The sequence below is a fragment of the Staphylothermus marinus F1 genome (assembly GCF_000015945.1).
Classification (GTDB): domain Archaea; phylum Thermoproteota; class Thermoprotei_A; order Sulfolobales; family Desulfurococcaceae; genus Staphylothermus; species Staphylothermus marinus.
Window position 1 is genome coordinate 1267897 of record NC_009033.1, and the last position, 57671, is coordinate 1325567.

Sequence of the window (57671 nt, forward strand, 5' to 3'; positions counted from 1 at the left end):
TTATATATTATAGGGGGATTACAATGGTAATCACAATCAAAGACATTATAAATATACCATATGATAAAGCAGAGAAAACAATAATAGAGTTTATCAAGAACAAGATCGAAGAAGCTAATCTAAAAGGTGCAGTAATAGGTTTAAGTGGTGGAGTGGATTCTTCAGTTACATTGTTATTGACAATGAAGGCTATTGGAATAGAAAGAGTTACAGCTTTGATCATGCCAGATACTAGAGTTACGCCAAAAAGGGATATTGAGGATGCATTATGGCTTGTTAAAAAATATGGTATCAAATACTATGTTATAAGGATTGATGATATAGTTGACTCGTATAGCGCAATGCCGTTCTTTAACATAAACTATAATATACCGACCGGTAATCTTCGTGCAAGAATACGAATGAACATACTATACTACTATGCTAATTTACATAACTACATAGTGGTAGGGACAGGGGATAGAAGCGAAATATTAATTGGATACTTTACCAAGTACGGAGATGGAGGTGTCGACATCTTACCTATAGGATCCCTCTTTAAGACCCAAGTCAGAAAAATGGGTGATTATTTAGGATTGCCGGAGAAAATTACTTCTAAACCCAGTAGCCCAGCCTTATGGCTGGGCCATAAAGCTGAAGAAGAACTTGGAATAAAATATGAAACAATAGACCTAGTTCTCTACGCATTATTCGATAAACACATAGAACCAGAAAAAGTACCTGAACACACAGGGGTAGATCCGTCCATAGTTGCTAAGATACTGGAAATGCATAGAAAAACCAGACATAAAAGACTATCTCCACCAATACCTAGCCTCCCATGGGTTAAAGAACCTATAAGGGAAATATAATAATGTTCACTATCTTTTGGTTACTTTAAATTAATCATTTCTTTTATAGATTATTATAAGATATATTTGTGATTTGAAAATTGCAATAGGATCACCCTGAGATTCTACGTACTCCTTATAAAGGGGACGAAAAACCTAGCGCAGAAAGAATAGAACAAACAAAACAAGACATATGGAATCATATAGTTTATTAGTTGCTCATACTTTATTTTTGAAAATAGTATGTCGGGGAAAATGTTCTTTACTTCCAACTTTATTGTTCAAAAATTCTCGAGGAATAAGGTGATATACATGTCTTTATCATTGTTGTTGTTAACAGATATTCATGATAGAATAAGATATGTGGATAAATTAGTTAAGCATTTACATGATACAAGGATATCTATAGATGCAGTGATAATAGCAGGTGATCTAACATACTTTCGTGGAGTAAAACATGCAATTAAAATATTAGAAGAATTTGCAGTTAAACTAGATAAACCTGTGTATTTTGTGCCTGGAAACTGTGACGATCCTAAATTACTCGATATCGATGAAATAGAGGAATATAAAATATACAATATACATGGTAGAAAACGAATATTTAAAAACTACATGATATATGGTATAGGCGGAAGCAATTTTACACCATTTAATACCCTTATTGAATGGAGCGAAGAAGAAATTGAAAAATTTGTTAATATGGTAATAAATGTGGATAGTAAGCAATTAATAATGGTTACACATATCCCCATATATGGTGTTATGGATAATATTAACGGAGAAAATGTTGGATCACATGTTTTGAGAAAGTTTCTCGACGAGCATGGTGCATTATTATGGGTTACTGGGCATTTACACGAATATAGCGGCTACAAGATCATTAATGAGACTATCATAGTTAATCCAGGACCATTCATGAGAGGATACTATAGTATTGCAAGAATTAATAATAGCACCGTAAATGTTTGGATAAACAATTTCTTAAAGCCCAAATAATTCGGGATAATCATTTATGAAGCTAAGAAGATCTTTAGCAACATATTTAGGATTAATACCTGTTTTCTCTATATCTTCTATAGAATTCACACCCGTTAATACTAATAAGGTATCAGCGCCGCAGTTTATACCTAATAAAATATCAGTATCTAGTCTATCGCCGACTATTAAAACATCTTTTCTACTCAAACCGTTCATCCTCAATGCTAGATCGAGAATCCATGGATTAGGTTTTCCTATGATTGCATCTGGTTTCTTACCTGTTGAAGCTTCTAGAAATGCTACAATACTGCCGGCCCCTGGATCGAGCCGGTTTTCTACCGGAAATGTTTTATCGGTATTAGCAGCTATGAACTTAGCACCATTACGTATCAATTCAGTTGCATATAATAATTTATTATATGTAACAAATCTATCTAAACCAACTAAAACGTGCTGGGCAGGAGTTCCAATAGTTACTGGTAATAATCCAGCCTTTGTGCATTCATAATATAATCCCGCCTCTCCTATAATGAATATATTTGAACCACCATTCTCAACTATATATTGGGCAGCGGCGAATGCTGAATTAATAACATTTTTCTCACTAGCTTTCAATCCATACCTTCTAATTTTGTAGACATATTCTATACGTGATCTTGTAGCATTATTTGATAAATAAATTATTTTCAACCCTGATTTTTCAAGTTTCTTTATTGCTTCAATATTATTCTTCAGAGGCTTTTCGCCACGCCAAACAACCCCGTCTAAATCAATGATAACTCCTTTATACAATTTTTCACACCAGATACTTTGTTTTATTTTGTGTTTTCTCTACAAATTCATCTATTGATCTAGCGAAAATATATAGTCCATTCGGATCGTATAATAGGTCTTCGCAAACTAGGCTACTAATTTTGTTAAACAAACTTATTTTACCATATATGATCCCGTTTGTAGTCTTAACGCATAGTAGGTATTTAGGCTCATTTTTCTCATAGATAATTAGCGAATAATAGTAGCCTTGGTTTTCTTTAACTATTTTTCCATATATATTTCTAAGTTTTTCAACAAGTTGTTCTATGCTCAATTCTGAGAACCCTACCACAATATTGTGGATAATATTTAAATTAATACGTTAATATAAAAAGTCCGGGTTTATACCTGGTATAATGCTTTTTTAACTTCGTCTGGAACATCATCTTCTCTCATAATTTGTGCTTTAAACGGTGGTTTCCTGGTTTTAACCTGTAATACTAGGTATTTTTCGGGATCGTTAATATCGAAACTGTATTTCTCCTTTTTATCTTTCTTTTTTAATCTAATATTTAGAACCCTTACCTTGACATACCAACCATCTTTTCTCTCAACATATATATACTTGCCGTGCTTCAACCCCATTATTTTAGCACCTCTTCGCCATACATACATATATTTTACCTAGTTTAAAATGGGTTTTTTACCTTGTTGCTTCATTTTTCGCTCCACGTATAAAATCTACCGATCATATAATTTACAATGAATCCCAACATTACACCTATAGCAACAGAAAATAGTAGAGGAGCTCCTATAATGCCTGATAATATTGTTACAGATGTTGTTTGTGTTATGAAGCTTCCAATCGATGCAACATGATATTTAAGCCATCGTTTAATACGTGCAAATAATCCTTTACTCAGTTTCAGGTCTCTGAAAGTCCATAGTTCGTGGAGGATGAAATTCCATGTTAAGCTGGTCTCGAAGCCCATAATTGAGGCTATGAAATGGCTTGTGGTCTGATATAAAATACTATATGTTGTTAGAAGGCTGAGCACTTGAGCTACGGTGAGATAGTTTATGAAGAATCCAGATAATCCTACTAGTGCAAACTTTATTATTCGAATAGGCTCTAAAACGGCTAACAATATTTTGCTAGGTAGTCTGCCATATAACATGTAAGTATATATATGTAGTGGAACATCATATACTATTTCAACTACGTGTTTAGCTTTATCTACTATATCGTTGAAAGACTTTATTTTCTCATCCATTAATATATTCTTTGAAATAATAGCTGTAATGCTCAGCTTATTCTTGGTTAGAGATGCTAGGGGATTATGTATTAGTCGACCAAATAAACGTGCTATGAATGATTTGTTTTTTCCAACTATTATGACTAAGTCTGTATTCTCATATTTCCTTGCAATATTCAATATTTCGTCTTTATAGGGATAAAGAATATCTGGAATAATGATTATTTTATCTCCATCAATCTCTCTGGCTCGGCTAAGGATCTCGCTTATTTCTTTCACACTATTATCGCTTCTATAACCTAGTTTATCGCCAACTTTTGTTCTAATCGTTAATAGTTTGTATTTCTTCATCAATGATCACTAATATCTACTGCATGGTTTCGACGCATCCATACAATACTATACAATAATATGCTTACTCATAAATTTAATGATTTAGTAATACACTACATATAATGTAGAAACGAAATATTATGCCGGGATGAAACCATGGCTTCTAATGACTGCGCCGAACTAACCAAGCTTGCCGAAGAAATAAAAAAGTGTCAAAAATGCCCACTACATCTAAGCAGGAAAAACGCTGTTCCAGGCGAGGGTCCCTGCAATGCCGAGATAATGTTTGTTGGCGAAGCTCCCGGTAGTAAAGAAGATGAAATAGGTAGGCCTTTTGTTGGTGCCGCTGGCAAGCTCCTAACCCAGTTACTAGAACTTATTGGGTTGAAGAGGCCAGATGTTTACATCACCAATGTTGTAAAGTGTAGACCGCCAAATAACCGTGATCCAACCCCTGAGGAAATAGAAGCGTGTTCACCGTATTTAATAAGGCAAATAAAAATTATAAAACCAAAAATAATTGTTGCCTTAGGAAGACATTCAGCTAGATTCTTGTTTTCTAGAGCTGGTTTAAAATGGTCAAATATGAAGGCAATGCATGGAAAGGTATTTTCTGCGAGAATAGATGGTGTCGAAGTAAAAATTATGGCTACTTATCACCCAGCGGCAGCCCTATACTCACCGAAGCTTCGTCCCGAACTGGAAAATGATTTCCATGTTCTTGAGCGTCTTATACAGGATATTCATGGAAAATCTGTAACTAAGTATAGAACCATACTTGATTTTCTAAAGTAGGAGGTTTATTTCTTATTTTTCCAATAAGATATCCTATGAGAAACGATCCTATTACTAACGTAATAATAGCTGGTAAAATATCATATCTTAATTCATGCGAAGATACGATCTGAGTATGAATTGTTTTCTCAGATGATAATCTCATATATTGTCTTGTAATCATTAGCTCAAATACTAAGATTGCTAGGTTCATAGACATGAGTACTCCTAGATCATATGTTTTTTCTCCTTCTATAAGATAATCCTTTACAAGCTCGATTGTTGTTAGCATAGTTGGTGCTAAATAGCCTGTTTCCGAAGCTATTAGGTATCCTAATCCATTTATTGTTTTATTAAGATCAATTATCGTTTTAGGAGAAATAAATAGATCAAATAACCCTCTTATTGCTGATAAGTTTTGGTTTAATGTATAGAAATAATATCCTAGATATAGTATTTTCCTAGTATTACTCTGATTACTATTAACTATGGATTTAAAATGTTTGATCGTTAAGTTTCCAATATAATTCATTGATTTTAAGTATGTAAGAGAGATATTGATGTAATCGATTATCCTATCATAATTATCATTAATATTTGCTAAAAAATCTGGATCCGATTTATTTATGAATAGTTTTAACCAATGATTAACTGTTTGCATCCTAGCTAGACTGAGGACATAGTATTCTGTTTTTTGAATTGGATTTGTAACATTATTACCAGCGTAATAATAGAGTTTTGACTGGCTATATCTTATGTATGCGTTGAGGAATACGTCGAAGTTCCATATATTATAGTATTTGTTGAGAAGTAAAGTTTCATAATTCTCGATTATGTCTTTTGTTTTTGTTAAGTTATGCTGAATCCATTCCTTTAACAATGTTGGAATTTTGGGATCGCTTATGGCTTTTCTCGCTAAAATACTTGTATAAATATTTATGTATGCTCTAAACATATATGATGCCGCAGTATAGAAGTCTCCTATTGAGTAGTACTTGTTAGCTAAAAAGTAATATGTTGAACCATTAATGCTATATATGTTTATATTATGTCTTTGCAAGTATTGATCTATGCTTTTCTTTAGATTAATATATGAATAGTTGAAAGCATTTATTAAGTGTTTTATGCAGAGCTTTCCCATAACTTGTATACTAGGTAGAATCTTATCACCACTATAATAATTATATGCATTAAACACATCAATAGCATAGATATATTTTCTCAAACTAAACCTGAAAAACTGGGGAGGACCTATAACATAGTCTAGGCCGTATCTAAGTGCAGCATAATATTTAGCATCAATGCCTGATACATTTCCAACGATAAGATTAGGTGCTACAACACCTGTTGCTCCAATCTTTGGAGAATATTTTATGTTTTTAAATAACCCGATGAATCCTAGTGTGAAAGCTAGTGTGGCACTTGTTCCCTTTAAATCAATTTCTTCTGGAAAAATTATTTTATAATTATATGACTTATAATCTATGCCTGTTACTAATGAGGCTAGTCGGAGAGAATAATATATAGAATACAGAGTATCTTCTCCAATAACACCATTCTTTTCTACAATATCTACTTCTCCGTCTCCTGGAAAATAAGCTTGCAATGTCACATTTACTACAACGCCTACATTACTATCAGTAACAGCTAATAAGTAGGTATTAACTGAGGAAACGAGATACTCACTAGTTGTTTCAGCTATTATGGATGTTTGAGACAAGACAAGTAGTAATAAAAACATAAAAGCAACTATCTTTATTGTTTTATCAATTTTCATTTCTAAAATAACACCTCAGAGTAACACTGATTAATCATTGCGGGACAGCTCATATTTGCCGGGTATCATCATTCAAAAATAAGTATATGTTTTTACAGCTCTTTATACTTATTATACTCGCTTATGATCAACTATTTATTAAACATTAAAAACATACTGTATTATAGGAGGAGGATTAACTATGGCTGCACAGCAGAGCGAACAGCCTAGATACGAAAAAGATATGCCATTTAGAGAACTAGCAGATACTTTTGAGAGGATAGAGATAATTACGTCAAGGACACAAATGACTGTATTACTTGTTAATTTATTCAAGAAGACTCCTCCAGAAATAATTGATAAAGTAGTCTACCTATTACAGGGCAGATTATGGCCTGACTGGAAAGGTTTACCGGAGCTCGGTGTTGGTGAAAAAATGCTTATTAAAGCAATAGCTCTTGCTACGCAGAGCACAGAGTCAGAAGTTGAATCTCTCTATAAATCACTTGGCGATCTAGGAAAAGCAGCTGAGAAGCTTAAAGCTATATATGAAGAGAAATTGAAGAAGGGTGCTATGTCTATTCTCGCATTTGTGCCTGTTAAAAGAGAATTAACTGTGAGCCAAGTTTATGAGACATTATCGCGTGTAGCATTAGCAACAGGAGAAGGTAGTAGGGATATTAAATTAAAACTATTAGCTGGTCTATTATCGGATGCTTCTCCTAAGGAGGCAAAATATATCATTAGATTTGTCGAAGGACGCTTAAGGCTTGGTATAGGAGACGCTACTATAATGGATGCATTAGCAATAGTCTATGGTGGAGGAGCACATGCTAGACCCATTGTTGAGAGAGCTTATAATCTCAGAGCCGATCTAGGGCATATCGCAAAGATACTTGCAACTCAAGGCTTAAACGCCTTAAAAGGTATTAAGCCACAGGTAGGAATACCTATTAGGCCAATGCTTGCTGAGAGACTAAATAATCCAGTCGAGATACTGAAAAAAGTTGGTGGAATCGCGTTTGTCGAATATAAATATGATGGTGAAAGAGCACAAATCCATAAATTGGGAGATAAAATATGGATTTACTCCCGTAGATTAGAGAATATTACTCATCAATATCCTGACGTAGTCGATTATGCGAGAAAATATATTAAGGCAAATGAAGCAATTGTTGAAGGCGAAATAGTAGCATACGATCCAGATACAGGAGAGCTTAGACCTTTCCAGGAATTAATGCATAGAAAAAGGAAACATGACATACATATTGCTATAAAAGAGGTTCCAGTAAAGGTGTACCTATTTGATCTATTATATGTTGACGGAGAAGATTATACTCTAAAACCTTTACCTGAGAGACGCGCTAAGCTAGTGGAAATAATAGAGCAAACAGAAACATTCCAGATCGCAGAATATATTAGAACAAATAATCCAGACGAGTTAGAGAAGTTCTTTCTCAAAGCAATAGAGGATGGCGCTGAAGGCGTAATGATTAAAGCCTTACATAAAAACGCTATTTATCAAGCTGGAACTCGTGGATGGCTATGGATCAAGTATAAGAGAGACTATAAGAGCGAAATGATCGATACAGTAGACTTAGTTGTTATAGGAGCATTTTATGGTAGAGGCCGTAGAGGAGGAAAATACGGCGCATTATTAATGGCATCTTATAATCCCGATAAAGACGTTTTCGAATCAGTATGCAAGGTGGGTAGTGGGTTCAAAGACGAAGATATAGATAAGCTACCGGAAATGTTGAAGCCATACATAATAGAGCATAAGCATCCAAGAGTGGTAGCACGCATGAAGCCTGACGTATGGGTTACACCTGCATTAGTAGCAGAGATCATAGGTGCAGAACTAACTTTATCACCTCTCCATACATGCTGTCTAGACATTATAAAGCCTGGAGTGGGAATATCCATTAGATTCCCAAGGTTTATACGGTGGAGACCGGATAAGGGACCAGAAGATGCTACTACCAGCCAAGAGCTTCTAGAAATGTATAAAAGACAACTAAAGAAATTATCTGAATAATCATTATAGAATAACATAGCTTGTTAGGATCAAAATAGTGAAAATAAGAGAGGTAAGTATATATGCCGATAATTACAGTGTTTGTTGGACCAGCAGGTTCAGGAAAAACAACTCTCGTAAAAACCTATTCTGAATGGCTTAGGAGAACATTATTTATGCATGTAGCAATAGTCAATCTTGATCCCGGTGTTGAAGAATTACCTTACAAGCCATTATTCGATATTCGTGAATGGTTCACACTACGAGATATTATGCGTAAATATAGATTAGGCCCTAATGGAGCATTTCTTAAAGCATCCGAAATGCTTATTTCAAAAATAAATGATCTCTTTAAACATACACCATTTAATGATATCACAAAATGGGATATGATCCTTATAGACACTCCTGGTCAAATGGAGGCTTTCATATTTAGACCTGTAAGTACGGTTTTCTTCAAAATTTTGACAAAGATATCTAACCCTGTTGTAGTGTTTGTTATTGATGCTTCAGCAATAGAAACATTATCGGATGCTGTAACACTATGGTTTCTGGGGGTTCTAACTCAAGCAAAGCTTGGATTGACCGTTGTTCCAGTAATTAATAAGATCGATATTGCTGGTAGTAACGAACTTGCACGGTTAATCGTTGAAGAGCCGGAGAAATTAGCTGAGATGGCTAAGCACTATAGTGAAGAAGGATTATTATCGGAGGTTGTACCGGAACTTGTAAGTATTGCTCTCAAAACCAAGGGTGCCTATAGACCAGTAATGGTTTCAGCTAAAAAAACTAATACAATGGAGGATTTACATTATTTGGTTCATGAAGCTTTCTGTACATGCGGAGATCTTACATGATCTCTGCGAAAATATTTTGAAGTCAACACTCTTTTATTTATGACATTATAATATTATATAATACTTGATATAGGGTGGTTATGTGGTATTTGGAACTTTAACATCTATATTATTAATTATAGGAGGAATAATAACTGCATTAGTCGGTAAATTCTTATTAAGACTTGTAGTAGGCGTAGCATCTGGAGGATTATTGGCTTATCTAATAGTTAAACTTGTCATGTTAATGAATGGAGGAGTATTGGCGGCCGTGATTTTAGGGGTGTTAGGTTTCATTATAGGATTCTTTATAGGATGGTTTATTATTAAACTAGCTCTATCAATTATCAGCGGTATAGCTATAGGTATAGTGATAGCGAGTTTTCTGGGCTTCATTAGTAATATAGGATTACTATTATTGACCGTTATAATAGCTATCGGTATCTCTTACTTATTATCGGAAAAAATAATTTCGCTCATAGTAATATTGGCTGGTATTGCTATGGTTTATCTAGGATTATTAGCATTTGTATCCCCAATGATAGCAGCAGGGATCACTATAGTTTTATTAATACTTATATTAATCGTGAAGTTTAAGAAGTAATTTCATAAAATAAAATCTTTATAGATAAACTAATCATAGTAAAGTAGGCAAGGCTAGTATCTATGATAGCACTATAATTCCCCTATGATAAGGTGTTAGTGGAAATTGAAAATATTTAAGCCGAACAGCGAATTATCAAAATATTATTCATTTATTTTTAGGCTACCAGGTATATATGCTGTTCTATTGTTAATAATATCTGTTAATGTTCTTTTCTTTATTCATGTCGGATATAATATACTTGTTTATATTGTGTACTTTATTTTAGTATTTTTAATAGTATCAGTTTACGGTATACTTAGTAATTCTCCATATAAACGTTTAAAGAGATCCTTATTCCTAGCATTAATTACTGAAACATATGCCTTCATAATAGGTTTTTTCGATATAGGATTAGGTATTGTTTCTTCAACTGTAATGATCATTCTCGGCATACTAGGTGTAGATGGAACAAGTATTGGAAAGTATATATTATCAATAATACCTCCGTTACTCGTTCTAATTATTTTTAACATGTACAGTTATATTCCACTATTAATAGTTCCAATATTCCTAGACTATATTATTTATAAAGTAATGTCAATTCACAAAATAGGTAGTTATCCAGCTCCAGATCTTGGGTCTATGTTTATAAGGAATATACTTGAAAAAAAGAGAGATATTGAGAAAGTCTTTAAGGATCTAGGGGTAGAGGAGACAGTTCATCCCAGAATAATTTATAATAATAATGAATTATTCATTCTATACTCGGATATCCATTACGGCCCATTCTCAAATACAGGCAGTAGTATGTTGCCTACACTTCTATATGAGAAATTAAAGCACAGATACGGTTCGGTCGTGGTATTACATGGTATGGGTTCTCATGATAGAAACATATCTACTTTTGATGAAACAATAAAGTTTGTCGAATACATTATTGAAAATACCGATGATGCGAATAGTGAGTATATAAAGTTCTATGATTATGAAAGGATCTCGGATGGAGAATGGGATCTATTAATTCTAGTATTTAATAGATTATCAATAATATTTATTTCAAGAAATGAAGGCATAGATGATCTTCCCTACGATTTACAAATGGAATACGAATTGAAAGCCGTTCACGCTGGTTTAGGAGACCTCATTCTTGTTGATTGCCATAATCACGAGTTAGAATCCAAGCCTAATATAGAAGCTTTAAGAAAACTACTTGATAAAGCAATAAACAAGATAAGCGAGATCAAGAGAAATAATAATGAAAAAACACTCATATATAGAGCTAAGACTATTAAAGCCCGATCACCTGGAGTAATAGGATCGAGAATAACGCTTATACAGTTAGGAGGCGATCCAGAAAAGCTCTTAACATTAATATATATTCCTGGAAACAATATGGAGCCTGGATTAAGAGAAAAAATAAGAAGTGTTCTCAGCGAAAAATATGGGGTTGTAGAAAAAAGGATCGAAGTATTTACAAGTGATGAACATACAGAGACAGGCATTTATTCTTCTACAATATACATTCCAGTCCAATATAATGATAAGCTGTTAACAGCTATATTAAAAGGATATAAAGATCTATTGGAGAAAGAGTTCAAAAAAGATCTCAAATATAAAAAACTGAGTGTAAAAACAAAACTAATGAAAAATACTGCTTGGAAACTATTAGAACTTGTTCACAATTCTTTCAAACTATCCTTTATATTAATATGGTCATATGTCTTGCTAACACCGCTTATTCTCTTTTTGATTAAGCAGTTTTTGTAGTGTAATTTAATTGTTTTCTAGGAAAATTGATAGATGTAAGATGGGGGGGCCAGCCATTATCCGCCGCTCTACCAGGCTGAGCTACGGGCCCTTTCTCTTGTCCAACTATTTCTTGTATAAATAAGCTTTTAAATTTTACCGAATAACTAACGTTTATAATATTAGGTGCAGAGATTATATTTAAATTCCATAATCAACTTTTAAACTATTGATAAGCGGGTGATAAATTTGGTTACTGATATAAAGAGAGAAATAGATTTAAGACCTACGACAAAGATCGAAAACATAGTTGCCACAGTCATTCTTGATCAATCCCTAGACCTCAACCTTATTGAGAGCCGTGTCCCCAATGTTAGTTATCAACCTGATCAATTTCCAGGTTTAATATTAAGATTAGAAAAACCAAAAACAACCGCACTAATATTTAAATCTGGCAAAATGGTTGTAACAGGTGCCAAAAGCACTCAACAACTAATAGATGCTGTTAAGAAAATAATTAAGTTGCTGAGAAAATATGGTATTAAAATAGTTTCAAAGCCTCGTATACAAATCCAAAACATTGTAGCGTCCGGAGATATTAATGCATACATTAATTTAGAGAGAGCAGCTTATCTATTAGAAGACAGCATGTATGAGCCGGAACAATTTCCAGGCCTTATTCATCGTATGAGAGAGCCGCGTGTTGTCCTATTAATTTTCAGTAGCGGAAAAATGGTTATTACTGGTGCAAAGGAGGAAAGTGAAGTAGAAACAGCAGTTAGAAATATTGCTAAGAAACTATTAGATCTAGACTGTTTATTACCGAAGAAAAGCGAATAATAGGGTAGAGTTAAAAATATTACATAATTAAAACATTATACAGCTCTGAATGATGACGTGGGCAGCCTAGGACCAACATCGTAGGGATGAAGACCCTAGTCTCACACTGAATTACCTTTCCTAATAATGTTCCACTACATTATTTCTTTTTTAGGAGAAAAAACAATACAATTTTAATGAATAATTTTCAAATAGATCTATTACCATCATGATCTATAAAAGCAGTACTAATTTATTACCACCAGCTCTTTTAGCTTTTCTTAACACGCGAATAGCTCTTCTTCTACCTGGTGTTCCATGATATGCTTCTCTCCTGTTTTTAGCTTTTCTTCCTAAAACATAGTCTCTAATAACTACAATAGTGATAGATGCACCAACTCTATTAACTTCGTCTTTTATAACTTTCAGATCCTTAACGATCTCATTTATTTGTTCATATCCATACGGGATCTCGAGTATTGTTTCTTCTGTGCCTCTTTCATAGTCTAATCCATATACCACAACTGCTCTCCATTTTCTCACAAAATTTTCAACAAGACTCGTTAACATACCTGTTACAGTATTAGGTCTATATTGGTCGAGACCATGCTTAACAGTATATTCTTCGAAACGATCTAGATCTAGAACTATGATTATGCCTTCAACAAGCAAAGCTTTCATCTTATTCTTTCATTTTTTAAAAATATGTTATCGAGAAACCTCAACCTTTTCGGTATAGGCGGATGGCTACTGAGAACTTCTTTTGCTGGATCAACTGGTGAGTTCTTTATCTTCTCTATTACTTCATCAATATCTCTATAACTTATGTTCTTTCTATAACTATATGGGTAGAAGGGGTTCGCGATCGCGTCTGTTAATGCGTAAATGAAGAGTGTCCTTAGCTTACTGGAGTCTATGTGTTCCCGCATTTCTTTGTTATATGAATAATACATGTGTAGCTTAGCTAGTGCTCGTTGCATCTCCTTATTTCCAGCAACATATGCTCCATGAGCATCTGCATAGTATTCTCTTAACCTACTAAAAGCTAGAATGAATACTTGTATTATTAAGCTCAATAAAATAGCTCCAACACCGAGAAGCAGTAACAATAATGGATTTCCTCCTCTTTCTTGCCTACCATATCCTCCTGTAAGACCCGCTCTCATAAAGACAAGGCCTAGATAATATATTATACTCGGTATAATCCCCATAAACAACATTATGAAGTTATCTCTGTGCTTATGATGACCAAGCTCATGCCCTATTACTCCTAATAACTCGTTTCTATCAACAATACCCAACATACCCGTGGTTACAGCTACATATTTGCCGGTCAAGAAGTTACCGTATGCAAAAGCATTAGGGGGACCATTAACAATCATAGCTTTGGGAGGTTTCATACCTGCTCTTCTAGCAGCTTCATCAACTAGCCTCTGTAGCTCGGGATCATGCTGTGCTCCATAAGATACATTGATGATTACTGGAGAAATAATATACATTATTACATTCATTATTATAACGAAAATAATCAAGTCTGTAAATAATATGCTGTATCCCAAGTTCTCAATAATTAGCCATAGAATATATATCGCTGAAAATCCTCCTACGAAAACTATTGCACCTGCAATATACATTGATGTATAAAATGAAAACTTATTCGATAATTTTCTAGCAACTCTCGGAGCAATTAAGGAAGCAATAATGTTGAGTGTTATAAATCCTATTATGTATGCCAGAAACATTGCAACAACTACTAGAGGATCATAAAACCACCATATCATGATCACATACCTCCCGCTCCTATTCTACTATCCCATAATAATGTATAGGCCCATATAAAATCTCACATTAACATCCCCATTATTTATAAGAATTCATATATGAGCCTATACAAGAATATTAAGGTACTACTGAAATTATATATAGTAGATGTTGAGGCCGACATAGTCCAACCCCTTATGTAGGGGGATGAAGAAGGGTCGATTATCTGAAGAGCAATATGGGCGTGAATATGATGCATTATAGGGTGCAAACATATTGGCTAAGGAGCTTAAAAAAATTGAGCTCGAATTATATGAGGGAATAGATGATATTAGCGAAAAGATAAGAAGCAGTGCTTTCGAAGCATATATAACTTTGGAGGGAATGTTTCAAGGAATTATAAGGGTAATAGGAGAAGATATAGCAAGTGTTTTTAAAGAATTAATTAGTAAGAGTAGCAGAAAATGCATATACAGCAGGATCAGTTTACGAAAAGAAACTGGGACATGGGATGAGCTTGGCATACTTGTATGTAATGGTATAGCAATAGCTGCCTCAGGGGAAATAGATAATGAGAAATTGTCGGGTATAAAATTATTAGAAAAAATAGCTAGTAGAATAAACAAGAATATTTATTCAGCCGGGGTAATTGAGATAACAGAGATATCATTAGACTTTATTAAGAAAAGACTAGGTATCAATATTGATAATTTTGTCTCCACAGAGTCATTAGAAAAATCAGCATCCGAGAAAAAACCTTTAAAAACTCAAAAATTCAAAGAAGTCGGTAAAATAATTGAGCCAAAAGAAATAGCTCCAGCCGCCACTATACCAGTCGAAACTTCAACATCGAAAACAGCTCCCTTACCTGTTGAATTAGCGAGACAAGTTCTACCGCCGCAAGTCCTCGCATCTCTTGGTTTAACAAGGGAAAATAAACAAGTATTAATTGAGGATAAAAATTTTCAACCTATTAAGGTAAAAGAGGCAATATCTATTGATCAATCAATACTTGAATTCAGTGATAAAATGATTAAATATGCATTCGAAAACCAAGTAAATATATCGCAAGCAATAATTAGAGGAGATAATGAAAAACTTGTTGTAGAAGTCATAGTGGCTCGATTAGGCTTTGCACGTAAAAGACAAAAAATGATAAGCCTAGCTAATAACGTAGCAGAACTAATTAGAGATGTATTAGTAAAAAGTAATGTTAATGTTAAAAAAATATCTGTGATAGTCCGCCACGGATTCGATGCTGTAAAAGTATCGAGGGATCTATCAGCGAAATAAACTACTATTATAATCCACACATTAAAAAAGCAGTTTCTATATCTTTAAATTCAATAACCGATATTCCTTTATTATCTAATTGATAATTATCGATGATGACTAGATCATCTGAAACAATATTCTCAATACCAAACTCAACATCTTCAACTTTTTCATATTCTATAGAAACAATAACTCTCGCCTTATTTAGGATGCCATACTTCTTAATTAGAGGCGATAAGTAATTATTATGATCGAGAGAAATAGATGTTCCCGGATGATACGCGCTCATTGCCGGCAACACGATTATCTTGTTTCCAACAGTAGTCGGCACTATTAAGAAAGCCGGGAATTTATATGCATTAAAACATCTTAGACTAGGATGTTCATGTCCAATCACTACTAAATCATATTTAGATATATCTTTTTCTAAATGTCCATGAATAAAGAGTGTTTTGTAGTTATTAAAATATAATTCATATTCTCTCATTAATTCTATACCATAATCTTTCAGAATTATTGGTAAGAAATTATCATGATTTCCTCTCACAACTATTATTTCCTCGATACCATTAGACAATAAATAATTAAATAGTTCTCTAATTTCTTCTCTTTCCTGCCGGAGAAGCCTATCAAATGCATGTTTGAGATCTCCGTTTATCAGTACACGTTTAGGCTTCAAATATTTAAATACAAAACTTAATGTCTTCAATGTATTTCTTAGCTGGATTTTCGGAATAAACATTCCAGTATAGCTTGTCGAAGCTCTACGACTACTATAATCTAAACCCCTAGCTACTGATTCCTCAAAACCTAAATGTACATCTGAGAAAATAATCATGTTATGGCTTCTAGAATAAAGAATAGGAGTTCCTAAAACTATATGGAGATCAATATCTTTTTCTCTAAACAACGGTCTCAATATCATTTATAGAGACACCATCGAATAAAGTTGTATTCAAAAATGTTTAGAAGGTTATAGAAAATTATAGAAGCGGGCCCGCCGGGATTTGAACCCGGGACCTACGGGTTAAGAGCCTCGGCTATCGGCTGGCCCCCCTATTTTGAGGAATTATTATTATTGGATTATTAAATCTTATTGTTTTAATCAAGTTTCTCCTACAATTCTGCCTATTAATAAACAATCTTTATCGTTTATTATCCTAACATAATATGTATGATCGATCTTTTTTCCTCCACCATAGATCGTTATGAGCCATTCTTTTTTAACTGCTACACCTATATATTCTCCTCGGAAAAGACCTGGAGATACCGTCTTTACAGCAGTAACATCGTTCTTCCTATAAGGACATGGGTAACGTTTCCTTTTCTCCATACCCCATTCACTCATTTCCCAAGATACTTTGAGTCCAGTGGCTTTCTCTATTTCTCTAATTTTCCTCCAGAACATTCTCCATTTTAGAGGTTTTACTCCTGGAACCTTTCTTCCATACTTATGTATATTATATTTCTGAATAGTTGCTGGCGGCCATTTTTTGCCGGCGCCAATTCTATATGCCCACTTAATAACTTCTATAATGTCATCATCGTTAATACCTGGTATCCACACAGGTGTAATATGTAGATCTATGTTTGTTTCCTGAACAATATATTCAGCAAGCTTTTTAACTTTATCAATATTAAACCATTCTACTCCCTGCAACAATTTTGCTTTCTCATTATTTAGGGTATCTATACTTAGATTTATACGGTCTAGGCCGGCTTCATTTAACTCATCTATGAGTCTATGAGATAAAAGGGCTCCATGTGTTTCTAAAGCTATGCTTGAAATATAGGGACTTCTTTTCAGCTTCTTAACTAGATAGGTTAGATAAGGATATGTTAAAGGGTCTCCTACAGTATCAATTAATGCCTCCACACCACCTCCTTTAAATCTAGCAATTTCAATAGTTGCTTCATATATAGAATCAGGATCAACTATGAATTCTGCTCGTCTATTCCTACTATGTGGACCAGCATCTACACTACAGAAGATACAGTTTAATGGACAAAGAGTTGTTGGACGAACTTGTAAAACATTCGTTCCTCTATCGATCACTCCAAAACCAATGTATCCATATAGAGGTGTTCCTTTAACAAAGTATAATGGCCTATTTCTCCAAACTACTCCGATAATCTTAGTCTCTAGCAATATTCATCACATATTCAGTATTGATTGGAGGTATTGTTTCGTGTTTAAGAATCCAAGAACTGGGATCACTTATTCCCTTTATATATAGATAATGTGTTGAAACCGCCCCATTTTCATCTATGAATCTATAGATTTTAACAGGTATCCAGCCGGGGATTGGGAGATTATAAGCAATAATACGTGTTCCTTTTCTCAATTCCTTACTATATTTCAACGCTAGTTTTCTGGATATGCTGGGATAAAGGTATTGATAAATAACAGTTGCGAATCCTAAATAAGTATTGAAAAAATCTTCTTCTAGAACTATAATTCTATCATCTAGCCCCGCCTCTCTAGCTTTTAAACTTATTAAAGCCGAAAATGAAGGATCAATTTCAACAGCCACTGCTAATGCTCCTCTTCTTGCTGCTTCGATCACTGCTCTTCCATCACCCGCACCCAAATCATATAAGACATCTCCTCGACCAACTTTTGCTAATTCTAATGCATTTCTAACAGCTGTATAAGAGCTCGGAATATACGGTACCTTACCCATTTAAAACACCTTATATTATCTGGATTTTTAGCATAGCAGTTTAATTTAAAATTGCTTTAAACAGTTTTCTAAAATTTTTTATTCTTTATACTTATCTAAGCCCAACTTAGTAGTCAGGACTCACATACATATAAATAATTATAAATAATGAAGAAACTAATTCATCTTATAATTAAGCTTACTTAACTTAAATTAATGTTAGTTTCGTTGAGATTTAGGTGCCTAGTCTTCATTAATATTTTTAAGCGTGGGAAAATATAAATGCTAGAGAACAAGTTATCTATGAATGTATCGATATTGTTAAGCAAGGGTGTTCACTAACTGAGGTGTACGTTTTGGCTGAAAAGCTACTAGAGGTTAGTCATCTGAAGACATATTTTTACACAACGAAGGGTATAGTTAGAGCTGTTGATGACGTATCTTTTGAGCTCAATAAAGGAGAGGTATTAGGAATAGCTGGAGAATCCGGCTGTGGTAAGAGCACGACAGCATATTCATTGATTAGACTAGTACCGCCTCCTGGAAGAATTGTTTCTGGCGAAATAATTTTTGAAGGAGAAAATCTTCTTAAACTGAGTGAAGACGAGTTTAGGAAAAAGATCAGATGGAAAAAGATCAGTATGATCTTTCAGGGAGCAATGAACGCTTTAAACCCCGTATTTACCGTTGGAGACCAAATAGCAGAAGTATTAATGCTTCATAAAGGGTTAACCAAGAAGGAGGCTATGGAAGAAGTATATAAATTATTGGAAATGGTCGGGATCAACCGTAGGAGAGCTCGGAGTTATCCACACGAGTTATCCGGAGGCATGAAACAACGTGTAATGATAGCAATGGCTCTAGCACTACAACCACCCCTAGTAATAGCTGATGAGCCTACAACGGCATTAGATGTCGTAGTTCAAGCACAAATAATGAATTTATTGAAGAAGCTGCAGAGAGAACAAAAAATGTCAATTATACTTATCACACATGATCTAAGCCTAATCGCTGAAATAGCTGATAAAGTTGCAATCATGTATGCTGGAAAAATAGTTGAATATGGAAAGGCCGAGCATATCTACTACAATCCACAACATCCATATACACAGGGATTACTAAAAAGTATCCCTAGGATAAGAGGAGAAATATCAAAGCTAGAATGGATCCCTGGAACGCCACCAGACTTATTAACACCACCTCCAGGCTGTAGATTTGCTCCTAGATGCAAATATGTAATGGATATTTGTAGGAAAGAAGAACCACCCATGGTAGAAGTTGAGCCAGGACACTATGTTTCATGTTGGCTTTACGCAAAAAAGTCTGAAGGGTGAAATAAATGGCTGAAACTGCATCTATAAATGTATATAGGCCTGTTCCAGATGATAAAACTGTATTGTTCGTGGATAATCTGAGAACATGGTTCCCAATACGTAGAAGCTTCACAGAAGTCATTAGAAGAGCTCCTAGAAGATATGTTCACGCAGTAGACGGAGTATCATTTAAAGTTGAAGAAGGAGATGTTTTCGGATTAGCCGGAGAATCGGGTTGTGGCAAAACAACAACTGGCAAGACTATTTTAAGACTTGTAGATCCAACATCGGGTGTTATTGGATACCGTCCCAGAAAGAGATTACTTGATGAATGGAAAGAAATCGGCTATGAGCCTCCGGTTATAGATAAATATGGCGACATAGACATTGCCAGAGTCCCATCAAAGTTTCTCAAACCACTTAGAAAAGAAATGCAAATAATATTCCAGGACCCTTATGGAAGCTTAAACCCCAGAGCAACAATATACAAAATACTTGAAGAACCATTGATCATACACCGTGTCGGAGTAACTAAGGATGAAAGAGTAGACATCGTTGCTAGAGCACTCGAAGAAGTCAAGCTCACTCCTCCCGAAGACTTCATGTATCGTTACCCCCATATGTTATCTGGTGGTCAAAGACAACGTGTAGGTATTGCAAGAGCGTTAATTCTACAACCAAGATTCATAGTTGCAGATGAGCCTGTATCAATGCTGGACGTATCCATTAGAGCAGAAATACTCGAGTTAATGATGGATTTAAAGAAGAAACTTAATCTTACATATATATTCATAACACACGACCTAGCGGTTGCAAGGTATATTACAAACAAGCTAGCAATAATGTATCTAGGAAAAATAGTAGAAATGGGAGAAACACGTAGAATACTTGAAAACCCAATGCATCCATACACAAAAGCATTAATTGAAGCAATACCAGAACCAGATCCTAAGAATAGGGAAAGAATAAGAAATGTACCAATAAAAGGCGAAGTTCCAAGCGCAATTAATATACCTCCCGGATGTAGATTCCACCCCAGATGTGTAAGCTACGACCAACACCCAGAACTACAAAGATACTGTAGAACCGTTGAGCCATCATTAATTGAGATCGAAAAGAATCACTGGGTTTCATGCTGGCTTTATGGAAACCCCGAAGAAATAATTAAAATGATAAGAAAATAATTCAAGCCTTTTTTACCGTATACTTGCTCTAAGCATAATGATCCTGTACAAACTAACCAATACAGCAACATTACCAATCATAGCAAGGAAAAACGCTGGAAGAACTAAGAAATTATATGGCTTATATATTCTTTCAATAATGAACGAATAAGAAACATTACCTTCAACATATGTAACATTAAACCTTGCCAGTCCCGGCAAAACTATGTTTACCTTCTTCAAAACTGTCAAATTATATACATTTACTTTGCCACGAGTACCGAGAACTATAACCCCACGATCACCTGTAATGGATAACTTAGTCCTATAAGACGAACTATTCAGATAGAGATATAAAACAGTTGAATTCATAGGTATGTGTGTAAAGTTTTTATCAATATATCTGTTTTCACGATAGATAGGGTTCACTGCTACATATAGATCACTTATGAAGATCAATAATAAGGCTGAAACAGCTAACAATCCCCCAATAATGGCTATTATTATCTCTCTTTTCATCAATCTCTTAATATCCTGTTCCATCCACTCCTCCCCCATTGTTTATCTATACTATTTTCTATATGTTTTATCATGTGCTAACCGAGTTTTCTAGTATTCTTATATATTGTCCCCATAATTACATTCGCTTTTTCCCACTATCATTCTTTTCTCTAAGACTATACACCATGGACTTTGCACAATTTTGTGTATCATGTTTATTCTAGATCTTTCCGTATTAATAGCTTAGAACGATCTTGTTATTTTTGTCTTAGAAGATAAAACGTACTGTTTGAACTCCAGTAAATATGATTATCACTGTGCAATCCCATTTTTGGGGAAATATTATATTTTTACATATGTTCATGGTCAAATATTTTGCCCATATATAAATCAAAATATTGAAACATATATTCCTATAAAAACTTTTTTAAGGAATCACTGATTAATTGTTTAACAGTGAGACTAAAGGAAGCATTTAAATGGGGTGTATGATTGTGAATTATAAACTCTTGGTTGGAATCATAGCATTAGCTATAGTAATATTATCATTTACTCCCCCAATTCCAATGGCTCAAAACCAAGGACAACCAGTAACCGAGATAACCTGGACAACATCGACACAGGAAGAACCAGCTATACTACAGGTTGCGCAGGGTCAAGCAGATGTATTTGCTTGGTCAGTGCCGTTATATAAATATGATGCGATTGATCCACAGTATCGTCAGAACTTGAAACTAATTAGGTCAACAACTACATATGTTGACATAGCATTAAACCCAGCAGCCAACGTGATCGATCCTAATGCAAATGGTACAGTAGAACTAGTTGATAAAAACCTAACTGGTAGACAAATACCAGGACTACTCGTATGGGATCCACCGACAAACTGGGTAAACTGGACACAGATAGGACAAAACATTTCTTGGAGCCAAGTCCACTTTAACCCATGGGGCATCCGCGAGATGAGATATGCTCTAGAATTCCTAATAGACAGAGACCTAATTGTTAGAAAGATCTATGGTGGAAGCGCTGCACCTGCATTAGGAGCAATTAGACCCAGTCATCCATGGTATGATCATGCTAAACAAATATATGAACAACTAGGATTAACTCCGACCGGCGACAAACAAAAGGCACAACAGATCTTCTTAAATGCATTAAACAAGGTTAGGCAGATCTATCAACAATACGGAATGGATCTTCAGTTAAGAGACGCTTCTGACGCTCCTGGAGGAAAATGGCTGTATTTTGTGAAAGGTGATGGTAGCGAGGAACCTGTAACTGTCTACTTTGTAATACGTGTAGAAGATGAGAGATTATATATTGGTAGACAAATCGCTGATTGGATAGAGAAATACTTCTACATACATGTAGAAAGAATAGAGAAAGAAAGAAGTGTAGTAACACCTGTAATTTATGGAACAAACCCAGTAACAACTAGCACTGCACTAGGCGGAGTAGTATGGAGCATGTATACTGAAGGATGGGTAAGCATGGGCGAAGACATTGATGTATGGGCAAGATATGATACAGCATTCTTCTATGCACCACTAAGAGGATATGGTCCAAACCACCAAGTCAAAACGTGGTGGTACTGGTTTAACAGGACAATGTATGAAAAAGGAGTAGACCTATATTATGGTACATATACTGAGAAAAACGTAGACCAATTATTCAATGAGATCGCATGGATGCTGAGAGCTGGTATTGAACAATCCATAAGAGTATTCGTAACAGAAAACTGGGAATACACAGCTGTCAACAAGGACAGAGTAGTTTCTCTAATTCCAGGAAAGGCCAGTGGATTCTGGACACCATGGGCTATAAGAACATTGACAACAACTGATGGAAAACTAAAGATCATTGAATACTCATCATCTGGAGCATTATTCATGAGTGCATGGAACACTGTGCTAGGATTCACTGATGTATACAGCGAGTTAATGGGTAGGCAAATAAGAGACTTCGCATTCTACAGCAGACCTGATACAGGTATTCCAGAGCCGGTACGTGTACAAAGCTTCGATGTTGAACGCGGAAACTTCACAATACCAAATGATGCCTACGTATATGATCCTGTACAGGACAAGTGGGTTAACATACAGAACATGAATGATCAGGCAGCAGACTACTTCTACGGCGGCAAGCCTACATCGGCACCTGTAAAGGTCATATTAAACTACAAGTTTGGTAAATGGCATGATGGATCAGACATAACAATGGCTGATGTCCTATACTGGTATGGATTCTACTGGGAATGGAGCTTTGATGATTCACGAGTCACTAATGAAACTGATCCATACTATGATCCAGAAATAGATTCTAGTATGTCATGGATTATGGGCACTATTTATGGTATTAAGGTACTCAACAGCACTGCTATTGAAATCTATACATCATATGATGACGTATATAAAGTACTAGTTGCAGCACAAGTTGCATTCTGGCCTGATGTACCATGGCATGTGATGGCTGCCGCAGAGTATTTGATTGTGAACAAGGAAACACCGCCAGGTTCATCCTATCCATTCGGATGGACCGATCGTGAAGGACAAAGTGTTGGCATAAGCTTCATTGATCCAGGACATGCATCAAAAATACAGAGCGCATTACAAACTCTACAATCACAAAACTTCATACCACCATACATATCAACATTCCCAGGATTAACAGTTAATGATGCATCAACAAGATACACAGATGCAATCAACTTTATAACAACATACGGACATGCCATGATCAGTAATGGACCATTCTATGTAGAATCCTATAACCCGTCAACCAACGAGCTAGTAATGAAATATTTCCAGCCATATGATAACGTATATCCGAAGGGATACTGGACCAATAAGTTCAGGCTAGTAGTTCCACAGCTCGTAGACATATCAGCACCAGAAATAGTCATCGGCGCATTCGACGTACAAATAACATTGAAGCTCGTACAAATAGCTCCACAATACCAAGAATTAACACCTTCAGGTTTCAGCATATTAGCAACAGTTTACAAGCCAACAGAGAACGGATCAGTTAAGGTCGGCGATGTTCCTGAGGACGCCATTATTGATCTGGGTGGTGGCGTCTATAATATCAGCTTCAGCGACGAACTAGCAGCACAATTCTTCAATGAGTCAGGCACATATTACCTCGTGATAGTAATTCAGCATCCAGAGTCTGGAACAGCAATAATAAGATCATTAGAATTAACAGTTATTGCTGCAGCTCCAACTACAACAACTACGACCACAACCACCACTACTACAACGACTACGACAACAACTCCGCCACCAACAACTACAACCACTACATCGCCTCCTACAACGACTACGACAACCACGACTACTACAACAACTACTACTACGACCACTACTACTACGACTACTACTACCACGACCACAACTACAACCACAACTCCCCCAGCAACCACGACTACAACTACTACGACAACATCTCCGCCACCAACAACACCAACAACACCAGCAGCAGGTGGAGTAAGCACAACAACATGGGCAATAATAGTAGCAATAATCATAATCATAATAATAGCAATAATAGCATGGTACTACACAAGAAAGAAATAAAAACTATCTAGGGTCGTAATATTTAAACTCAAATCAATATCTTTTTTAAACATCAAAAACACTTCTTATATGTTTATTGAATAAAATGTTTTGACTTGTTAACCTTAAATTTATAAGTTATATCGATATTAATCTACAAAGGGACTAGGAGGAGTGTGAATAATGGCGGCTGGTATAGGTCGTGTAGTTGCTACTACCATTATAAATATTATAGTTGTTCTCGTTATAGTTGCTATAATAATGTCGACAATATTTGTGATCCAAGCAGATACTTATCTCAAGGGTTTAGCTAAAGAGATGTATAATTTGAGAGCTAGACAATTAGAAGAACAGATGGCAAGAACCGGCGCGCCCAAGCAGGTGATACAGCAGAAGTTAAAGCTTCTAAACAAGACCATATGGGAAAGCCTAGGATTAACAAAACCTTTACATGAGAGAATATTGATGTATGCGTGGAATGCTATAATATTTAATTTTACAGCTTTCCCTATTAGGCAAGGTGTAGCGTATCCGGGAGGAGGCACTAATGCTGCAGAAGTAGTTTTCAACGCATTAAGAGCTACAGCAATATTATTTACTACTGCAACAATAATAGAATTAGCTATCGCGATCTATCTGGGCTTGCAATCTGCTAAACGTGCTGGAAGTGTCCTGGATAGAACAATAACAGGTATTGCACTACTATCTGCTAGCTTGCCAATGTGGTGGGTAGGGATACTAATGCTTCTTGTATTTTCGTATCATCTAGGATTGTTCCCATATGCTGCTAAAGAAGTATATGCTGCAATAGGAAAACTTAATCCGAGCTCGCCATTCTATATTTTCGACTATATAAGGACATGGCTATACTATATGGCTCTACCACTAATCACTATTGTCCTTGTCACATTTGGTGGTGGAGCATATATTGTGAGAAACATAGTGTTGGGAACACTTAGAGAAGACTTCGTAATGGTTGCCAGAGCAAAAGGATTGCCTGAAAGACTTGTTCTATACAAACATGTCTTAAGAGCAGCTAGTCCACCAATAGCTACTATGACAGCATTATCCCTAGTAGGCTCGCTGGGTGGCGCTATAATTACGGAAACAGTATTTCAATGGCCTGGAATGGGTCTAACATACTGGATAGCAATACAAAATGGTGATTCAGGAGTAGTAATGGCGAATACATGGATAACAACATTCCTATTCATCGTAGTCATATTCACTCTAGACTTCATCTACATGCTCCTAGATCCACGTGTCAGAGTGGGTAGGAGACAAGGTTAAAGGTGATAAGACATGCCGCTCTCAGAGTCTATTAGAGAATTCTGGTTCGAGATTAGAAGACAAAAAATCGGTATAGCTGGATTAATATTATTATTTATCCTTGTAGGTTTAGTAGTGTTCTTCCCAGTTATAGCTAATCCAGCAGATGTGGATCACTGGTATGATAACGAGTATTGGCAAGATAGAATGTTGCCCAAATTGGCACCTCCAACATGGGCTAACGCTTTAGATCCAAATCCCTACCCGGTAACTCACGATATACCGGATAACAATATTAAGATCACAATAAAGAAATATAACTTAATGACATTTGATGGATACGTAAAATATATGAATGAAACAGGAAAAACACAGCAAATAATAAAACAATTTAGAGAAAAATACCATGTTAATCTAACATGGAGTCAGCTACAACAAATACTCCAACTGTTATGGAAAAAATCTGTTCAGCAAGGTCAAGTTGGCGAAGTAATATATGCTAATCTAACGTACATCTTCGATCTAAACTCCGGCAAACCGCCAAAGGATATTGCGTTTAGATTAAGACTAAACTTTGGAAACATATTATATAACGATCTAAAGCAAGGTGTTGGAGTATATATTAAGAGACCTGATAATATCACGATATCATTAATACCTGGCTATAGTTATCCCTCCAACCCATACGATATTAACCAGTATGCTGAGCTTGGAAAAAGAGAGATCCTAGATCTATTGAAGATCCCGTATACATATGTTAAGGTAGAAAATGAGACAAGACTATTTATAAAGAATGATACTGATTGGTTCTTTATCTTGACAGAATACGCTAGTGCAGCAAGAAACTATCAACAAGGACTAGGATTAATACAGGTTCTAAAACCTATAACGGATAAAGCAGGTGTAGAGCTTGTTCCAGGACAACTTATTGATTTCATGAAAATAACGTTTTCCAAGGCAACACCAGAGATCATTAGTGGACAACCAGGTGTATTAAAAGGAACATATAAGGCAGAATTTCTATTTCTCCTAAGAATAAAGCCTAATGACGTAGGTAAGGTCAACGTATCAATAACTCCTGTAAAGGCAAGAATAATGGGAGCTTATGGGCTTCTAGGAACCGATAATAGGGGAAGGGATTTATGGTCTGCTATAACATATGGTGTTAGATGGGCATTATTAATAGGTTTATTAACGGCATTTGGAGCGGTAATGATTGGCGTCATATATGGTATGACTTCTGGATATAGTGGAGGCTATACTGATGTTGCAATGCAGAGAATAGCGCAAGTAGTATATTCATTACCTGTTCTACCATTATTGATCCTACTATCATATTTCGTAAGCAGAAGTATATGGATACTTATAGCATTATTAATAGCGTTTGGATGGGTAGGTCTACAGTTTACAGTGCGTTCAATGGTTCTACAAATCAGAGAAGAACCATATATAGAGGCTGCTAGAGCACTTGGCGCTTCCAACCTGAGGATACTGTTTAAATACGTGTTCCCACAACTACTACCATACGCATTTGCATCTATGGCTCTAAGCGTACCAGGAGCAATTCTAACAGAGGCTGGCCTAAGCTTCCTCGGATTAGGAGACCCAGATATAGTAACATGGGGTAAAATACTCTATGAAGCCAACAGGGGTGGTGCAGTATTAGCTAATGCTTGGTGGTGGGTGCTTCCGCCAGGATTAATGATTGCAATAACAGCATTAACATTCGTAATGATCGGTATGGCTTTAGAGAGAATCGTAGAGCCTAGGTTAAGGACAAGGTAACAGATATAACTAATCATGATTGTATATGAGAAGCTTTTTACAATATATTCGGGATAACCCTTAATTTCTTGGTCTCCATAATCATTATTAGTAAACCATTAAGAATAATATTCATTTGTTATTCTAAGGTGTAAAGTATGAAAATTCCCGAGAAAGAAGCAGGAATAATTGGTTGGGGATCATATATTCCTCGGTGGAGGCTTAAACTAGAAGAAATAACGAGAATATGGGGTTTTGCGCCAGAAACCCCTCATGGATTAATGGTTGAAGAAAAATCTGTGGCTGGAATCGATGAAGACGCTGTAACTCTTGGATGGGAAGCTGCTAAAAACGCTTTAGCCAGAGCAGAAATTGATCCTAAAGAGATAGGTGCTGTCTGGTTCGGTACAGAATCAAAACCCTACGCAGTCAAACCTTCAGCAACAATTATTGCTGAAGCATTGGGGATCACACCAGATACTATGGCTTCAGACCTAGAGTTCGCTTGTAGAGCAGCTAGTGAAGCATTGAGAATAAGTATTGCTACAATAGCATCTGGCATGGTTAAATATGCTTTAGTAATCGGTTCTGACACTGCACAAGCTAATCCTGGAGATGTACTCGAGTATACAGCATCGTCTGCAGCAACTGCTTTTATAACAGGTCCTGCAGACCAAGCTGTCGCAGTATTTGAGGCGAGCTATACCTATGTAACCGATACGCCTGATTTTTGGCGCAGAGCACATGTTCCCTACCCACTGCACGGGGAAGGATTCACTGGTGAACCAGCATATTTTCACCATATAATAAACGCTGTAAAGGGATTATTTGAGAAAACAGGGCTTAAACCAGATGATTTCGACTATGCAATATTTCATCAACCCAACGGTAAATTCCCATTAACTGTTGGAAGAAGACTTGGTTTTCCAAAAGAAAAAATATTACCAGGGCTCATTACACCATATATTGGCAATAGCTACAACTCATCAGCCCTAATAGGTTTATCCAGAGTTCTCGACATAGCTAAACCCGGGCAAAGAATATTATTGGCACCATTCGGAAGCGGTGCTGGTAGCGATGCTTACAGTATTATTGTTACCGATAAAATACTTGAGAAACAAGATAAAGCACCGCGCGTCGACGACTACTTGGCTAGGAAACATTATATTGACTACGCACTATATGCAAAATATAGGGGCTTAATAAAGAGAATATGATAGAGGATTGATCAACCATGCAGTTCTCAATACCTAGATTTTGGCGTGAAAGAGCGTCTCATTATAGATTAAAAGCTGTTAAATGTAGAAAATGTGGAAGAATAAATTATCCTCCATCAAGCGTATGCAGATATTGTGGCTCAAAGGATCTCGAGGAAATATATTTGGATAAAGAAAAAGCAAAACTTCTTACATGGACAATAATATATACCACACCTATAGGATTCGAGGATAAGAAACCAAGAATAATAGGAATAGTTGAAACAGTTGAAACACACGTCAAAATACTTGCACCAATAACTGATGTATTGCCCGAAGAACTTAAAGAGGGAATTTTATTAGAACCCGTTCTAAGAAGAATAAATCAGGACCGGGAAGCAGGTCTAATCCATTACGGTATAGCTTATAGACCGGTGATAAAAACAATTGGGGGAACGTAGATCTAGCATAAAAGATTTTTTATCAAAACTTAAATCATCTAAAAAGCCCTTAGAAGAAGTAGATGAACTAGTTGAAAACCAAAATATAGCTACACTATTAAGAAGAAAAATCCTAGAAGAAAAACTAAATATATCGCTATCAGCAACTGGTTCATCCATATTAGACTTCGTGGAAACAGAGGGAAAAATATCATATAAATCCATAGGCGCCATCCAAATACCCGTGACAGTAATAGGTCCGTTAAAAATAGATGGATACTATATAAGGGACGAGAAATACATTCCTCTGGCATCAATTTATCCGGCACTAATGGAAGCAGTAGATTTAGGAGCTAAAATTATTGGAGATACACGTATACGAGTAAAAATAAATAGATGCTGGTTAAGATTATTCACAGTTTCCCCTAGAAGAAGTCCAATTGATCTATGTAGAATAGTGGAATCAGAAATACAAGCTCTTAATGAATACGAGAAACTAAAAGTGCTATGTTTCGGTAGGGGTGCGGGACATATAATAAATACTGTTATGATAGGAGAAAATGGAATTTGCGAGACTCTCTCAAAATGGATTGAGAAAAACGATCTCAATGAATTATTAATAAAAACTATAGGGTCTAAAATACCAGTGATTACTCCATACTTAGTATTTGATACCAGTATTAATACTGATATTCATAAAGGAAGATTTGGAGACTACAATATCGAGCCTAATCTATTCCTCGAAGCATATAATGCATTAGAAGACTTAAAACCAATAGATAACTCATTACAACCCGTAATACTTGGTGTTCTAACATCATTTTATTCATCCATAGGTATTAAACCAGAATATGCGCTCAGATCAGATATTCGCCAATACAATGTATTTACTAAATTTAGAAAAATAACTGTATCTATTAATTCAAGAATAATACTTCCTCTAACTATTAATATTAATGAATTATCGATTATGAATAAGGAGGTAGTAGGCATTCTTAAATTAGAATCTCTGAAATCCAAATACTTGTCAGAGATAGCATCAGCGCTAGTATTAGTTGCTTATATAGGATTAATAGCTAGCATAGCTAAAGAATCTGTCTAACCATTTAAGATTCTTGTCAATGCATAATATTCGCTTTCAAGAGTTTTCTCAACATATTCGTCCAGAACTATATCATCCCAGGGTAGGGGTTCACCATACCTATAACCATTGAATAAATACGATGTACTATAACTATTATTTCTCAGAGCTCTTCTCCAACTACCGAGATCACCTCCGCTCAGACTCCACTCAACTAATACCTTGGAAATATTATTATTAGCCAATGCAATACTGCCTTGTATCCATGCCCAATTCACATATAATGGTCTAGTATCAATTAATCCTTTGAGTTCTCCACGATAATATCGTACTATATTTTTTGCTTTTTCAAGATCGATCATACCAAACCATTGAAAAACTGTTTTAGGTTTAGGAACTAATGGGTTAAGCGTAATAGTTAGCTTCAAATTCTTCTCTCTGATCTTCTTCGCTATTTTCCTTAAAGCATTTATATTTGTTCTATTATCATTTAAAGATTCATTTTTTACTCCGAAAATGATGTAAAGCTTTAAATTAAAATTCTTGCTTATTATTTTATCTATTGATTCATTAACTATATTAAGATCAAAATATTTTCCATAAATTCTTTGAATAAATGTGTTGAATGATTCAGGAGCTATGGTTAAGTTTTTCTGCCCAAGATCCTTTACTAGTTCTAAGAAATAATCGTTAACATATTCAACCCTTAGGGAAGGTAGCGAACCTTTAATCTCGTTAGAAACAAGATATTCTAATAATTTAATATCTTCTTTTCCTCCGGGGAAAAGTAATGAATAAATAATAACGCGTTTTAGAAGATTAACTAATAAACCTCTATTTATTAGGTTAAATAATGTATTATTACTTCTCCTCCTATATGGTTTAAATAATCTTGATTCCATACAGAATCTGCACCAGAACCTGCACCCTCTACTTACCTCTAATAAAAATCCACGTCCATATACTGGTTCGATCTCAGTATTTTGTATTTGTTTTATAGGATAGTAGGCTTTGTCAAGATTTTTAGTCCATTCTTTATATACTAGTTCATCGGTATAGTCTGGAGAATAAACATATTTATACGATGATATCTTTTCTAGAAAACCACTTTTATTATCTCTATAGGTTATGAAATCATCTATTATTTTAGGTAATGTATCCTCTGCTTCACCTATAATGAAGGCGTCAATAAAATCTTCATATGGATGAGGATTTGCAATTACTCCAGGTCCACCGGCAATAATCGGAATTCTTCTCTTATCTCTGTAAACTTCTAATCCGGAAGAATATAGTATCCGTAGTAATCCCGAAATGTTTGGTTCATAATGAATACTTGTTATTATTAGATCAAAATCTTTTAATGGACTATTTGTCTCAATACTTCTAGGATCCTCCTCGGTTCCAAACAAGTTTTTCAAATAAAATCTCTCGACATAGACTTCATCATATAATTCGTTTAACATGTAATAAATTAGATGAGTAACTATACTGGAAAGCATGGATTCATATGTGCTGGGATAGACATATGCTATCCTAATTAGTTTTTTACTAATCTTTTTTCTAACAACATTATATTCCAATTTTACCTCACCGGCTCTTATCGATATTTTTTTAGACTTGTTCCTGATTATATCATTACTCGGTGGACGCGTGTTGACTGCTTACGATAACTTCTTTAGTTCTATAGCTAAAAGTATTAAGGCATCAGAGATCAGAGAGATCCTGGCAATTATTAGGGAGAGAAAAGACGTAATAAGCTTAGCTGGCGGCATACCGGATCCTAAAACTTTTCCACGAGAAGAATTAGCAGAGATTGCTAAGAGAATGATTATAGAATACGGCGATCAAGCACTTCAGTACAGTGAGACCAAAGGGATATTGGAAGTAAGAGAAATGCTTTCACACTTCCTCTTAGAAAGCAGAGGTATTAGTATCGATGCTGAAAATATTATTGTTACAACAGGTAGCCAGCAGGCTCTAGATCTAGTTGCCAGAACACTTTTAGATCCGGGAGATATAGTAATCACTGAAAATCCATCATACCTTGCATCTCTGGGAGCTTTTAAGATTAGAGGTGCTCAGCTTGTAGGTATAAAAATAGATAAACACGGTATGAGGACTGATTTGTTGGAGGAAACAGTTAAAAAACTAGTTAGCGAAGGCAAGAAGATAAAATTCATATATACAATTCCTGTCTCACAGAATCCTGCTGGAACTACTATGCCACCTGATAGAAAGAAACACTTAATAGAAATAGCTAATAAATACAATTTACTTGTAGTAGAGGATGATCCGTATAGTTACTTCGTATATGACGAAACAGTAGATGTTTCACCTATTAAAGCATATGATAGCGAAGACAGGGTATTATATATGAGTACAGTAAGCAAGATACTTGCTCCAGGACTACGAATAGGCTGGATCGCTTCTCCCGAAAAATTAACGAGAAAATTAGAATTAGTCAAACAATACATGGATCTACATAGTCCTACACTAAACCAGTTTATAGTAGCTGAGGCTATTAGGTCAGGGCTGGTAACTAGGCATGCACACAAATTGTCTCCATTCTATAAGAGAAAACGTGATGCTATGATCAAGGCTATAAAGGAGTATTTCCCAGAAAACGTATGGTATACGGAGCCAGTCGGAGGATTCTTTGTATTTGTATATGTCAATAAAGAAGGATTCGATACAGGAAGACTGCTGAGAAAAGCTATAGATAAGTATAAAGTAGCATATGTTCCAGGGCAAAGCTTCCACACTGATGGAAGCGGTGCTAACAGTATGCGTTTAAGCTTTAGTTATCCGCCCCCTGAAATAATAGAAGAGGGAATTAGAAGAATAGCTGAGCTAATCAAGAATGAAAACTAATAACAGCTCCAAGGCCTCGTGGAGGAAGTAAACCTATAGTCTTAGAAATATCATTTACTCTTATAATCTTAATATCTTTTTTTAACGAGGAAATTATTTTTTCGACCATATGAGGCGATTCTCTATCTGTCTTCATCGTATATAATACATTGTATGTTTCACTAAGCTTAAGAGGGAGGAAATTAATGAAACTAAACACTGATATAATTATATTGTTGAAATAAATATGTGTTAAAACCTTATGGATTAAACCAAACATGGAATCTAATATTACGATGGAATCATAATATGGATCAAGTTCTCCCAAGTTAACATAAACTCTACCATTAATTCTCCTCAATACCCTTCTATTATCATAGCATAGTAAAGCATAATTATGCTTTTTATTTTCATCGAAAAACTTCGCTATAATATATGCTAGGATATTACAGCCTATAATCAAGGTCCTTCCATGGCTGTGTTTTCCTAAAAATATTCCATGTTCTATTAGGGGGATAAGAGACAAATATGGATCATTTTCATCAACGAGTTTATATATATTTTCTTCACGAATAGTTGCGTAAGAACCTAAAATACCATCGATATCTAGCCCTAAAATACCATTAGAAGTAATAGGATTAACTACTGCTATTTTGCCTGAATACCCTTTATTAGAATATGGCTCCTCTAATATTCTAACAATACCGAAAGAACCAGGAACTATAGGGTACTTTGATGGATAAGTATACCTTATATATGAATTTTCCAATAACCCAATATAAACACTCAAAGGTTTAACTAGTAACTCTCCTTTTTTCACTGGTAAGATCTCTCTTTCAGAGACATAATATTCTCCATTATAAACAATCTGCCTAATTATCATAACAATGACACCTATAAGGAATAACCATAAGGGTACTTGTTATCAATAATAAATTGTTGCCTATATATGTTTAAACACACAACTCCATATTTAATATTTGAAATAATGCATAACTACACGATTTTACCGCTATAAATTTGAATATATCTAAGTAATGTTTCTTAATTATATGAATATTTAAGTAACTGCCAAATAATTCAATTAAATTTTTAGAAACAGTATATGTTGAGAAAGCCAGCTATTAAATAGGCTGTTAATAAATAAATATGGTAAGGTATAACATTTTAGAAGGGTACAAATCTTGACCGAGAAAATAGAGAAGATCAATCTCCCTATTCACTGGTTAAGCAAGCAAGCCAGGTTTAAAATAATTGATTTAATGTTATCTACTAGGAGCATTAGACAACTAGCTGAGGAATTGGGTGTATCAACAACAGCTATTAGAAAATACATTTACAGGAAAACACATCCAAGCGATGAAACAGTTGAAAAAGCATTAGAGATCATGGCTCCATATGAAGAGGAAAAGTTGATAAAAATAATTATTGATGATTTAGCAGAGGCCTTAAAAAGACTCTATGAAAGTATAGATAAGAGTGAATATCGAGAATATTTATTGAGAAAGCTAAAAGAGGTTATAAAAGAAATTGAGTAATAATGAGGAGCTTCCCTTCTTTGCTGATAAATCAGTAGTCGGCGACTATTCCCCTTTAATCAAGTATTGGAAAATATTGAGAAAGAAAGGAATACCCGTGGAAGATGCTCTTCTCGCGCCCCATGACTTCACATATTTAAAGGAACAAGTTGAGATTCAACAAAAAATAAATTTAGCTGATCTTCTTGAGCAATTAACTGACTATTTCCTAAACAGGATTAAATGCGATATTGCTAAAGAAGCATATAGAGAGGCTTACTCTATAGAACTAGACGAGAAGGATGCTTGTAGGAGATTGGCAAAAATTCTTGCCGGATGGTTAATAGAGGCTTCTAAAAATACTGGATTAATAAAGCTCACCTACCCCTGGAGAAAAAGATAGATCTTTATATGCAGTTGCTCTACGTATTTATTGTTTTGATAAAGCGATCTTTCGTATATATTGGTTTTTCTCCAGAAACAAATTATATGCTTCCTTGGTAATAGCAACAATTTCGGAATCATCTATTATACTCGAGATAAGATCATCTGTTATAATATCGCAGTATTTATTATTTACATGATATTTATCAACACATATAACGATATGGTTTTTACATATAGTATTTAGAATCTCTATTGGCAGATATTGTTCAACTCCATAAATTAATATGAGTCTAAAACATTTTGGAGGCATATGTCATGCTATCTTTACCGAGATTAATAAACATATTAGAAAGATTATTGAAAGAATTCAGACAAAAATATGGAGAAACATATATTTCTAGGATTAAGGAATATAAGTCAAAGTTTGAAATAAGTATGATTGTTGATAAAAACCGCGTTAAAATAATAGTATATAAAAACAAAGTTAAAGCAAGAGTCTATGCTGGGAATTTACGTGGATTAGAAATTTCCATTCGAAGAATGTTTTTGAGAGAATATGATAAAGAGATGAGGTTGAAACAGCGTGAGCGAGAGGGATCCATATAGGAAAAGAATACAAATTCTTGTTAACTTATTAGGCGAGATAATTAAGAAACAAAACAAATTAACACGAAGAGATGTTGCTGATCTTCTAAGGAAAACTTATGAGAAAAACAAAATTAAACCATTAAAAGGCAAAGCTACACCACCAGATCTATATGATAAAGAACTAGCTAGCCTATATGTTATAGGTAAATATGGTTTAGGAATAGATAATGAATACCCTGAATTATTTGATAAAATCTTCTATTTAGAGAAGGGATTTGAGGAAGCCATAGATAAAATACTAGCTGGACAGTATAGTGAAGCAAGAGCAATATTGAAGAAAACCAGCTCCGCAGCAGTTATTGATAGTAATACAGTAGCACGAATGCTTAGAACTGCCTTTACAAGGCTCTTACTGGGCTTTTTAGATGAAGAAGCGTTTGCTAAAATATTGAAGAAAACACTTGAAGCTATACCCGAGGAGGAAAGGACTGTTAGGAACTATGTAAGATTCTATATAGCATATAAAGTCGCAGAGGGAATTTATAGGGGGGAAATAAGGAATAAAATATTCAAAGAAGCATTTAAAAGAGCAATGGCTTTAAGACTAGGCTTCCCAAGAACAATACCTAGCGATGAGTACGTAGCAATAATTTCTAAAGAAGTATTCAACATACCCGATAAGATTTTGTCAAGAATCTTATCGATAAATAGGAAAGATAAGGATAATACTAGTGAAAACCAGAATTAACCAATTGTTTGCTAAGATAGTTTTCTCAACCTAAGATACTCTATTACTTTTTCATGGAGAAGCATCAGCAACTTTCTCATATCTTCCATTAATACAACATCACTATATCCATGAACAATTATACTGTGCGAGAACGGGCTCGGTATATTATTAGGTCCCATCACGGATATTTTAATCTCACCTTTTCTAACATTATCTAATACTTCCTTAGCAGCTTCTATATGCATATAATCCTCTAGTATCTCCCTATATGTTTCCTTTAAAACAGGAAAATCGGGCAGATCCTCTATAGCCTTCAATAATTCCTCAGCATTTATTTGTAGTCTATGAACGCTTCTCTCCCTATCTCTATACCTTCTTAGAATCATGAATGATCTTACTGCACAATGTCTAAATCTCCTTTTAAGCATTTCTGTTCTTTTAAGAACCTTCTTTAAAATATCCTCAATGTTTTCAGGCGTTAGTTTTTTGAACGCCAAAGCCCAATCAATGCTTTTCTTAATTGGAATTGTAAGCATGAAACCATTGTCTGTTACTGTTATCTTTACGTTCACACCTAATTCATTACTTATTATGTATGCGTAAGCCCTAGATAATGCGGCGTTAACTCTTCTACCAAATAGGCTGTGTACTATAATGTTTCTTCTCCCAGGCTCATCGAAGATCTCGATCATGATGAGTTTGTCGCTCGGAATTATTCCTCCAGTGAACAATAGTTGCTCCTTAATATAATCATATATTGACTCAGCCGCATGCCTCTGCAATCTATACTCTTTTCTTAACCAATCAATAACTTGGCTTCGAGGAAGATTTATTATTTTTTCAGCGATAAGTCTTCTAAATTTTCCAATTTCTAGTGCTGAATCATAAGCTAACGGAAGCATTTCACTAAACCAGCTTGGAACAGTTGGTCTTGCCCCCTCAGCTGGCTTAACATATACTTTAAACCCCACACTCTTCACGTATTCGTATACGCGTCCACCTAGAACAAATAGATCCCCAGGAATTAAATATTCCACAAAAGCTTCTTCTAGATCCCCAACATATTTTCCATCAATTGTGAATACATGTGCTTTGCTCTCGTCCGGTATCGTACCAATGTTTTGATAATAGATCATTCTCGCAGTTCTTTTTCTACCAAAGACCCCCTCATTTTCGTCAAACCAGATCTTAGCATAGACTTTGGCATGTTCAAAATAGTCTCCATACTTGCCTGAAAGATATTTTAGAACATTAATATAATCACTCCACGATAAAGTGTGGAAAGAATAACTTCTCTTAATTAATCTATACGCTTCTCTAATATCCCATTTCTTTTCAAGAGATAAACCTACAATGTGCTGTGCAAGCACATCTAGTGGATTTCTAGGTATACGTACCCTGTCAATTTTGTGTTGATATGCGGCTTTTACTAGGACAGTGCATTCAACAAGATCATCTCTATCAACAACTATTACTCTCCCCTTACTTACTTGTCTAATATGATGACCCGCTCTTCCAATTCTTTGAAGGAGTCTTGAAACACTTTTCGGACTACTGAGTAGTACTACTAAGTCTATATATCCTATATCTATTCCTAGTTCTAAGCTTGTAGAGCTTACTATTACACGAAGCTTTCCTTGCTTAAGTTTTTCTTCAATTTCAAGGCGGACATCTCTACTCAAACTACTATGATGAGCTTCTATTTCATCTATATCCACGATTCTTTCTTTCTCCATGATCTTTCTAAGTTTATACACAACTCTCTCTGTAGCACTACGTGTATTAGTGAAGACTAATGTTGTTCTATGCTTTTTAATAAGTTTCACAAGCGTAGAATATATTGCATTATTTATTTCTTCTGCGGAAGCATGAACTAAGTCTTTAACAGGAGCAATAACTTTAATATCTATCGGCTTAGAAAATCTTGCGTCAACAATTAGGCAATCCCTAGGTTCGCCATCATCTCTATATCCAACGAGAAACTTAGCCACCTCTACTAGAGGAGCTATTGTTGCACTCAATCCTATTCTTTGAAGCGGTTTTCCAACTAGGTTTTCTAGTCTTTCAATACTTAGACTTAAATGACTTCCTCTCTTACTATTCGCTAGTTCATGTATTTCATCTACGATTAGTATTCTAGTATTCTTTAATCGTTCCCTAAACTTGGGAGCATTTAATGCAATTGCTAAGCTTTCAGGTGTTGTGATCAATATATGTGGTGGATCCCTTATCATTTTCTGTTTCTCATACGGGCTTGTATCACTTGTTCTAACAGCCACTTTTATCTCTGGGAGATCAATACCATGGTTCTCAGCTACTTCTCTGATCCCCTGTATAGGTTTTAACAAGTTTCTACGCATATCATTATTTAAAGCTCTTAAGGGGCTCACATAGACTACATAAACACCTTCAGGAAGTTTTCCCTCTTTTTCAGCCTTTGCATAAAGGTTATCAAGTATTCCTAGAAAAACAGCTAATGTTTTACCAGTACCTGTAGGACTTGATATAAGCACGTTGTGTCCATTTTTGATCAAAGGAATAGCCATTTTCTGGGGTGGTGTGAATTTCTTATATGTTTTACTAAACCATTCAGCAACATATGGTCTGAGCATAGATAATATTTTTCTATCACTATACTTGTGCTTGGCAAACTCTATTACCAATACATTTTCACCATTACCATAAATAGTTTATTTAAATAGGAGATCTCTGCCCCACCTATAAATTCCATAGATGTATCCAGTACTGTAGAATAAACACCAAAGACCAGTATAAACTATTCCATATATTATCAGTACTATCCCTGTTAATAGAATTAATATACCTATAATGATTTCTATTGGTACACGGTAATGACTAGTTATATGCTCGTATGTGCCCTTAGGGGTTCTCTTAAAACTCATTTTAATTCTTAGAAAAGCCTTTAATAAAGCAATGCTTATTGTAGGAGTTAGTAGAGTGGTTATGGCCGATGATCTTCCCAGGTTAACTATTGATCTCCAAACACCGTATCCGCATTCTCCTAAGCTTCTAACATAGTATCTAATATAAAGAACCGCTGATACAAGCCATGGAACACCTAGTATCCATAACTCTTCGAAGAAATCATATTTTAGAAAATAGCTTATGGGAGCAACAATGAGAAATCCTAGAAATACAAGGAAAGCCGGCAGGTATTGTAGTAGGAAATTAAAAGCTTCAAGTTTAGCATACCATGGAAGAGGAGCTTTTAATATATCTTTAAATCTAGCAATAGCTGTATCGGCTGATCCATAAGCCCATCTCTCTTGTTGAACCCTCAAACTTTTAAATCTCCTTGGAACTTCAACATAGACTTTTTCATCATTCAAAAACAGTATTTCCTTACCTCTAGCCATTATTCTACAGCCGATCTCCATATCATCTTGAATTCTCTCCTCATCCCATCCACCTAGTTCTCTACGTATAAATTCTGCATCAAACAATGTTCCTGTACCGACGGGGAATACTGGCAGTTTTAAAGCACTTCTACCCTTATAGAGAGCATCAACAATAAACTTCATTGAAGCAAATACTGCTTCAGCCACCCTGGTATCTCTGTTTTTACCAGTCCATCTCGCAACAACAGCTACAACATTTTTATTCCTCATCATTATATTGACAGCTTTAACTATGAAGCTAGGGGATACTCGACTATCAACATCTACAATATATAGGTATTTGCCGCGGGAAGCATATAATGCAGTATTTAATGCTCCAGCCTTGTAGCCTCTTGGCTCAGAACGCCATATAAGATGAATATTTAATCCGCGCTGTCTCCAAGAATATACTAGTTCCTCAATATAGGCTAATCTTTCAGGAGGATCATCTGAGACGATAATTACTTCTATATTATCCCTTATATTCCAATTATATATATTATTGAGAGCTTCCTGCATTAACTCGATCGGCTCATTCCTTACAGGAATAATAATTGATACTATATCGTTAAAGGAAGTATTTTGTGTTTTAGGCAATCTATATCTTGTTCCATAATGGTAGAATACAATATATATAAGAAGGAAAATTGTTGAAGGAATAAATATTAGCAATAAACCAATTAACCCTATCATATATAAAATCATTTCAAACCGCCTAGGTGCTTATTTCTCAATATAAATAGTATTAATAATCTATTTCCAAGATAACATATTATCTGGGTTAAAAATAATCTGATTTATAGGTGATCACATGTTAACCGAGGACGAATTGTCTAAACTAATAAATTATGGATTAGAGAAAGGCGCTGATTTTATCGATATAAGAATTGAAGACTATGTTGAAATCTCGATCACAATTCGTGATTATATAGTTGATGAAGTCTCTAGCACAATTATGACTGGTGCAGGTATCCGTGTATTATATAATGGTGGATTAGGCTTTGCATCAACAAATAATTTATCATGGGATAATATGGTTAAAACACTTGAATCAGCATTAAAAATTGCTAAGCTTTTATCAAGTAAAACAAATGTTAAATTAACAATTCTTCCAGCGAGGCATGATATTGTTCAGTCTAAACTAGAGGAGGATCCTAGGAGTGTTTCTCCAGAACAAAAAATAAATGATTTATTGAAGCTTAGTAAAGAAGTACTTTCGAGAAACGAAGCCATTAAAACTATTACTACAAGATACAAAGACATTACTGGTAGAACAATATATGTATCAAGCGAGGATCGCTTTATTGAGCAACACTATAACTATACATGGCTTTATTCATGGGTTACAGGTAGGGAAAACGATGTTGTAGCTTCTGCGAGAACAGAGCTAGGCACACGTAAGGGATACGTTATTTTTAATAAATATCCCCAGGAAGAAATTGCAGATACACTAGTTAAAAGAGTTCTTAACCAGTTAAAAGCCGTTACTCCAAAAGGAGGATTGTACCCAGCAATACTAGCTCCCGAAGTTGTTGGTGTCTTCGCTCACGAAGCATTTGGTCATTTAGCAGAAGCAGACCTCACAGTTTCTGGCAGTATATTAGCTGATAAGCTAGGCAAAAAGATTGTTAGTGAACTAGTTACAATAGTTGATGACCCAACAATACCGGATGCCTATGGTACATTCAAATATGATGATGAAGGAGTTGAGACAAGACCTGTTAAAATTGTTGAGGACGGAGTGCTTAAAGAATTAATGGTTGATCGAAAATTTTCTGCAATGCTAAATATGAAACCAACTGGTAATGCTAGAGCCGAGGACTATAATGTTCCTCCTCTGATTAGGATGAGAACAACATATATTGCACCCCGCGATATGTCTTTAGAAGAACTACTTGAAGATATCAAGTATGGCTACTACCTAGTAAGTTTTCGTGGCGGACAAGCTAATTTAGATGGAACATTTCAGGTAGGGATCCAGGAAGCATATGAGATTGTTAATGGAGAAATAGGAAGACCTGTTAGGAATATGAGTATCAGCGGAAACACTATTGATACACTAAAATATGTGAGCGGAGTGGGTAAAGATTTTCAATACTTTTATGGTAGGTGTGGTAAGGGACAAACAGCTTATGTCTCAGATGGTGGACCCCATATTAGAGTTGATAAAATATTAATTGGAGGTGCTAAGTAATGGTTCGTTCAGAAATAAACATATATGATTTAGGAATACTTGCTCTTCGCGAAGCTATTAGGCATGGAGCTGATGAAGCGGAAGTCTATATTGTTAAAACAAAGGAGATAGAATCTACGATACAAAATAATAAAATAACAGAGATGACAACAAGCAGGGATGGAGGAATAAGTTTACGCGTATCAATCGGTAAAAAACTCGGTTTCGCATCAACAAACAAGCTTATCTCAAACGAACTAGGGAAACTTGCTGAGAAAGCCGTAGCAATCGCTAAGGCTTCAAATGAGGATAAGGACTGGCCAGGATTTCCTCCCCCACAAGAATACAGTATGGTTAAAAAGATATTTTCTCCACAGCTAGCGGAAATAGATGAGGATACAATTATTGAGAAAACAAAGCAATTATTAGAAAACGTATTAGTAGATAAAAGAATAACCATGGTTTATGGAGGCATCAGTGTTCATAGAACAAGTATTGCTGTACTAAACACTAATGGTTTATCCAATATACAACATTTAACAGCTAGCATAGTATTCACCGAAACACTAGCAACTGAGACTGGCAATACTACACCAATCGTCACACTTGTTGATCACTCGAGAACCTCGATACCAAGCATTGACAACTTAGCTAAGAGAGCAGTTGAAGAAACACTTTCATGTCTGAAACCAGTCAAAATCGAACCAGGAAACTACCCTGTTATAATGACTGCTTCAGCTATTGAGAGCTTGTTCAACTATACATTATTTGAAGCTCTAAAAGGAGATAATGTGGTTCGTGGTAGAAGTCCTTATAAGGGCAGAGAAAACGATAAAATAGCCTCGGAAAACCTTACATTAATCGATGATGGAACACTGAATCAGGGCCTCTTTACAGCATTATTTGATCACGAAGGAGTAAGTATGAAGAAGAAAATACTGATAGAAAACGGTATACTTAAACAATTCTTATTCAATCATTATTGGGCAAAAAGATATGGTGGGGAAAGCACCGGGAACGCTATGCGTAGCTCCTATAATTCTATTCCTAGAATATCTCCGACAAACATCTTGATAAAGCCGGGTGATACAAGCTTTGAAGAGATGATCAAGGAAACCAAGAAGGGACTACTAGTTAAAGGTCTACAAGGAGCGCATAGTAGTAACCCAGAAACGGGTGAATATAGTGTAGTAGCTACTCCTGCATGGCTCATTGATAACGGAGCAATAAAACCTGTTAGAAATGTTATGATTGCTGGAAAAATATATGATGAACTATTCAGAATAGATATGATTGGTAGGAGAACTGAGAAATGGATACATGTATGGACACCGCCAATAAGGTTTTCGAATATAAGAGTAATACCTAGGTGATATACATGGTCATAGTTGAATGGCATGGACACGCATGCGTTTCCATAAAGAAAAGCAATGATTATACAATAGTTTTCGATCCACATGATGGAGTAAGCATAGGCTTACCTAGACCTAACGTGAAAGGCGACCTGATACTGGTTACTCATGATCATTTTGACCATAATGCTGTCGATATTGTTAAGAAAGAAAGTAGCAGGGTATTCAAAGAATTTCATGGAGAAGCATTAATAGATGACGTCAAGATAGAGGGGATAAAAACATATCATGACAAATTCCAGGGAAGGAGAAGAGGCATCAATACAGTTTATGTTGTAGAAGTTGAAGGATATAGGATAGCGCACCTAGGAGACTTAGGACATAAATTATCTGATGAATTAATTGATAAGCTCAGAAACATAGACTTATTAATTATACCGGTTGGAGGCACATATACTATAGGCCCTGATGAAGCATGGGATATAATTACAGAGGTTCAACCTAATAATGTCTTACCAATACATTACTGGGTAAAAGGATTAAATCTACCATTATTCCCAATAGATGATTTCCTTGTATATGTTAAGAAGTACCATGTAGTCCGACTAGACACTAGATCATTCAAATTAGGAGAGTATGAGAAAAGCATAATTATACCTAGAATCTAGTATTTCCTATTACATTGATAAATAATGAAGCCTTGCAGAAAACAAGATAATCGAGGCATAGATCATAATGGAACATGATAGAGTTAAACACTTAGAATCTATTGTTAAAGAACTAGAAGAACTAACAAATTATAGTAGAGAATTTCTCAAACTAGTTTACAGAGATAAACATGATTACCAGATAAACATGATAATAAAAAAGGCTACAATGATATATAAAATACTAGTTGATACATCATATCATGGAGTTCTATGATGAAAATTAATTCTGACCGAAAAGGATGAAGAAGGATCAACCGGCTGATCAGTTCGCTGAAAGCTCATCATATACTCAGACACTGGCGGTTTCCTCACCCAATTAGGATAATACTTATGAGTGGAATATAAAACAGTTATTATAAGGGGATGAACGACTCCTGCCCCATATGATAGAGGCTATATTTGCCGATGATTTTGCCAGGCCGGAGGCGACCCCTTTATTTAATCATGTTTTCTATGACTTAGTTATTCTTTAATTATCTTGAACTGTTTAATAATATGTTTTTTGATACTTTTATAAACATAATAAAATATTGTTAAGACGAGTTTTGTGTGGTGTTCGTTATGGCTTATACTTGGGAGCCTAAATGGGAGAAATATAGGGTTGAAGTGGACGGTATAATTCTTTACACTTGTAGAGATAAGATTACTGGAATGATTGCTTGCCCTATATGTATACATGCAGCATCCACTTGTTTAGAAACCGAAAAAAGGCGTCCTAGAGATTATACTGTAGAAAATAGTTTCTTTTTCTCTCCGCATGATCTGATTGTTCATATAAGAGAGTATCATGCTAGAGGATTGAATAAGAAATATCTAGTTTCTTCGGAGAAAAAGTATAAGAAGTTGATAAAATGAGGTACGATATTAGATTATATGGTAACTTCACATATGATATAATAGTGATTCGAAGAGAATTGCTTAGTGAAAGATTAGGTGGAGGAGTGTATTATTCATCCATACCTTTTATTATTGACAATAAATACAATGTGAAAATATATGCAGTTATATCTCCGATCATCTATTATAGCAGTAAACTACTGAGATACATTGTTCAAGAACATTTCTCTACGAGAACAAATATATTTAAACTAATATATAATGGAGCAAAGAGAACCATTATAGTAGTTGATCGAGCGCCGCAAATTGATATGTGTATTAAAAGCGAGAAAGCAGATGTATCTATAGTAAATCCTGTTCTCGGAGAAGTATCAACATCGTTGCTGAGACGAATAAGGGTGGATTCAAAAATAGTTGCAATCGATATTCAAGGATTTGCACGTATAGTTAACAAGCATAACATCATTGTTACTAGACGTACAAGTGATTCTTTAGAAGCAATTAAGTTATCAAACATAGTTCATATGAGCTTAGATGAAGCTATTCAATTAACACAGGCAAACAATATAGATCATATAACAACAAAACTTAGCAGAATAAGTAAGAATACATTATTTATAATAACAAATAGTGAAAATCCACCTATTCTAATTTTCAGAAATAAATATAGGATCATAGGATCTAGACAAAAACCAGTACAAGACCGTACAGGAGCAGGTGATTATTTCTTAAGTGTCTTCACAAAAGAATACATTGAAATTAATGACGAAATAAAATCAATGCATTATGCTTTAAGAGAAACAACTAAATGGTTGGAGAGGAGAAATGCCTCATCGCAGTCCACCGCCCCTAAACCACCACCGCCTAACCCATAGCCTCCCGGAGGCCTTCTGCTCGGCCTCCTCGGGAAAAACCCTAGAGGCTATGGGTTAGGTGTGTTAATTGTTATGTTGAATTAACTTGTTTGGCATAAATGCCGTTGAATATGTAAGATATCGTTTTGTTAAAGGCAATGTATGGGTATGGCAAATTTATTAAACATGCCATATTACCGGGCGGTGGTGGTATTATGTATAACGATTTCTTGTGGGCGGTGGACTGCTCGGCATTTATATATTTTGTTTAATCATCCTTATAAATATTTGTTCGTGATTAGAACGCATCAACTAGAGCGGCGGCTAGAAACCCGTGATCCCATATTCTAGCTGCTGTAATAAATGCTTCTTCTTTAATGAATGTGCCTTTATTGACTCTATCTAGAATAGCCTCGATGAATTCTTCTTTTGTGGGTGCTCTTCCTATAAACATGGTTTTACCATTAATTATGATCTTAGGTAAATCAGCATATTCAATACCTAAAGGTTCTCCAATCCATGTATGAATAGGTATAACTTCGACCCAAATATTTTCTTTATCGAGTAGTTCTTCTGCAATATTCCAAGCTAGCTGTAAAGCTTTCTCACTTTCCTCGTCAAAATCAAGTAAAAGCATTACTTGAACCTTTGAAACATCAAAATCAAATATTTCCTTATCGTTATTCAATAACATCACCCGTTCTTAAATAATCAAGTAGTATACCTTATAATATGCGTAGAAGAATAATACGCTAGAATTACTAGGAGTGACTATTTAAAAACAAATAATTATGTAGGCGATTTAAAGAATTGTTTAGTTCTTTTCTTTCTTGACAGGGTGAATAGCATCTATTGGTGCAGATTTAAATACTTCTAGATACTTCCTCAACACCTTTGGAACAATAACTGTTCCATCTGGTTCCTGGAAGTTCTCAAGTATTGCAGTAATTGTTCTAGTACTAGCTATCGCGGTACTATTAAGTGTATGGAGATATTCTTTAACCATTCCTTTCCTCCTTATAAGCCTTATTCTAAGTCTGAATGCTTGCCAATCAGTTACATTGCTACAACTAACCATTTCACGATACCTTCCCTGAGCAGGCATCCAAGCTTCTAAATCGTATTTCTTCGCTGCAGGCGCTCCTAAATCTCCACTAGCTATATTTACTATTCTATACGGTATACCTAAGCCTCGGAATAAATGTTCAGCATTGCTTATTAATTCCTCCATAATATCCCAGCTATCCTCAGGTTTTGCATATACGAATTGTTCAACCTTGTGGAATTGATGCACTCTAAAAATACCTTTTAGATCCCTATTACCCGCACCAGCTTCTTTTCTAAAACAGGGACTTATACCAACATATTTTAGTGGAAGTTCTTCCTCAGGGATATCTTCCCATGCATGAAGAGCTGCTAATGGATGTTCTGCAGTTGCAATTAAGTATAAGTCTTCCCCCTCAATCTTATATATGGCGTCTTTGAAAGTATCCATATCTATTACTCCCATCATAACCTTATGTCTCAACATATAGGGTGGTAATACTAATGTATAGCCCTTACTTGTTAAGTAATCGATCGCATAAGCTAGCAATGCCATATCTAGAAACACTATGTCGTTGAATAAATAATAGAACCTGCTTCCAGCAACTTGTCCAGCTTTAAAAGTATCTCCAAGCCTTAATACTTTTTCCAACATATCAGCGTGTCCTACAGGTTTCCAATCAATTACTTCATATTCTACTTTGAAACCATATTTTTCTGTTTGCTCCTTAAATTGATCAATGAAACCTTTCCAAACTCTTGGTTTCCCCCAAAACCTTATGGGCACATTATATGTATCGTCCGGACCCACAGGTACTGTTTCATGAACAATATTTGGTAGTGAAAATAGAAGTTTTTGTCTCTTCTCCTCTAATTCTTTCAATTTCTTCTCTACTTCTTCGAGTTCTTTTAATAGTTGCTTTGCCTCCTTTATTTTCTTCTCCTTATCTACCCCCTTCAGCTTCGGTATTTCACGGCTTACAACATTATGTTTGTGTCTAAGCTCTTGTATATATGTAAGAGTTCTTCTCCACTCCAGATCAGTTTTATATGCTTCATCAACAATGCTTGGATCCATGAATCTTTTTTTAACATGCTCCTTTAATTCCTCTGGTTTCTCCCGTAAAAGCTTAAGTATGCTCCAACTCAATGCTTCACACCCATCTTTACTATTCATGAAATAAAATAATGTAATAACATAAGTGTTTTCCTAGAATAGGGAATTTTTATTGAAGAATTCATTATCCCTGTTGTGCTTTCTTATATTCTTCCACGATATCGTATCCGTAGCGTTCCTTGAATATTCTCCTACCCTTCTCAGTCATCATCAACGGTGTCCATGGTGGTTCCATTACTATTTCAATATCAGCTTCTATACCTAGTTTTCTCTTCAATTCATCGACAACCATCATCGGCAACATATTTGCTAATGGACAGAAAGGAGTAGTTAGAGTCATCTTTATTTTAACATGTTTCTCATCTATAATGTCTATTCCATAAATCATACCGAGATTATATACGTCAATCCCTATTTCAGGATCAGCAATGGTTTCAAGAACAGCTATAATCTTCTTTTTCAGCTCTTCTTTCTCCTTCCCATCCATATTCAAACACCACTATCAAGAATCAAATAGGATGCGGGGGACAAGTCCCCCCAAGTCATCCAATACCCCCTATGGACGGGGGCGTCAAACTTGGGGGGCGGCGCGCATGTATGAATAATTATTGTTTAAGGGTTAATAATTAATTTCCCTATGTTTTACTAAAAACAATGTTACTATATGAATCTTAGGAAGCTTCTAAGCCTTGATTTCTTATTCTTGGATTCATTTTCTTTCTCAGTACCATAAACTGTTCTTCTCAGATATAATGCCCATGCTTCAGAATCTGAAACTCTTGAATACTTTAGTGCTAGATTATATAATACATCAATTTGATCCGGGGAAGCATAGTCTAATGGTATGCCTTCTCTATTGTTTTTCTCCCATAGCTCATAGATTTTATCCAGTATCTCTACAACAAGGGGGTCTGAGTAGAACGCTATTTTTCTCCCATTCTGCTTGCTATCATCTATTAATCTTATTATTTCATTTTTCTTTTTCTCTAATGAATTCAACTGATTACTCCTCCAATGTTTCTTCAAATAATAGTTTTCCTAATCCCCCCTGTTTAATCTTCTCCAAAGCCCAACCGAATCTCTCAAGTAGTACAAGGATAGCTGATTGAGGAGGAATAACTCCTTGCTCAGTAATTATTGCATCAATATATTCTGGCGGGGTAACATCGAATGCTGGATTCAATACCTCTACATTTCTATGCTTATCTATCCATTCCTGCGGAACTATCTCTGTTGGAGACCTATACTCTATTGGTACTAGTTCTCCTATCAATGTAGCTGGTGAAAACTTATATGTTTCCGCTGCCACAAAAACTCTTACACGTGCTTCGTGAGCCGCTAACGCTACTTGGCTAGTTCCAATCTTATTAACAACAGCTCCATTACTAGCAATGGTATCTGCACCGACAACAACTTGGTCAACTTCGTTCATAATATATCTCACAGCACTATCAGGGATCTGAATAACCGGCACACCATGCTCAGATAAGTGCTTATAAGTTATTCGTCCCTGATAAAACGGCCTAGTCTCCGTACTATAGACTTTCACAATTTTTCCCATCTTATAAGCTGTAATTATTACTGATGCTGCAGCTGTGCTGTGACAATGAGTTAGAACAACAGCGTTATCCTTAATCCTCCTAGCACCGATCTCACCTATTTTCTTAATAGCATTCAGGCTTTCCTCAATAAATTTCTCAGCCGCATTAACAACAGCTTCTCTAAGCTCTTCCACATTTCCTGAAGCTCTACTTAAATTATACATTACATATATTACAGCGTTTGGTAAACTAACCGCTGTAGGCCTTGTCGAGATTACTAGGTTAGCTATTCTAGACATATATTTTCGGAACTCCTCGGGATCGTTTGAGCCTTTATAGTTTTCAGCCGCTATCTTCAATGCTTCAGCGGCAGCTCTAGCAATTTTACCAGCACCACGTATCCTCATAGTTTTTATTCCTTCAGCTATTTCTAATACCTTAGATGGTATCTCCATAATTCCTCACCTCATCTTCTCCAATATTTCTTCAATACTAGGTATAGGAGGCGGGAAGCCGCCGTAAACCTGTCTAAGAATAACAGGTACAGCTTGGGGAGCGAATAAACCATACTCAGTCGCTATAGCATCTATATAATTTGGCGGTGTTACATCGTATATGGGTGCTCTAGCATTATAGTTTTCTGGAAGAGTCTTACGGACTTCTTCATTCATCAAACTCCTCCAATCACCTTCCGGAAGTTCAATTAGTTCTCCATGTATTGTTTCATAGCTGAACTTGTAGAGAGGGGCAACTGCAAAGACTCTAACACGTGCTTCATTAGCTGTTAAGCAAAGTATACTTGTACCAATCTTTCCAACTAGAGCTCCATTAACAGCAATTGCTTCTGCTCCAATGAAAACTTTATCAACATTTTTCATGAAGAAACGAGCTGCTGAATCAACTATTAAATATGTTTTAACCCCAAGATCATCTAGATAAGAAGCTGTCTCCAATCCTTCCATGCCAGGCCTAGATTCTAAAACATACACACTATACTTAATGCCTTCGTCAACGAGGATCTTAAACATTCTCCTAACACATAAACTGTTACTAATAGTCATCAATACTTCTCCATCAACTACTCTCTTAGCAGCAATATTTGCTGCATCCCAGCAAGCCTTATCATATTTCTCACGTAGCTCCAAGATTTTTTCCTTTAACCCCACAAATTCATTCTCAACAAAATGATGCCCTATTTCTCTCAAAAGATTCCATGAAGCCATACTTGCAGGTCTTTCTCTCTCTAAACTATTAACAATGCTTTTATAGGATTTAACAAATCCTTCACGATCACCTCGCTCAACAATATTGAGCAGTCTATTAATAATTGTAAAAGCATATTCTGTACCAGTTGATCGCTTTGCATAACCATGTTTTAAAAGCTCTTCAAACAACTAGTGAACCACCACACTTATCTTTATATAATTTATTTAAATACTCCTGGTAATAAACTCGGCGATATTATCGAAAACAGCTCTATATTTTTCTGAGTATAGTTTTAATGGAATATCATATTTTTCTAAAGGCTTACCAAGTACTTCGAAAATATTTGATAACTTAACACTCCACGGATAACCTCTATAAGCAGAAACCAATACTGCCTTTTTAAATCTATCACCCTCATAAATTAATGCTTTACCGGGAGAAACAATGAATACATAGTCGGAATCCAGAGAACCCATTGTCGGTGCTGCTGCATCATTGTAGCTTTCTATCAATAATACACTATACTTATCTAGGAAAACAAGGTTTTCATCAATGGTTTTATATATTTGTGGGTTCTCAAGGAATTTTTCTACAAACAACGTATTTGCTTCGATAAATAATGCATTATCTCGTTTCAAGGAATTAATTAGATTCTCAAAGGTTTCTCTTAGATCATTAGTGAGTTTTTCAACAGTATCCCTACAAATTATGTATAAGTGCTGATTAACTAGTTTATGGTTTTGGATAAAGTTTCGAGTATATCTTATTAAAACAGTTATTTTTGATGTTGATGACATATGCTCCATATAGCTCCTGCTACTATAAACCTTACCTAACGGGTCTATTGGGAAAGTTAGAATGTCTAGTGGAGAAATGATTGGTAATAAATTTATGAGACCAAGTTTTTCAGCAACAATATATGCATCGTGACCTATAAGTAATCCAGTATTATTTGAATATATTAGGGTTTCATATTGATACCATCCATTATGCCCAGCCAATGGTTTAAAATAACCTATATCAAATCCTAGCTCCTTCAAAGACTCGCTTAAACCCAAAACAAACTCGGTTTTCCCAGAGTCATAGGGTAAAAGACCTGTTATAAGGATCCTCATTAAGCGCTCACCATTTAAAATTATACAATACTCGTCTAGTTTAATTTGTAATCTCATGGTTTCTGGATAAATGTTATTAAATATAACCCTCTATTTTTATTGTCTATGAGTAATCGATGAAGAATGTGTGGTGTAGGCTATGAATAAGAAATACGTGATGATAGCTATAATAACTATGTTGTTAATCCAATTAATAACACCTATTACAACAATTACTTATTCACAGCAACCAACGTATCTAAGGTTTCTATTTCTATATGTGCCGGGATTCTCTCTCGAAAAAGCTGTTAATGTTTCTTCATTGAAGTACTTGGAGAATGCCACTTTTAAAGCATACATAAATCCAATACCACCATATACGTTATCATATAATGAAATAGTTCTAGTTAATAATTCATGGGATCTATCAAAAGCTATTGTGTTAGATAACAATACAGCATTACTTCCAAACAATACCTATACTCAACTATATAAGCTAGTACCTAAACAAGTATTAACCAATTTATGGGGAACACTTGATACAATGTTTCTAGGCTTATCCTCCATTGATCCACGAGTTCATAGTAGAACAATGAATCCATATTTTAACGAGACAAATAAAATAATAGAGCCTGCAATCTTCATCATACCAATTAATGGAACAACTATATGGGACCAATTAAATACAACAATAAAATTATCAGTGTCAAGCCAATACTTCGTCTTATCTATTGAAAACTATGTGGATGGAATAAAGTTTAGTAAGGAAACAAATGTTACTCCAATATTAAAGTTTAATATAACTAATGAAAAATTATCAGTCGAGCCTGGAATATATTATCTTAGATTTAGAGTTTTAAAAATGAACAGTACACATGTTATACTATTTACTCCTGGAACAAGAAAAGCCGATCAATGGTTCTCAGAATACTTTGAGAAGTTTGATAGACCTGTTGTTCCGAGAATACCGTTTAAATATACTAGGTATATGGATGAAGATGATCTAGAATGGCTTGTAAATGAAGTAATCAACTTCTATAAGTCCATGTTAACAACAGCATATAAATATAGATCGGCGACAATAAACTTTGTAGAATATCCCCTAATCTATGATTTATGGACTGGATATATACACGGCTATATTAATTGGGAACAGCTAAGTAAACTTGAGGAACTAGCATATAATGGTTTGTCCGAAATAATAAATACTACGAAGAACATGATCAATGAAAACATTACCACAATAATATATTCTCCCTTCACAATCAATAACCACGAAGAGAACTTATCAATACAGGGACTAAGATATGTTGAGCCAGGACTCTATTTTGTTGAAGGAGATGAAACCAGTGTTTTATCGGAGCTAATTAGTAGAAACATATCTTATACAACAATGTCCTTCGGCGATAAAAAACTAGTATTGATTAATAACCCGGGATACTATGGTGTCAGCAAAGGAGAACTAATAGTATATGGTAAAGAATTGAGAAAAATACTATCAACATTTACATTGCAACCAACTAATGTAGCATCATTTATATTATCACTAGTTAGAGGATACGGTGTTGGATTATCTAATGCTATAAATGAGATCTCCTTTATCAATCTAAAAATACAGAGCTTAAACGATGAAATAAGTAATTTACAGAAAAAGTTGAGCACACTTAACCAGACATTATTCAATGTTAACCAATCTCTTGGGAAATACAGAGCAGAAAATATCAACCTCACAGATCAAATTAGCAGTTATAAAGCAAAGATTAATGAGTATAGACAGAGAGAACAACAAGCACTACTATATGCAACTATAGGAAGCATAAGTGTTCTAGTTATAGTTATATTGCTATATATTATCGCGACAAGAGGGATCACTAAGAAGCGCTAATTAAAAACATTCTAAGATAATAATATAAATAATCTAACGCATTTTCTAAACCAATACTTCTAATCCAGAAATAATACATTATGAAAGACAAAATAATAAATAAAGTATTGCCAACTAGGCTAGAGCTTTTAAAGATAGGTATTCTTAAGCGATAATTGCTTAAAGGATACAATATATATACTCCACGCTTAGTCAGCGAATCAGTTAAAATATGTAGAATCCATCCACTAAGAAAAGCTATAACAATATTATTTACCACACCTAATTGCATCCATGAATAATATCTTATACATAAATAGAGAAGTACAACATAGATGAATAAAGATATAATTGATGACAAAATAATATTATGAAGCGTTTTCCGATGCTTAAATCTCAGATCAATATCTGGTATATAGCCGCCAAGTCCCCCCATAAATCCATATAAAAGAGACAATCTTGGATCCTGGGATAAAAGTAATCCAAACCCAAAACCAATAATAACATGTGTTATCCTATACATAGCGGCTTCAACTCACCGTTTTTCTCTGAACGGTCAGCAGAGGACCACTTCTTCACATATCAGTTCGTTCCCGGGGTATTTCCTCATCCCATCTTCATTATTTATTATATTTTATTTTAAAAGCATATTATTATACCATATAAAATTGCTTGGTTCAATCTCTTCTGGGTAATGGTTTTTCTCTTTCCCAAATCTTTTTAGTGGTTTCATTAAATGTTTAAATGCTCTGGGAGAGGGTTCATACCATCCAGGCTCGAGATCCCTCTTTATTACTCGAACAATTTTCTTAGCGTTAGGATCCCTATAACCACATTTAGGACACTTATAACCTTTTCCTCTACCAGCGCTCTTCATTCTAGCTCCACATCTAGGACACCTGGGGTTTTCAAGCTTTATCAATGGTTTAACCATAATGATATGTAACTTTTCGAGATTTATTGTTGGTCCATGCTTAGAGCTTTGAGGCCTAACAATACCCATAACTTCTACTTCATCTCCTGGACGGAGCTTTTCCGCGATCCTTCTAAGTTTTCCAGTAGGCTCATATGCTGCTACATCAATAAACCTTCTTCCATCAGTAACCTTGAAAATCACGTGTCCTCCCATGATCCTTTTAGGTATACTTGCTACCCACACTCTAACTCTTACTCCACGATAAATGAAGGCTTCTCCTAAATTATTTATTCTTCTTAGATGAGCATCTGTGTGTTGATTTGTTCGGTAAATTAATCTTATAGGGACTGGCTCATTTATTTTTACCATATTATATGCCTTGATCAATACGTCTGGGTATTCTCCTCGTATGCCTAGTAGAACAGGGTCTCCTCCATGCGGTGTTATTAATGGTCTATTTGTTTCATAGTCGTAGTTAAGAATAGTGTCGTTATGAAATACTTTATCCATATACTTTACGCTCTCGGCATTGACTTGTCTAGGTTTATCAATGTATTCCTCTGATCTATAAGCTATTAGTTCATATGTATAATCTGTATTCGTCATTCTATATCCTATTGCTGAGAAGACACCGATTAATCCACGCTTCTTATCTTTCCTCAACAGTTTATATATAATTTTATTCTTCTCCTTCTCAAGCACTCTATGCATTAAATCCAGTGGGATGAGATCATGAACGGCTTTCCAACCAATCCACTTAATCCTCTCACTTAGCCCGCCAATATACATACCTATAACTGGGTGGTGTTGGGGATGATGATATTTTCCAAGATATTCTAATGCTTCATCATATGCTTCTTCAAGAAGCTTTATGGCTTCATCATAGTTTTTAACTTTGAATCTAAGAACAACAGCACCATTCCCCCTAGTTTTCCATGGTACTCCAGGATTTAATCTTATAAGGTTTGGATAATCAATTAGTTTAATTCTTCTATCCTTAACCCATTTAACTAAGATTGAAGCTACGAAATGTGTAGTACAACCACCGAAAGGCGTGTCTATATCGTCGAATCCCATATGTACTATTGTTTCCTTCAACACTTATTTCTCCATGGATTTTTTCATTAAACACTTAGCACCAGCTACAATTAATGGTAGTGTAATTGTTGCATCACTATATACTACAATGCTTTTCCCCGACGGCTTGATCTTGTTCCAACTTATTGCTTCACGTGGTTGTGCCCCACTCAAACTACCATCATATTCTACCGCGGTAGTAACGTATACTGCATAGTCAAGCCCATCTTTAAACTGTGCCCACCAGATAGTGTGATGCTTGCTTATGCCTCCACCAATAATTAATGCTCCAAGCCTATGTGATTCGAAGATTTTATCCATAAGCTTTTTCTCATCACTAATAAGATCAACTTTTAAACCTGAGAAGGGGCTGTGGAAAACCAGTTGTGTACCAAATGCGCCATCAAATATTCCCGGAACAAATATTGGAACATTTTTCTGCGTTGCAGCTCTCAATATACTATATGGATCATTGATCTTTTTGCCAGCTTCATATAATAATTCGCTAGGCGACCACTCCTTCTTCTTTTTAACTAGTTCATCGAGTAAGTTACGAGTAAACTTCTCAATAGCTAATCCATAATTTTCCAGTGGTATCAAAACATTGCCTAATCTATGAACTTCGATAACTTTTAGCATTGAATCATCTAGTCTCCAATCCCCCTTATAGTATGGATGCCCCGTACCCCTTGCTATATCGTGATCAATTGTTCCACACGTAGTAATAACTATGTCTGCGAACCCTTCGAGAATCAATTGGGCTAACAAGCCTCTTAAACCAGTTGATACAAGATTTCCTGTAAAAGACAATATTCTTGTTGCTTCCTTATCACTCCACATCTCATAGAGGATCTCGGCGGCTTTACTAATATGTCCAGCCATAAATCCATGTGCATTTTTCAATGCATTAATTAGATCACAAACACTCATATTTTCCTTTACAAAATAATCCTTAACAATATCTTTCAACAACTCAGATCGAGCATCTTTTAATACAGGTATATCTCGCACATCCATATAACCACCCTTACCAATATAGATAAGTATGTCCAATATTTAGCTATAATTTTGCAATTGTTTAATCCTCCTCTATGTATTCAGTGCACTCATATTTTTCAAATATAGAGAGTTCCATTAACAATTTAATCAAGTTATAAGCTCTACTATTATTTGAGGAGGCAAACAATTAATTCTATATAATGATTTTAAATTAAGAATTAATTCAGTATAGTTTATCTTTGAAAAAATCTTTTATGGATAATAAGGAACTATATGTGATGATGAGCATGAAGCAATTATATTTCGCTTTATTAAAGCATAGAGAAATATCAATAAAGGATCTATCAGAGCTTCTCGGATTAGATGAAAGAATATTATATAGTAAGATCAAGGAGTTGGGAAGATATGTTACCATAGTTAATAATAAGATCAAACTAAATGATCCATTATTATTCGCTATTCAACTTCTCAAACAGGGTTATTCATTTAAAGATGTCACTAAATATCTTGATTGGCACGATTTCGAGAAGTTTTCGGCTGAAATACTTGGTGCGCACAAGTATATTGTTAAAACTAATTTTCGCTTGACAAAACCTGTTAGGCTAGAAATAGATGTTATCGGCATAGATCTTGGTAGTGGTAGAGGAATTTTTATCGATTGTAAACACTGGATTCATGGTATTAGTAGGAAAACACTCATGGAGATCGCAGAGAAACATATTCTGCGGATTAAGAAGTTTATAAAAT

56 protein-coding genes (1 of these 56 running past the window's edge) are annotated in these 57671 nt (G+C 35.2%); 30 read left to right on the forward strand and 26 right to left on the reverse strand.

Going from position 1 to position 57671, the window contains the following annotated elements; all coding sequences use genetic code 11:
• Positions 1-23 precede the first annotated feature (23 nt).
• Positions 24-851: an NAD+ synthase gene (locus SMAR_RS06820; RefSeq protein WP_011839595.1), complete on the forward strand. Its 828-nt coding sequence runs from the start codon at positions 24-26 to the stop codon at positions 849-851.
• Between the two features lie 291 nt (positions 852-1142).
• Entirely contained in the window at positions 1143-1829 is a 687-nt protein-coding gene (locus SMAR_RS06825; RefSeq protein WP_011839596.1) for a metallophosphoesterase, read from the forward strand.
• On the opposite strand, the gene SMAR_RS06830 is transcribed toward SMAR_RS06825, so the two are convergent.
• The 4 genes from SMAR_RS06830 to SMAR_RS06845 form a co-directional block, all read right to left on the reverse strand.
• Positions 1815-2603, reverse strand: a complete 789-nt coding sequence (locus SMAR_RS06830; RefSeq protein ID WP_011839597.1) for an HAD-IIA family hydrolase — start codon at positions 2601-2603, stop codon at positions 1815-1817. The genes SMAR_RS06825 and SMAR_RS06830 overlap by 15 nt on opposite strands.
• Positions 2604-2607: 4 nt before the next feature.
• A complete protein-coding gene (locus SMAR_RS06835; protein WP_011839598.1) occupies positions 2608-2898 on the reverse strand; it encodes a hypothetical protein in 291 nt (96 codons plus the stop codon).
• A gap of 68 nt (positions 2899-2966) precedes the next feature.
• Complete coding sequence (locus SMAR_RS06840) at positions 2967-3239, reverse strand: DUF5622 domain-containing protein (protein ID WP_011839599.1); 273 nt, start codon at positions 3237-3239, stop codon at positions 2967-2969.
• A 41-nt stretch (positions 3240-3280) separates the two neighbouring features.
• On the reverse strand, positions 3281-4171 hold the full coding sequence (locus SMAR_RS06845; RefSeq protein ID WP_011839600.1) for a GtrA family protein: 891 nt from the start codon (positions 4169-4171) through the stop codon (positions 3281-3283).
• A gap of 138 nt (positions 4172-4309) precedes the next feature.
• Between SMAR_RS06845 and udg the strand changes: the two genes are divergently transcribed.
• Positions 4310-4948, forward strand: a complete 639-nt coding sequence (gene udg / locus SMAR_RS06850) for a type-4 uracil-DNA glycosylase (RefSeq protein WP_011839601.1) — start codon at positions 4310-4312, stop codon at positions 4946-4948.
• Here the strand turns inward: udg and SMAR_RS06855 are convergent.
• Entirely contained in the window at positions 4914-6704 is a 1791-nt protein-coding gene (locus tag SMAR_RS06855; protein ID WP_011839602.1) for a hypothetical protein, read from the reverse strand. The two genes, udg and SMAR_RS06855, sit on opposite strands and share 35 nt — an antisense overlap.
• Positions 6705-6927: 223 nt before the next feature.
• Here SMAR_RS06855 and SMAR_RS06860 point away from each other — a divergent pair, with 223 nt between their 5' ends.
• The 5 genes from SMAR_RS06860 (at position 6928) to SMAR_RS06880 (ending at position 12708) form a co-directional block, all read left to right on the forward strand.
• Positions 6928-8721: an ATP-dependent DNA ligase gene (locus tag SMAR_RS06860; protein ID WP_244372521.1), complete on the forward strand. Its 1794-nt coding sequence runs from the start codon at positions 6928-6930 to the stop codon at positions 8719-8721.
• A gap of 62 nt (positions 8722-8783) precedes the next feature.
• A complete protein-coding gene (locus SMAR_RS06865) occupies positions 8784-9557 on the forward strand; it encodes an ATP/GTP-binding protein (RefSeq protein WP_011839604.1) in 774 nt (257 codons plus the stop codon).
• Between the two features lie 82 nt (positions 9558-9639).
• Positions 9640-10140, forward strand: a complete 501-nt coding sequence (locus SMAR_RS06870; protein ID WP_011839605.1) for a hypothetical protein — start codon at positions 9640-9642, stop codon at positions 10138-10140.
• A 105-nt stretch (positions 10141-10245) separates the two neighbouring features.
• On the forward strand, positions 10246-11889 hold the full coding sequence (locus SMAR_RS06875; protein ID WP_011839606.1) for a DUF2070 family protein: 1644 nt from the start codon (positions 10246-10248) through the stop codon (positions 11887-11889).
• A 228-nt stretch (positions 11890-12117) separates the two neighbouring features.
• A complete protein-coding gene (locus tag SMAR_RS06880; RefSeq protein ID WP_011839607.1) occupies positions 12118-12708 on the forward strand; it encodes a TATA-box-binding protein in 591 nt (196 codons plus the stop codon).
• Positions 12709-12921: 213 nt separating this feature from the next.
• Here the strand turns inward: SMAR_RS06880 and SMAR_RS06885 are convergent, their stop codons facing one another.
• Together SMAR_RS06885 and SMAR_RS06890 are read right to left on the reverse strand one after the other, a co-directional pair.
• Positions 12922-13368 (reverse strand): hypothetical protein, encoded by a 447-nt coding sequence (locus SMAR_RS06885; protein WP_011839608.1) that lies wholly within the window; start codon positions 13366-13368, stop codon positions 12922-12924.
• Positions 13365-14468: a zinc metalloprotease HtpX gene (locus SMAR_RS06890; RefSeq protein WP_011839609.1), complete on the reverse strand. Its 1104-nt coding sequence runs from the start codon at positions 14466-14468 to the stop codon at positions 13365-13367. The genes SMAR_RS06885 and SMAR_RS06890 overlap by 4 nt, the downstream gene beginning before the upstream one ends.
• Positions 14469-14724: 256 nt before the next feature.
• Here SMAR_RS06890 and SMAR_RS06895 point away from each other — a divergent pair, with 256 nt between their 5' ends.
• Positions 14725-15741 carry a hypothetical protein gene (locus SMAR_RS06895; RefSeq protein ID WP_011839610.1) on the forward strand — a complete coding sequence of 339 codons (1017 nt, stop codon included), beginning with the start codon at positions 14725-14727 and terminating at the stop codon, positions 15739-15741.
• Between the two features lie 7 nt (positions 15742-15748).
• Here the strand turns inward: SMAR_RS06895 and SMAR_RS06900 are convergent, their stop codons facing one another.
• The 3 genes from SMAR_RS06900 to SMAR_RS06910 all read right to left on the reverse strand — a co-directional run bounded on the left by SMAR_RS06900 (position 15749) and on the right by SMAR_RS06910 (position 18407).
• Complete coding sequence (locus tag SMAR_RS06900; protein WP_011839611.1) at positions 15749-16648, reverse strand: metallophosphoesterase; 900 nt, start codon at positions 16646-16648, stop codon at positions 15749-15751.
• A gap of 180 nt (positions 16649-16828) precedes the next feature.
• A complete protein-coding gene (locus SMAR_RS06905; RefSeq protein ID WP_011839612.1) occupies positions 16829-17872 on the reverse strand; it encodes a radical SAM protein in 1044 nt (347 codons plus the stop codon).
• Positions 17859-18407 carry an SAM-dependent methyltransferase gene (locus SMAR_RS06910; protein WP_011839613.1) on the reverse strand — a complete coding sequence of 183 codons (549 nt, stop codon included), beginning with the start codon at positions 18405-18407 and terminating at the stop codon, positions 17859-17861. Before SMAR_RS06910 ends, SMAR_RS06905 begins: the two co-directional genes overlap by 14 nt.
• Positions 18408-18742: 335 nt before the next feature.
• Between SMAR_RS06910 and SMAR_RS06915 the strand changes: the two genes are divergently transcribed.
• Together SMAR_RS06915 and SMAR_RS06920 are read left to right on the forward strand one after the other, a co-directional pair.
• A complete protein-coding gene (locus SMAR_RS06915) occupies positions 18743-19720 on the forward strand; it encodes an ABC transporter ATP-binding protein (RefSeq protein ID WP_011839614.1) in 978 nt (325 codons plus the stop codon).
• Between the two features lie 5 nt (positions 19721-19725).
• Positions 19726-20883, forward strand: a complete 1158-nt coding sequence (locus SMAR_RS06920; RefSeq protein ID WP_011839615.1) for an ABC transporter ATP-binding protein — start codon at positions 19726-19728, stop codon at positions 20881-20883.
• Positions 20884-20895: 12 nt separating this feature from the next.
• Here the strand turns inward: SMAR_RS06920 and SMAR_RS06925 are convergent, their stop codons facing one another.
• Positions 20896-21405 carry a hypothetical protein gene (locus SMAR_RS06925; RefSeq protein WP_011839616.1) on the reverse strand — a complete coding sequence of 170 codons (510 nt, stop codon included), beginning with the start codon at positions 21403-21405 and terminating at the stop codon, positions 20896-20898.
• 446 nt (positions 21406-21851) lie between these two features.
• Between SMAR_RS06925 and SMAR_RS06930 the strand changes: the two genes are divergently transcribed.
• The 6 genes from SMAR_RS06930 (at position 21852) to SMAR_RS06955 (ending at position 30691) form a co-directional block, all read left to right on the forward strand.
• A complete protein-coding gene (locus SMAR_RS06930; protein ID WP_148676773.1) occupies positions 21852-24941 on the forward strand; it encodes a peptide transporter in 3090 nt (1029 codons plus the stop codon).
• Between the two features lie 162 nt (positions 24942-25103).
• Positions 25104-26210, forward strand: a complete 1107-nt coding sequence (locus tag SMAR_RS06935; protein WP_011839618.1) for an ABC transporter permease — start codon at positions 25104-25106, stop codon at positions 26208-26210.
• A 12-nt stretch (positions 26211-26222) separates the two neighbouring features.
• Complete coding sequence (locus tag SMAR_RS06940; protein WP_011839619.1) at positions 26223-27974, forward strand: ABC transporter permease; 1752 nt, start codon at positions 26223-26225, stop codon at positions 27972-27974.
• 137 nt (positions 27975-28111) lie between these two features.
• Positions 28112-29170 carry a hydroxymethylglutaryl-CoA synthase gene (locus SMAR_RS06945; protein WP_011839620.1) on the forward strand — a complete coding sequence of 353 codons (1059 nt, stop codon included), beginning with the start codon at positions 28112-28114 and terminating at the stop codon, positions 29168-29170.
• 17 nt (positions 29171-29187) lie between these two features.
• Positions 29188-29610, forward strand: a complete 423-nt coding sequence (locus tag SMAR_RS06950; protein ID WP_011839621.1) for a Zn-ribbon domain-containing OB-fold protein — start codon at positions 29188-29190, stop codon at positions 29608-29610.
• Positions 29597-30691, forward strand: coding sequence for a hypothetical protein (locus SMAR_RS06955; RefSeq protein WP_011839622.1), 1095 nt, complete (start codon positions 29597-29599; stop codon positions 30689-30691). Before SMAR_RS06950 ends, SMAR_RS06955 begins: the two co-directional genes overlap by 14 nt.
• Here SMAR_RS06955 and SMAR_RS06960 read toward each other — a convergent pair.
• Positions 30688-32250: a radical SAM protein gene (locus SMAR_RS06960; RefSeq protein WP_011839623.1), complete on the reverse strand. Its 1563-nt coding sequence runs from the start codon at positions 32248-32250 to the stop codon at positions 30688-30690. The two genes, SMAR_RS06955 and SMAR_RS06960, sit on opposite strands and share 4 nt — an antisense overlap.
• Before the next feature lie 73 nt (positions 32251-32323).
• Between SMAR_RS06960 and SMAR_RS06965 the strand changes: the two genes are divergently transcribed.
• A complete protein-coding gene (locus tag SMAR_RS06965; RefSeq protein WP_011839624.1) occupies positions 32324-33541 on the forward strand; it encodes an aminotransferase-like domain-containing protein in 1218 nt (405 codons plus the stop codon).
• On the opposite strand, the gene SMAR_RS06970 is transcribed toward SMAR_RS06965, so the two are convergent.
• Positions 33525-34403, reverse strand: coding sequence for an MDR/zinc-dependent alcohol dehydrogenase-like family protein (locus SMAR_RS06970; protein WP_011839625.1), 879 nt, complete (start codon positions 34401-34403; stop codon positions 33525-33527). The two genes, SMAR_RS06965 and SMAR_RS06970, sit on opposite strands and share 17 nt — an antisense overlap.
• 301 nt (positions 34404-34704) lie before the next feature.
• Here SMAR_RS06970 and SMAR_RS06975 point away from each other — a divergent pair, with 301 nt between their 5' ends.
• Both SMAR_RS06975 and SMAR_RS06980 read left to right on the forward strand, forming a co-directional pair.
• On the forward strand, positions 34705-35058 hold the full coding sequence (locus tag SMAR_RS06975) for a helix-turn-helix domain-containing protein (protein ID WP_011839626.1): 354 nt from the start codon (positions 34705-34707) through the stop codon (positions 35056-35058).
• The gene (locus tag SMAR_RS06980; RefSeq protein ID WP_011839627.1) at positions 35051-35440 is read left to right on the forward strand and encodes a hypothetical protein; all 390 of its coding nucleotides are present in this window, start codon (positions 35051-35053) and stop codon (positions 35438-35440) included. The genes SMAR_RS06975 and SMAR_RS06980 overlap by 8 nt, the downstream gene beginning before the upstream one ends.
• Before the next feature lie 27 nt (positions 35441-35467).
• Here the strand turns inward: SMAR_RS06980 and SMAR_RS06985 are convergent, their stop codons facing one another.
• Positions 35468-35734 (reverse strand): hypothetical protein, encoded by a 267-nt coding sequence (locus SMAR_RS06985; RefSeq protein ID WP_011839628.1) that lies wholly within the window; start codon positions 35732-35734, stop codon positions 35468-35470.
• 5 nt (positions 35735-35739) lie between these two features.
• On the opposite strand from SMAR_RS06985, the gene SMAR_RS06990 reads away from it, so the two are divergent.
• Together SMAR_RS06990 and SMAR_RS06995 are read left to right on the forward strand one after the other, a co-directional pair.
• On the forward strand, positions 35740-36030 hold the full coding sequence (locus SMAR_RS06990) for a hypothetical protein (protein ID WP_011839629.1): 291 nt from the start codon (positions 35740-35742) through the stop codon (positions 36028-36030).
• Positions 36008-36760, forward strand: coding sequence for a DUF2192 domain-containing protein (locus SMAR_RS06995; RefSeq protein ID WP_011839630.1), 753 nt, complete (start codon positions 36008-36010; stop codon positions 36758-36760). Before SMAR_RS06990 ends, SMAR_RS06995 begins: the two co-directional genes overlap by 23 nt.
• 11 nt (positions 36761-36771) lie before the next feature.
• Here the strand turns inward: SMAR_RS06995 and SMAR_RS07000 are convergent, their stop codons facing one another.
• Positions 36772-39405, reverse strand: a complete 2634-nt coding sequence (locus SMAR_RS07000; RefSeq protein WP_011839631.1) for an ATP-dependent helicase — start codon at positions 39403-39405, stop codon at positions 36772-36774.
• Positions 39406-39432: 27 nt separating this feature from the next.
• Positions 39433-40845, reverse strand: a complete 1413-nt coding sequence (locus tag SMAR_RS07005) for a glycosyltransferase family 2 protein (RefSeq protein WP_052833860.1) — start codon at positions 40843-40845, stop codon at positions 39433-39435.
• 106 nt (positions 40846-40951) lie between these two features.
• Here SMAR_RS07005 and SMAR_RS07010 point away from each other — a divergent pair, with 106 nt between their 5' ends.
• The 6 genes from SMAR_RS07010 to SMAR_RS07035 all read left to right on the forward strand — a co-directional run bounded on the left by SMAR_RS07010 (position 40952) and on the right by SMAR_RS07035 (position 46087).
• Positions 40952-42334 (forward strand): TldD/PmbA family protein, encoded by a 1383-nt coding sequence (locus SMAR_RS07010; RefSeq protein WP_011839633.1) that lies wholly within the window; start codon positions 40952-40954, stop codon positions 42332-42334.
• Positions 42334-43686: a TldD/PmbA family protein gene (locus tag SMAR_RS07015; protein WP_011839634.1), complete on the forward strand. Its 1353-nt coding sequence runs from the start codon at positions 42334-42336 to the stop codon at positions 43684-43686. Before SMAR_RS07010 ends, SMAR_RS07015 begins: the two co-directional genes overlap by 1 nt.
• 5 nt (positions 43687-43691) lie before the next feature.
• Complete coding sequence (locus tag SMAR_RS07020; RefSeq protein ID WP_011839635.1) at positions 43692-44333, forward strand: MBL fold metallo-hydrolase; 642 nt, start codon at positions 43692-43694, stop codon at positions 44331-44333.
• Positions 44334-44400: 67 nt separating this feature from the next.
• Positions 44401-44589, forward strand: a complete 189-nt coding sequence (locus SMAR_RS07025; RefSeq protein ID WP_052833861.1) for a hypothetical protein — start codon at positions 44401-44403, stop codon at positions 44587-44589.
• A gap of 347 nt (positions 44590-44936) precedes the next feature.
• Positions 44937-45230 (forward strand): hypothetical protein, encoded by a 294-nt coding sequence (locus tag SMAR_RS07030; protein WP_244372377.1) that lies wholly within the window; start codon positions 44937-44939, stop codon positions 45228-45230.
• Entirely contained in the window at positions 45227-46087 is an 861-nt protein-coding gene (locus SMAR_RS07035; protein WP_011839637.1) for a carbohydrate kinase family protein, read from the forward strand. The genes SMAR_RS07030 and SMAR_RS07035 overlap by 4 nt, the downstream gene beginning before the upstream one ends.
• Before the next feature lie 277 nt (positions 46088-46364).
• Here the strand turns inward: SMAR_RS07035 and SMAR_RS07040 are convergent, their stop codons facing one another.
• From SMAR_RS07040 to SMAR_RS07070, 7 genes are all read right to left on the reverse strand, one after another.
• Positions 46365-46754: a hypothetical protein gene (locus SMAR_RS07040; protein ID WP_011839638.1), complete on the reverse strand. Its 390-nt coding sequence runs from the start codon at positions 46752-46754 to the stop codon at positions 46365-46367.
• Between the two features lie 126 nt (positions 46755-46880).
• Complete coding sequence (gene serS / locus SMAR_RS07045; RefSeq protein WP_011839639.1) at positions 46881-48260, reverse strand: serine--tRNA ligase; 1380 nt, start codon at positions 48258-48260, stop codon at positions 46881-46883.
• 91 nt (positions 48261-48351) lie between these two features.
• Positions 48352-48714, reverse strand: coding sequence for a metal-sulfur cluster assembly factor (locus tag SMAR_RS07050; RefSeq protein ID WP_011839640.1), 363 nt, complete (start codon positions 48712-48714; stop codon positions 48352-48354).
• Between the two features lie 173 nt (positions 48715-48887).
• A complete protein-coding gene (locus SMAR_RS07055) occupies positions 48888-49226 on the reverse strand; it encodes a hypothetical protein (RefSeq protein WP_011839641.1) in 339 nt (112 codons plus the stop codon).
• A gap of 4 nt (positions 49227-49230) precedes the next feature.
• On the reverse strand, positions 49231-50223 hold the full coding sequence (locus tag SMAR_RS07060; RefSeq protein ID WP_011839642.1) for a ribose 1,5-bisphosphate isomerase: 993 nt from the start codon (positions 50221-50223) through the stop codon (positions 49231-49233).
• 6 nt (positions 50224-50229) lie between these two features.
• On the reverse strand, positions 50230-51162 hold the full coding sequence (locus SMAR_RS07065) for an eIF2B alpha/beta/delta subunit family protein (RefSeq protein WP_011839643.1): 933 nt from the start codon (positions 51160-51162) through the stop codon (positions 50230-50232).
• A gap of 36 nt (positions 51163-51198) precedes the next feature.
• Complete coding sequence (locus SMAR_RS07070) at positions 51199-52089, reverse strand: ATPase (protein ID WP_011839644.1); 891 nt, start codon at positions 52087-52089, stop codon at positions 51199-51201.
• A 139-nt stretch (positions 52090-52228) separates the two neighbouring features.
• On the opposite strand from SMAR_RS07070, the gene SMAR_RS07075 reads away from it, so the two are divergent.
• The gene (locus SMAR_RS07075) at positions 52229-53953 is read left to right on the forward strand and encodes a hypothetical protein (protein ID WP_011839645.1); all 1725 of its coding nucleotides are present in this window, start codon (positions 52229-52231) and stop codon (positions 53951-53953) included.
• Here the strand turns inward: SMAR_RS07075 and SMAR_RS07080 are convergent.
• The 3 genes from SMAR_RS07080 to SMAR_RS07090 form a co-directional block, all read right to left on the reverse strand.
• The gene (locus SMAR_RS07080; RefSeq protein ID WP_011839646.1) at positions 53940-54455 is read right to left on the reverse strand and encodes a metal-dependent hydrolase; all 516 of its coding nucleotides are present in this window, start codon (positions 54453-54455) and stop codon (positions 53940-53942) included. The genes SMAR_RS07075 and SMAR_RS07080 overlap by 14 nt on opposite strands.
• A gap of 111 nt (positions 54456-54566) precedes the next feature.
• A complete protein-coding gene (locus SMAR_RS07085; RefSeq protein ID WP_244372380.1) occupies positions 54567-55949 on the reverse strand; it encodes a tRNA(Ile)(2)-agmatinylcytidine synthase in 1383 nt (460 codons plus the stop codon).
• A complete protein-coding gene (locus tag SMAR_RS07090; protein WP_011839648.1) occupies positions 55950-56942 on the reverse strand; it encodes a deoxyhypusine synthase in 993 nt (330 codons plus the stop codon).
• 269 nt (positions 56943-57211) lie between these two features.
• On the opposite strand from SMAR_RS07090, the gene SMAR_RS07095 reads away from it, so the two are divergent.
• Positions 57212-57671, forward strand: partial view of a PDDEXK family nuclease gene (locus SMAR_RS07095; RefSeq protein ID WP_011839649.1) — the 5' portion only. The gene runs 200 nt beyond the window's last position; 460 of the gene's 660 nt are visible here — the first part of the coding sequence; the start codon lies at positions 57212-57214; its stop codon lies off the right edge, out of view.

Excerpts from the sequence above, each read along its gene's own strand:
- SMAR_RS06900 (WP_011839611.1), bottom strand. The coding sequence starts at position 16,648 with ATGATATTGAGACCGTTGTTTAGAGAAAAAGATATTGATCTCCATATA.
- SMAR_RS06935 (WP_011839618.1), top strand. The coding sequence starts at position 25,104 with ATGGCGGCTGGTATAGGTCGTGTAGTTGCTACTACCATTATAAATATT.
- SMAR_RS06940 (WP_011839619.1), top strand. The coding sequence starts at position 26,223 with ATGCCGCTCTCAGAGTCTATTAGAGAATTCTGGTTCGAGATTAGAAGA.
- SMAR_RS07025 (WP_052833861.1), top strand. The coding sequence starts at position 44,401 with ATGGAACATGATAGAGTTAAACACTTAGAATCTATTGTTAAAGAACTA.
- SMAR_RS06840 (WP_011839599.1), bottom strand. The coding sequence starts at position 3,239 with ATGTATGTATGGCGAAGAGGTGCTAAAATAATGGGGTTGAAGCACGGC.
- SMAR_RS07015 (WP_011839634.1), top strand. The coding sequence starts at position 42,334 with ATGGTTCGTTCAGAAATAAACATATATGATTTAGGAATACTTGCTCTT.
- SMAR_RS06845 (WP_011839600.1), bottom strand. The coding sequence starts at position 4,171 with ATGAAGAAATACAAACTATTAACGATTAGAACAAAAGTTGGCGATAAA.
- SMAR_RS06890 (WP_011839609.1), bottom strand. The coding sequence starts at position 14,468 with ATGATATGGTGGTTTTATGATCCTCTAGTAGTTGTTGCAATGTTTCTG.
- SMAR_RS06910 (WP_011839613.1), bottom strand. The coding sequence starts at position 18,407 with ATGGGTAAGGTACCGTATATTCCGAGCTCTTATACAGCTGTTAGAAAT.
- SMAR_RS06950 (WP_011839621.1), top strand. The coding sequence starts at position 29,188 with ATGCAGTTCTCAATACCTAGATTTTGGCGTGAAAGAGCGTCTCATTAT.
- udg (WP_011839601.1), top strand. The coding sequence starts at position 4,310 with ATGGCTTCTAATGACTGCGCCGAACTAACCAAGCTTGCCGAAGAAATA.
- SMAR_RS06945 (WP_011839620.1), top strand. The coding sequence starts at position 28,112 with ATGAAAATTCCCGAGAAAGAAGCAGGAATAATTGGTTGGGGATCATAT.
- SMAR_RS07060 (WP_011839642.1), bottom strand. The coding sequence starts at position 50,223 with ATGGAGATACCATCTAAGGTATTAGAAATAGCTGAAGGAATAAAAACT.
- SMAR_RS07010 (WP_011839633.1), top strand. The coding sequence starts at position 40,952 with ATGTTAACCGAGGACGAATTGTCTAAACTAATAAATTATGGATTAGAG.
- SMAR_RS06920 (WP_011839615.1), top strand. The coding sequence starts at position 19,726 with ATGGCTGAAACTGCATCTATAAATGTATATAGGCCTGTTCCAGATGAT.
- SMAR_RS07080 (WP_011839646.1), bottom strand. The coding sequence starts at position 54,455 with ATGTATAGGATAACACATGTTATTATTGGTTTTGGGTTTGGATTACTT.
- SMAR_RS07050 (WP_011839640.1), bottom strand. The coding sequence starts at position 48,714 with ATGGATGGGAAGGAGAAAGAAGAGCTGAAAAAGAAGATTATAGCTGTT.
- SMAR_RS07090 (WP_011839648.1), bottom strand. The coding sequence starts at position 56,942 with ATGGATGTGCGAGATATACCTGTATTAAAAGATGCTCGATCTGAGTTG.
- SMAR_RS06925 (WP_011839616.1), bottom strand. The coding sequence starts at position 21,405 with ATGGAACAGGATATTAAGAGATTGATGAAAAGAGAGATAATAATAGCC.
- SMAR_RS07020 (WP_011839635.1), top strand. The coding sequence starts at position 43,692 with ATGGTCATAGTTGAATGGCATGGACACGCATGCGTTTCCATAAAGAAA.
- SMAR_RS06985 (WP_011839628.1), bottom strand. The coding sequence starts at position 35,734 with ATGCCTCCAAAATGTTTTAGACTCATATTAATTTATGGAGTTGAACAA.
- SMAR_RS06855 (WP_011839602.1), bottom strand. The coding sequence starts at position 6,704 with ATGAAAATTGATAAAACAATAAAGATAGTTGCTTTTATGTTTTTATTA.
- SMAR_RS06865 (WP_011839604.1), top strand. The coding sequence starts at position 8,784 with ATGCCGATAATTACAGTGTTTGTTGGACCAGCAGGTTCAGGAAAAACA.
- SMAR_RS07030 (WP_244372377.1), top strand. The coding sequence starts at position 44,937 with ATGGCTTATACTTGGGAGCCTAAATGGGAGAAATATAGGGTTGAAGTG.
- SMAR_RS07070 (WP_011839644.1), bottom strand. The coding sequence starts at position 52,089 with ATGAGGATCCTTATAACAGGTCTTTTACCCTATGACTCTGGGAAAACC.
- SMAR_RS06825 (WP_011839596.1), top strand. The coding sequence starts at position 1,143 with ATGTCTTTATCATTGTTGTTGTTAACAGATATTCATGATAGAATAAGA.
- SMAR_RS06970 (WP_011839625.1), bottom strand. The coding sequence starts at position 34,403 with ATGATAATTAGGCAGATTGTTTATAATGGAGAATATTATGTCTCTGAA.
- SMAR_RS06930 (WP_148676773.1), top strand. The coding sequence starts at position 21,852 with ATGATTGTGAATTATAAACTCTTGGTTGGAATCATAGCATTAGCTATA.
- SMAR_RS07035 (WP_011839637.1), top strand. The coding sequence starts at position 45,227 with ATGAGGTACGATATTAGATTATATGGTAACTTCACATATGATATAATA.
- SMAR_RS06990 (WP_011839629.1), top strand. The coding sequence starts at position 35,740 with ATGCTATCTTTACCGAGATTAATAAACATATTAGAAAGATTATTGAAA.
- SMAR_RS07075 (WP_011839645.1), top strand. The coding sequence starts at position 52,229 with ATGAATAAGAAATACGTGATGATAGCTATAATAACTATGTTGTTAATC.
- SMAR_RS06885 (WP_011839608.1), bottom strand. The coding sequence starts at position 13,368 with ATGAAAGCTTTGCTTGTTGAAGGCATAATCATAGTTCTAGATCTAGAT.
- SMAR_RS06820 (WP_011839595.1), top strand. The coding sequence starts at position 24 with ATGGTAATCACAATCAAAGACATTATAAATATACCATATGATAAAGCA.
- SMAR_RS07005 (WP_052833860.1), bottom strand. The coding sequence starts at position 40,845 with ATGATTTTATATATGATAGGGTTAATTGGTTTATTGCTAATATTTATT.
- SMAR_RS06860 (WP_244372521.1), top strand. The coding sequence starts at position 6,928 with ATGCCATTTAGAGAACTAGCAGATACTTTTGAGAGGATAGAGATAATT.